Genomic DNA, 56,240 nt, shown 5'->3' on the forward strand with positions numbered 1-56,240 from the left:
AGTAAACGTAAAAGCTGTGAAGAAATCGGCATTCTCTCTAAATCTTATGATCTGCCAGATACAACCACTCAAGAGGAATTGCTAGCGGTTATTGACCAGCTTAATGCAGATGAAAGTATTGACGGTATTTTGGTGCAATTACCGTTACCCAAACAAATTAACACAGAAGCAATAATTGAAAGAATTGACCCGAAAAAAGATGTGGATGGTTTCCATCCTTACAATGTTGGGCTTTTATGCCAACGCATTCCAACTTTGCGTGCTTGCACCCCTTATGGCGTAATGAAACTATTAGAAACAACGGGTATTGACTTACATGGCAAACACGCAGTAATTGTAGGCGCATCCAATATTGTCGGCCGCCCAATGTCTTTAGAATTACTATTAGCAGGTGCAACCGTCACTGTGACTCATCGATTCACCAAAGATTTGGAAAGTCATGTTCGCCAAGCTGATATACTCGTCGTTGCGGTGGGTAAGCCGAATTTAATTCCTGGCGATTGGATCAAAGAAAGTGCGGTTGTCATTGATGTCGGAATTAATCGTGTAGATGGAAAATTAGTAGGCGATGTAGAGTTTGACAGAGCAGCCGAAAAAGCGGCTTATATTACCCCCGTTCCAGGTGGAGTTGGTCCAATGACCGTTGCAATGTTAATGAGCAATACACTTTATGCCTATAAACAAACATTGACGCAATAAAATTCAAAAGCAAGGTTAACTTTAACCTTGCTCACCAATGTGAATGAAATCATTTCTTATCAGTCAGGGACAATATTGTTCCATTGCAATCTAAAACAAGCGTATGAATATTCAATAATCGCTTAATTAATTCGCCTAGGAACTTTCTAACATTCTAATTGCTTAAGCAATCGTATTTGAATTCTATTTGTTCAAAATTTGTGTGCTTTAATTTACTGCTTTTTATGAAAATAAAACAATGCAGAGATCGCAATTTTATAGCAAAATGATAAAAATTTAAAAATAAGTAAGGATGTAAAAATGTTTAATTATGCAATGTTCGATCGATATGAAGGATTAATTTTTGATATGGATGGAACCCTCATTGATACTATGCCTGTTCACGCAAAAGCATGGGGAATGGTGGGAAAACAATTTGGCTACGAATTTGACAGTCAAATCATGTATAACCTAGGTGGGGCAACCGTAAGAACCATTGCAGAGGAAATGATGAAATTGGCTAATATGCCACTTGAACGTCTTGATGAAGTTATTACAGCAAAACGTGCTTTATCTTATCAGCTCATTCCATCACAATCCACCTTGCTTCCCACATTTGATATTGTAAAACATTTCTATCAGAAAAAACCGATTGCGTTAGGCTCGGGCTCTCATCGAAAAATTATTGATATGTTGATAGATAAACTTAATATTGCCTCTTATTTTAATGCCATTGTCAGTGCAGACGATGTAAAAGCGCATAAACCTCATCCAGAAACTTTTTTACGCTGTGCAGAGCTGATCAAGATTAATCCTACAAACTGTATTGTTTTTGAAGATGCGGACTTGGGCGTAAAAGCAGGTTTAAGTGCCGGAATGGATGTTTTTGATATTCGGACTCAACAAATTATAACCACAAAATGATGGAATGGTTATTAGGATTACTTTCCGATTTTTGGCAAACTCATGCCTTATGGTTAATGTTTGCGAGTGCATTTCTAAGTGCGACGGTATTACCAGGTAATTCAGAGATAATATTTATTGTATTAGTTATCCCCAAATTAGCGTTAGGAACTTGGCTAAGTACGGATATTTTTTTACTTATTTTTATGGCAACACTAGGTAATGGGCTAGGTAGCTTAACTACTTATGGAATAGGGCGCTGGCTTCCTCAATTTAGGCCAAAAAATCACCGCACTTTATGGGTTATGAAGCAGCTTCAACGTTATGGTTCACTTACCTTACTATTAAGTTGGCTACCTGTAGTAGGCGATTTATTTTGTGTCCTAGCGGGCTGGCTTAGATTGAACTTTATTGCGAGTTGTTTTTTTATTTTTCTAGGAAAACTGGTACGTTATGTTGCGTTATTGTTTCTCAGTGTACCTTTCTTATTATAAAATGGACAAAAGAAAAGCCCCGCAAGAATACGGGGCAAATAACCTAAGGAACCAATTTTATTAAAACAACTGCAAGTTGCTTGTTCTATCAGACAAGCCCATCTGGAAAAAGTTCACATAAATTAAAAAAATTCCCAAAAATAAAATCTAACAAAAATACAAAGAAAAAAGCCCCACAAAAGTGTGGGGCAAATAACCTAAGGAACCAATTTTATTAAAACAACTGCAAGTTGCTCGTCTTATAGGACAAAGACCTTGCTATAAAGTTCATAAAAAATTGTAAAAAAATGAACACTCATTCAAATAATTCTTAATTAACTGATTTATAAGGAAAATTTATGCCATTACTTGATAGTTTTAAAGTAGATCACACTAAAATGAATGCCCCTGCTGTGCGTGTGGCTAAAACAATGCATACACCTAAAGGTGATGATATTACTATCTTTGACTTACGTTTCTGCATTCCCAATAAAGAAATCCTCCCTCCAAAAGGAATCCACACGCTAGAACACTTATTTGCAGGTTTTATGCGTGATCACTTAAATAACGAAGATGTTGAAATTATTGATATTTCACCTATGGGATGTCGAACCGGTTTTTATATGTCTCTCATCGGCACACCAGACGAACAACAAGTCGCTAAAGCTTGGTTAGCATCAATGCACGATATTTTAAATGTACAAGATCAAACCAAAATTCCGGAATTAAACATTTATCAATGTGGCACATATACAGAGCACTCTTTAGAAGAAGCACATGAAATCGCAAAAAATGTGATTGCTCGTCGTGTTGGTATTAATAAAAACGAAGATTTAACATTAGATAATGCATTATTAAAATAGGAGAAATAATGACAACGCTTGGTACCGCATTAACACCTAATGCAACAAAAGTGATGCTATTGGGATCGGGGGAACTTGGTAAAGAAGTAGTAATTGAACTACAACGATTAGGCGTAGAAGTAATTGCAGTGGATCGCTATGAAAATGCCCCAGCACAACAAGTTGCACACCGTGCCTATACACTCTCAATGTTGGATGGTGAGGCATTAAAAACACTTGTAAAACAAGAAAAACCTGACTACATCGTGCCAGAAGTAGAAGCAATTGCAACAGCAACACTGGTAGAATTAGAGAAAGAGGGTTTTAACGTGGTACCTACAGCCAAAGCCACACAACTTACTATGAATCGTGAAGGGATTCGCCGACTAGCTTCGGAAGAACTTAAGTTACCCACCTCGCCTTACCAATTTGTAGATAATTTTACTGATTTCCAAAATGCGGTAGAAAAAATTGGTATTCCCTGTGTCGTGAAACCAATCATGTCATCCTCTGGTCATGGGCAAAGTATTTTAAGATCTAAAGACGATATTCAAAAAGCATGGGATTATGCACAAGAAGGTGGCCGTGCTGGTGCAGGAAGAATAATTGTAGAAGGGTTTGTAAAATTCGATTATGAAATTACGCTTTTAACCGTTCGTCATATCAATGGTACAAGCTTCTTAGCACCAATTGGCCATCGCCAAGAAGAAGGTGATTATCGGGAATCATGGCAACCACAAGTGATGTCAGATATTGCATTGGAAAAAGCGCAATCGATTGCGGATAAAATTACAAGTGCACTAGGTGGACGAGGCATCTTTGGTGTAGAAATGTTTGTGTGTGGAGATAATGTCATTTTCAACGAAGTTTCACCACGCCCACATGATACAGGCATGGTCACGCTTATTTCTCAAGAGCTTTCAGAATTTGCCTTACACGCAAGAGCCATTTTAGGTTTACCTATTCCAGAGATTACCTTAATTAGTCCATCCGCATCTAAAGCTATTGTTGTAGAGGGGAAATCAAAGAATGTAAAATTTGGTGCGATTGATAAAGTGCTTGCTGAACCCCATACGAATATTCGTTTATTTGGTAAAAGTGAGGTTAATGGCCACCGACGTTTAGGCGTGTTATTAGCACGAGACGTTTCCGTAGAAAAAGCGCTAGAAAAAGTAAATCAAGCTTATCAAAAATTAGAAATTACACTCTAATATTTCTTGCACTCACTGACGCAAGCCTTTCAGCTTGCGTCGATCTTATAGAAGATTTTATATATTAAGCCAAAATGTTACTGGGCCATCGTTTATTAAACTCACTTGCATATCCGCTGCAAATTGCCCAGTTGAAACAGGTAATTTCTCACCGCACTTTTGGATAAAGTATTCATATAATTCATTAGCTAATGCTGGGGGCGCACCTTTTGAAAAACTTGGACGCAAACCTTTTTGTGTATCCGCCGCTAATGTAAATTGAGAAACAATAAGTAGTTCACCTTGTGCTTGTTGAACATTTAAGTTCATTTTGTCATTTTCATCACTGAAAATTCGATAATTAAGCACTTTTTCAGCAAGTTTATCCGCTTTCTCTTGATTATCTTCTTTTTCTACACCAAGCAAAACCAGTAAACCTTTGCCAATTTGTCCAATTGTTTCACCGTTTACATCAACTTTTGCTTGAGACACACGCTGAATTAAAGCAATCATTTTAATCCCTCAATAAAGCTCGGTAACCATGCTTCGGCATAGCCTTCTTGATCATCCACGTTTAAAACATCAATTTTTAAAGTCTCGCAAATTTTTACCGCACTTTTTTCTTCAAGCGTTTGCTCCACTTTGTCCGCTGCATAGCAAAAAGTATCATAATCAGAATTACCTAATCCAACGACCGCAAAACGAACATCTGAAAAATCGCTTTGATTTTTAGCTAATTCATCAAATAGCGGTTTTAAATTATCTGGCAACTCGCCTGCACCATGAGTTGAAGTCACAACAAGCCAAATTTTTTCATTTTCGATGTCAGATAAACTTGGTCCGTGAAAAAGAGCGGTGGAAAAACCTTGAGTTTCTAAAACATCGTTTAAATGTTCGGCAACATATTCTGCACCACCTAAAGTGCTGCCAGAGAGAATGCAAATGTGCATTTGATTATCCTGTATTTATTTTCTTCCCTAACACAGGGAAAAGTAAAAGAATATTTTTGAAATGATTAAAATAAAAAGGCTTAGATTTTCTAAGCCTTTTGTTACGATTAAACGTTATCAAATTTGCCAAGCAATGAACGAATATGTTCTTGCCAGTTGCGGTGTTCGTTTTTCAGTTGCTCATTTTCAGTTTGTAAACTTTCGATATTTCTTTGAGATTCTGCGTTTTTCTCTTTTAATTCTTCAACTTCTAATTGAAGCAATTGGATGGTTTCTACCGCTTGTTTAATTTTTTCTTCAAGCTGGTCTAAAATTTCTAAAGACATAATGATTTCCTTTTAAATATGGGTAAGTTTGAGAGTATTTTACCCAGTAAATTTGCCTTTTTAAAGCGTTGGAGAAAAAATTATTATGCGTTCAATAACGTAATGATAAAATCACACCGTTTTTATGGCTAAAAGTCAAAGGAGAATAAAATGAACGCTGCCCTAGCAATTGAATTTTCACGTGTAACAGAAATGGCCGCATTAGCTGCTCATACATGGCTTGGGCGGGGAGATAAAAATGCGGCTGATGATGCTGCAGTAAAAGCCATGCGTTATATGCTAAATTTAATCGATATGGATGCTGAAATCGTGATTGGCGAAGGTGAAATTGATGAAGCACCAATGCTTTATATTGGTGAAAAAGTCGGTTCTGGCATGGGAGAATTGGTCTCTATCGCCGTTGATCCTATTGATGGCACGCGTATGACTGCAATGGGTCAGTCTAATGCTATTTCCGTCTTGGCAGCTGGAGACAGAAATACCTTTTTAAAAGCACCAGATATGTATATGGAAAAATTGGTGGTTGGCTCAGATGTTAAAGGCATGATTGATTTAACTTTACCACTAGAACAAAATCTTCGCCGTGTCGCATCTAAGCTAGGAAAATCCCTTTCTGATCTCACCGTAATGGTATTAGCAAAACCACGCCATGATGCGGTAATTAAACAAATGCATAACTTGGGCGTGAGAGTGATGGCGATCCCTGATGGTGATGTGGCAGGTTCCGTATTGTGCTGTTTACCTGATGCTGAAGTCGATCTTCTTTACGGAATCGGGGGCGCACCAGAAGGTGTGGCTGCTGCAGCTGCAATTCGTGCACTAGGTGGCGATATGCAAGCTCGTTTACTTCCTCGTAACGAAGTAAAAGGTGATACTGAAGAAAATAAAAAAATGGCTGCCGATGAAATTCAGCGTTGTGAAGCATTAGGCGTAAAAATCAATGAAGTGTTAAAACTTGAAGATCTTGTGCGTGATGACAACCTGGTATTTACCGCAACGGGTATCACCCATGGTGATTTGCTTAAAGGCATCTCTCGCAAAGGTAATTTAGCTTTTACAGAAACCCTCTTAATTTGTGGTCAATCATGTGCAATCCGAAAAATACAATCAATTCATGACTTAGCTCGTAAAGATTCTGAAATTTATAAGATTTTGAATATTTAGCTGTCTACACAAAAGTGCGGTGAACTTTGGTCTGCCCCCAAAAAGTTAGACTGTTATTTAAAAGATGGTTTTCACCGCGCGTTTGTTTATAAAGTCAAGCAAACTGTATCATCAATTATTTGCCATTAGTTTGATCGAGAATTTTAGTCACCACTTTCAAATACTCAATCGCCAAGCTATGTTGCGCAACACTGGCATTAAAAACTAAGTCTTCGGAAAGTACGCCACAAGGTTGCGCTTTCGGTACCTCACCATTTTCGTAAGCCTCAAAATCCTCTCGCCAATCCCCTCCGAAGTAATAATGTTCTAAGCGTTTCATCTTGGGTAAAAACGCCTGCCATTTTTCCAAAAACTGCTCCGCCTCTGCAAGAAAAACATTTGCCTCATCTAAAATACTTTCCATTTCGACAAGTTGAAATAATCGTTCTTTTGATAGCATATTTTTCTCCCATTCAATCAAAGTACGGTTAAATTTTACCACACTTTGCTCCTCTTGATATCTTACTAACTCTCGGAAGACATAGCATAAATAATCTATATTGAATGTAAAGATTGTAAAGATTGTAAAGATTGTAAAGTTTGGTAAAGATACTTTTCATTTATTGTTGTTCTCTATAGAATCTCGTGCTATATAGCCTAAACAGGCTGCTTTTCAACATAAGTCTTTTATTATTTTTCATACAACAAGCAACGGATTGCTCATTTATTTGAGTTTAGGAGAAAGAATCTAATGAACAACATTTTTAAAGTAATTTGGAATCACGCCACGCAAACTTGGACAGCTGTGGGGGAATTAGCCTCAGCCAAAGGTAAATCAAAATCTATAAAATTAGCGGCAATTTCTGCCGCACTTTTGGGAAGTGTTAGTGGGGTTCAGGCAGCAACACATATTACTAGAGCTGCAGATAAGCTAATCGCTATGTCAGTTGAACTGCCTGATAATACAACGGCTACTCCTGCTACAACTCCTACCACAGGCACAACGGCCACTACAGCTACAACTGCCATCCCAGATACACATCATGCCAAAGTAAATGGCAAAGATTCTATTGCTATGGGTGTAAAAGCAGAAGCTGGGGGAAATAGCAATATCGAAAAAGCAATAGCTGTAGGATATAAAACAGAAGCACAAACTAATTATTCTATTGCTATTGGCTCAGAGGCAATGGTAGTAAAGGCTCAAACCGATAAAATTAATGCCCGCAGTATTGCTATCGGTACACAAGCCCGAGTTGAGCCAGGTCCAGATAGTAGCATATCATCAGGATTGCATGATTCAATAGCCATAGGTACGCGATCTCTGGCTACGATGGGCACTTCAATTGTAATTGGTCGTGACGCCAGTAGTATGCGCAATGCTTCTGCAGCAAACTTCCAATCAGGTGAAAATACCATTGCAATTGGTACTAATGCCAGTGCAGATTGGGGGCGTAGCATTGCAATCGGCTTGAATTCGAGAACTGCCGTGGGCGATTCAGTGGCTATTGGGAATGAAGCGCTTGCAAGCGGTAGCAAAGGCTCCGTAGCACTTGGTCCGCTAACTCATGCGCTTGGTGATAATTCTGTAGCATTAGGCCCGATTACCAATGCAAATGGCAATCAGTCAACGGCAGTAGGATTAAATGCTCGCTCTTACGGACCACACAGTACGGCAATAGGTGAAAATGCTTATACATATGGACAATCTTCAGTTGCATTAGGACAAGGTGCCTCAACTGGTTGGTGGAGTGCTAGACGCTCAATTGCAATTGGTCAGAGTGCGCATGCAGCTACAGATGATTCATATGCATTGGGTGCAGAGTCATTTTCTGGCCATTTTCGTTCGCTTGCGATGGGTAAAAAAGCTATTACTTATGGTGAACAATCTTTGGCTATGGGTTCATCGACCCAAAATGGAATCGGAGCGATGGCTATTGCCAATAACTCAGCAGCATTAGGCACCGAATCCAGAGCAATTGGAGAGCAAACAATTGCATTTGGTAACAATGCAGTTTCTGGGGTAACTAAAGAGGGGGCTGATAATATAAAATCTGCTTACGAGGCTTACCGCACTGCCTATAATACCTATAATGCTTTGGAAAAGGATGCTAACGATGCACAAACTACCTACAATATTGAAAAAGCTATTGTTTCACGCTTGGCAACTAATTTGAAGATATTTACCGGAAAATATGGCTCAAGCGGCGCTCTCCGCACACAGAGCACAGAGTTTAAAAATGCCTTAGTAGCAGCCGGTTTATCTTATACAGAACTAGAAACACTTGCCGGAAATTTTACGCAAGAACCTAAAGATTCCAACGTCGATGCGGCTATCGCACAAAAAGAGATTATCAATAAATTCGCCAATATCGATAAAACAGGCGCGGGCGAAGAAAACGAAAAACTGGCTCATCTCGTAGAATTAGCTAGAAATTTGATATCCAAGGTTAACACCGCAGAAAAAGCTAAAAATACCTTAGGTGATAGAACTAAGGGTGCGATTAAGAAAAGGGAAGATGGTAAAACGGAATATGACAATGCCAAAATTAAATTTGAGGCGGCGTATAAAAAAATAAGTAAATCTAATGCTATCTCTATTGGTAATACTTCTGTCTCTGCAGGTGAAAATTCTATCGCACTAGGTAATAACATTACCGTTGAGAAAGATAACGCCGTTGTATTAGGCTCATACAGCGATGGGGCACCAACCGTGAAAAAAGTAAATTCAGCTAATGTAAACGGCGTTGTTTATAGTGGTTTTGCTGGTAATTTAGGCGCAACCAAAACAGATGGTTCTTCGGCAGAAGATGTCGAGGAAGCATTAAACGGACGTTTTGTTTCTGTTGGTTCAGAAACTAAAGAAGAAAATGGCAAAAAAGTTTACGGCGAACGCCAAATCAAACACGTTGCAGCAGGCGAGATTGCTTCCACCTCAACCGATGCGATTAACGGTTCGCAACTTTATGCTGTCGCTTCCGGCTTGCGTAATGCCTCACCGATGGTTTATACCAATAAAGATGGCAATAAAGTCGTGAAATATCCTGACGGCAAATATTACCCTGAGGGTTCAGTAAAAATTGGTGATGAATACTATCCTGCCGGCACTACAGCAGAAAATAAAGCAAATGCTAAACCAGTAGAGGCAATACCTGTCACTGATGTTGTCGTATCTATGAATAATCCAGGCAAACCTGACACAGGTAAAGAGAACACAGCCGGCAATAAGGTAACCCTGACCAACGTGGCACCGGGCGCGAAGACTATTATTACTCCTGATAAAGATAAGGATGGCAATCTGTTAACAAAAGTGGGGGATAAATACTATAAGGCTGATCAACTTAAAGCAGATGGACAACCGAAAGAAAATGCAGAAACATCAACTAAGGTTGAGAATACTCCTGTAGAAAACGCAAAAACAGGTTTAGCTGATTTAGATAACTCTGTTTCGTCTAATGCATTAACTGTCGCTGATGCGAAAAACTTGGGTTGGGTGGTTTCCGTTGGTAAAGATGGAAAAGATTACGCTGAGAAAGTGACCAATGCAAACGAAGTTCGTTTTAATGGCACTGACGGTATTAAAGTAACGGGTGAAACAAAAGGTAGTGTTCGTCATATCAATATTTCCCTTGAGAAAGGTGCGGTTGTTAAGCAAGATGAATACACTATTGAGGGTAAAACCTATGTAAGCATTGATGGTAAACTTTACAACAAAGATGATGTTGATTTCAGCGGTAACAAACCAAAAGCAAAAGAGGGAAAACAGCCGTCAAACTATATAGTGAAAGATAGTACAGTTGTGAATAACACCACTCCAGACAATCCTGTTCCCGTTGATGCCAAAGTAGATAAAGCAGATCACTTTGTTGATGGAAACACTGTTTATACAGCAATCCAAAAATCAGGTTGGACCGTAGGTAAAGCAGACGAATCTCTTACCAAGAAGGCTTTTGAAAAAACAGAGAATGTGAATAAGGATGAAAAAGTCAATCCGAATGATGCTGTTCGTTTTGCAGACGGAAAAGGCATAACAGTGAAAACTGCGACCGTTGAAGAAACCAATGAGGATGGCTCTAAACAAACAACGACTGTGGTGAAGTTTGATACTAATTTGCCAATTGATTATTCGGTAACAAATAAAAATGCGACAGGCGATACATTAAAACAAGCTAAAGATGGCAACTGGTATAAAGAGGCTGATGTTAATGCGGATGGCACAGTGAAAGTAACTGATGGTAACAAACCGACACCAGAGACTATTGTAAAAACAGAATCTGGAATTACCCTGAAAAATGATGCAACAACTTCATATACACCTGCAGATAAAACTACAGATAAAAATAAAGGCACAGGCGGTGTTCAATTGAACAACGTCGGTTGGGCTGAAACCCCTGATCAAGCAGTCAACAAAGACCAGTTAGATCAAACTGTGAATAAATCTGGATTTACCGTGAAGTTGAATGACGGCAATACTACCGATGGTAATAAAACTGATGGTTCGTTACTCTCAACTCCTGAAAAAGTAACGCCTAACGATGTAATCAACTTTAAAAACGGTAAAGGTACCACGATTAAAGCGGTTACTAAACGTGAAAACGGTGTAGATACCACAACGGTTTCTGTGGATGTGGACAGCAGTGCATCTCCTATAGTTTATACTGATGGAGCAGGTAAGGAACTCAAAAAAGAAGGTGATAAATATTACCGAAATGATGATGTTAAAGATGCTGTGAAAATTGGGGACAAATTCTACAAAAACGGAACCACCGAAGATGACGTAAATAAAGGTAAAGCTGAAGAAATTAAAGCTGTTGAAAAAGTAATTGCATCAATTCCAGGAAATTCTGGTAACCCTGCATCCTTAAAAGTTGGTGATGGTAATGTTTCAAGTGATTCAAAAGAAGCTGTCAATGGCAAGCAATTACATGAAACCAATGTTCTGGTGGATAAGAATACCCAGGTAATTAATACAACCAATACTCAGGTGAATAAAAATACTCAAGCAATTAATGCAATTAATAATGCTATTAATAACCAATCTGGTGCTTTCGATCGTTTAGAGAGAAAAATCAATAAACAAGGCAAAGAAGCCCGTGCTGGTATTGCTGGCGCAAATGCAGCGGCAGCATTACCACAGGTTTACACAGCGGGTAAATCAATGGTAGCAGCTTCGGCTGGTACCTTCAAAGGTCAAAATGCTTTAGCTGTAGGTTACTCTCGTGCAAGCGACAATGGTAAGATGATCTTAAAACTTCAAGGTAACGCTAACACCAGTGGTGATATTGGTGCCGGAGTTGGCGTGGGTTACCAATGGTAATGGCGTAATCGTTTATGATAGGATTTTCCCATCATGAATAAATCCCTGAAGTGCGGTGAAATTTGACCTGCTCCCAAAAGTTAGACTTTCATTTAAAGGATTGTTTTCGATATTGTATCGGACTCAGTCCTTTTAATTTTAGTAGAATCCGTCGGTGATCATAGTAATCCAAATAATCCCTGACAGCATCAACTATCTCCTCTCTACTGTTAAATTCCCGACCATAAAAACATTCCGTTTTTAATCTCCCAAAGAAACTTTCCATCGCGGCATTGTCCAAGCTATTCCCTTTTCTCGACATACTTTGAATGATGCCATGTTTAGCCAAGATTCAACGATAAGCCATCATTTGATACTGCCAGACTTGGTCTGAATGTAAAATGACACCATAAGCTTTATTTAATCCTTTGATAGCTTGCATTAACATGTCCTCTACTTGCGCCCAGTTTGGGGAATCGTTGAGGTTATAGGAGACTATCTCATTGTTAAATAAGTCTAAAATTGGGGATAAATAGACTTTACTCCCATCTTTCGCCTTAAACTCGGTGATATTCGTCACCCATTTTTGTTTCGGGGCCGTTGCGCTAAAATCGCGTTCAAGAACGTAAACGGTCTTCTTCAGTTTTGGGTGGCGGTAGCATTTTTCCATATTTGGGCTTCATTGGCGGTCGTCCTGATGGTTTACGAGGAATCAGTCCATTTATGTCACTTTTTCAAAGCGTTTCAACCACGTCCAGACTAAGGCGTTGGAGAGAATATTGTAAAAACGCACAGCTTCTCTGATACTAATTTTCCCATTCAAAATAGGTTGAAGAACCTGTAATTTAAATTTGATTTGTAGTGTTTACCCATAAAAAATCTGCACCTCAATTGTTGGTTTGTTTAGTCCAACTTTTGGGGTGCAGATCATTTGTCACCGCACTTTTGTCTTTAACGATTAGTGTAATTTTAATCTTGGTTTTAAATAACGATTAAGTTTATCAACCAGAATAATCAATCCAATTTTAATGCAACCATGTAAAGCATGTTGATGCATTCTATATAAGGATACATAGGCAAATTGTGCAAATTTACCCTGAACGGTAAGAGGATTTTTTCCAAATTTATTCGAAATACTGCCTAATGCCGTAAAGCTCGAGAGAGAAACCAAGGTGCCTTTATCGTTATATCTAAATGCTTTTAATGGTTTTTGCTCAAAAAGTGCAAAGATATTTTTGGCACAAGCTTTTGCCATTTGGTGTGCGGCTTGAGCTCTTGGCGGGACTAATTTACCGTTTGGTTGCATTAATGCTGCACAGTCGCCAATGGCGAAAATACTGTCATCCACCGTGGTTTGGAGAGTATCTTTTACAACTAATTGATTGATGCGATTAAGCTCTAATCCATCGAATTGCTGTGTCACCGTTGAGGTGCGAACACCCGCCGCCCAAACAATCAGATCAGCTTTGATTTCTTCGCCATCTTTGGTGATAAGCGTGTTTGGCTGGGCTTCCGTGATCATCGTATTTAATTTCACATTTGCCCCCATTTCTTGCAATTCATCTAATACTGCTGCAGATAAATCTTCGGGTAATGCTGGCAGTAAGCGAGGTCCTGCTTCAACGAGTGTGACTTGTAAACATGAGTTATCAATCTTGCCATAGCCGTAAGAAGATAAATCTTCCGTAGCATGATAAAGCTCAGCTGTTAATTCCACGCCGGTTGCGCCACCACCAACAATGGCGATATTTACTTTATTTTCATCCACTAATTTTTGTTTAAATTCTTCTTCACCAATATCATCTAAAGCACGGTTTTCAGAGAATTTAAGGAATAATTCCAACATCTTTTGCTGAAAGCGCAACGCTTGATCTGAGCTGTCTAGGAAAATACAGTTATCTGCTACACCTTTTGTGTTGAAATCATTTGATTTGCTACCGATCGCAATCACTAAGTAATCATAAGGAATTCGGCGAGCAATGACGAGCATATCGCCTTCTTGCCCATAAACAGGGGCGAGTTCAACATATTTTTGTTCACGATTAATACGAGTGATTGAACCCTGTTCAAAACTGAAATGGTGATTTTTACCATGTGCGCGATAGCTAAGAGAATCCATGCCATCATCCATCACACCCGTAGCTATTTCATGTAATAATGGTTTCCACAAATGGGTCGTATTGCGATCCACAAGCGTCACTTTAGCCTGTTCTTTTCGACCTAATTTGTCGCCTAAAAATGTCGCTAATTCAATGCCGCCAGCCCCCCCGCCAACGATCACGACGTTTTTCATAATGTACTCCTAAAAGCAAAATTGTTAAAAATGTTAAACTACTGTAATGATAGCATAACAAATAAACAAGAAGAAAAAATTTAATGGAAATGACCGCATTTCATTGATGGCAGCGATCGTAAAGCGGTTGTAATTGTTGGATGGTTTGGATGATAAATAAAATGGGATCAATTTGGCTTAGTTGATCTTTTTCAATACTTTTCCCAATACACCAAAAATCTTCATCTGAACGCAAGAGAAGATCTTTTTCAGAAATGCCCTTCACTTGGCGGAAATCATCATATTCGCTTTCATCTTCTCGCCAAATATCAAAATCAGCAAATTGTTTGAAATCAAATTGATCAAGCCACTGATTATATTGTTGCACATTAATTTGTGAGCGATCTGCACGATAGCAATGCCAGTCCAAGCACACTCTTAATCGACGGCGATTTAAGAGCACGGAAAAAATGGCTGCAGAATTTTGGTTAAACTCGTATTTAAAATAAGCGAAAAAATGGGCGCGTACCTGCCAGCCATTAGTCCAGCTTTCAATATGTGGTTTCGCGAAAGGTGTGCCAAGCTGCTTTGCGACTTCTTGGATAATTGCTTTCCAGTTATCCCAGTGTAATTTGTAATCAGCTTTAATTGCCGGAATATCTTCCGGACAGAATTTTTTCATTTGGGCGAATTGATAGAAAGGAATATTGAACAGTTCGCAAGATTCAGCAGTGAGTGAGAGCATAGCGTTTCCTTAAAAATCACTGTAATTTTTGACCGCACTTTGCGTGAAGATCTGTCTGTCTTCCCAACGCAATAGGGTCATCCGATTATTCCACACACATCCTGTATCCAAGGCATAAATACCTGGTGGAGTAGGCTCATCCACTAAACTTGCCCAATGCCCAAAGATAATGGGAATTTGTTTATAAAGTGGGTTATCTAAATTAAACCAAGGCGTGAGTTCAGCTGGTGCATCTTTTAAAGGGGATTTACAGGCAAAATCAAAACGATGATCTAAATAGCAAAAACGCATTCGAGTGAAAGCATTAATGATGTAACGATGACGCGCTAAGCCCTGCAAATCAGGCGACCAGCGATCAGGCTGTTCAGAATACATATTTTCAATGAGATAATGAAAATCACCGTGTTGCAAAATCTGTTCAACTTCAGCTGCACAAGATTTTGCGGTTTTCAAATCCCAATCAGGCGAAATACCTGCGTGTGCCATCAGGAAGTTTAATTCTTCATTGTGTACAAGTAATGGCTGATGACGTAACCAGTGAATCAGTTCATCAAAATCGGGTGCATTAAAAATGGCATCAACACGATCACGCGGTTTTATTTTTTTAATACCCAGTGCGGTCGCAATTAAATGTAAATCGTGATTACCTAGTACGGTTTGTGCTGCATTACCAAGTGATTTTACAAAACGAAGACATTCAAGTGATTTATCTCCACGCGCGACAAGATCTCCCACAAGATAAAGTTTATCTTGCGTAGGGTTGAAATCTACACGCTCTAATAAAAGCTGTAATTCATCATAACATCCTTGTAAATCACCGACGAAATAGGTTGCCATTTTTGATCACTCTTTTTACTCTTCTGAATCTAAGATTTCATCTTTATTGATATCGGCTGGTGGATTATCTGCAAGCCAGTTTGCTAAACGCGCATAATCTGCAATATCCAAATTTTCTGCACGTGCATTTAAATCAATACCAAGTGCGGTCAGATTTTCAGGTGAAAATAATGTTGAGAGTGCATTACGCAGCGTTTTACGGCGTTGATTGAACGCTTGGGAGCAAACACGGTTCAACCAATATAAATCTTTTACAGGGTGCGGCAATTCCTTATGCGGAATTAAACGTACAACGGCTGAATCCACTTTCGGTGCTGGTTTAAATGCAGAAGGTGGCACTTCAAGTACAGGCATCACTTGGCAGAAGTATTGCGCCATAATGGTTAAGCGACCATAAGCTTTGCTATTTGGCCCTGCACATAAGCGTTTTACCACTTCTTTTTGTAACATGAAGTGCATATCTTGAATCACGTCATGATACTTAAATAAGTGGAACATTAATGGTGTAGAAATGTTGTAAGGCAAGTTACCAAACACACGTAATTTCTGACCTTTTTCTGCTAAATTCTCTTTTGTATAAAGCTTACCAAAATCAAATTGCATCGCATCCGTTTCAATAACGGTTAGCTTTTGATGTAAAAATGGATGATGACGTAAACGTTCTGCTAAGTCTCGGTCCAGCTCTACCACTGTCAGATGATCGACAAGTTCACCAACAGGCTCTGTTAATGCGCCAAGTCCCGGACCAATTTCCACTAAGAATTGATTAGGTTGCGGGTAAATCGCCGCCACGATACCTTGAATTACAGAAGTATCATGTAAAAAGTTTTGACCGAAGCGTTTACGGGCTGTATGGCCTAAGTGTTTTTTTGAATTCATATTCTATCTTCTTTTATAAAAGTGCGGTTATTATAGGGCTTGTTTTAGCTTTGTAAATCATTGTTAACTTATGCCAAATTGAGTTTTTTATGAACAATATTATTTTTTCTTTCGTAGAAAGCCAAAAACGGCTATAATTCGCCCGTTTTTCTTAACTTTTCCGCCTAAAGTGCGGATAAAAAATCGATTATTTTTAGAGGATACAATGGCGAAAGAAGATTGCATTGAGATGCAAGGCACAATTTTAGAGACTTTACCGAATACTATGTTCCGCGTGGAGTTAGAAAACGGTCACGTGGTTACTGCGCATATTTCTGGAAAAATGCGTAAAAACTATATCCGTATTTTGACTGGGGATAAAGTGACTGTAGAAATGACCCCTTATGATTTAAGTAAAGGTCGTATTATTTTCCGCAGTCGTTAATCACAGAAGATTTGAGATAGGCCGATATTGTTACAATATTGGCCTTCTTTTTTGGTCAAAAAGAACTCAAACTGGTTGCGGAACGTAAAAAAATCGGTATAATCCGCAACCCTTAGCCACATTGAATTTTTCGTTCCTTGCCTTTGCAGATTGGTGGCTGATCTACGTCAAAGGCTGATTAACCCGTAAGGAGCAGTAATGCGTCACTACGAAATCGTGTTTATGGTTCATCCGGACCAAAGCGAGCAAGTACCAGGTATGATCGAACGTTACACCGGTTCTGTAAAAGAAGCTGGTGGTCAAGTTCATCGCCTAGAAGATTGGGGTCGTCGCCAATTAGCGTACCCAATCAATAAATTACACAAAGCACACTATGTGCTTATGAATGTAGAAGCGCCTCAACAAGTCATCGACGAGCTAGAAACGACTTTCCGTTATAACGATGCTGTATTACGCAGTCTTGTTATCCATACTAAGCACGCCGTAACAGAAGCGTCCCCAATGAAAGCGGCTAAAGAAGAACGTAAACCTTTAGCTGAAGTTGAAAACAACGATTTTGAGGATGCTGAAGAGTAATTTGAAAATTGATAATCGTTTTTCGGTTATGGGAGTCGTTTCTCAGTTACCAAAGCGATTAAAGAGCCCTAGTGGAATTGAGCATTGCAAGTTTTTGTTAGAACATCGTTCTGATCAGATTGAAAGTGGTTTCACTCGTCAAGCTTGGTTAAAGATGCCAGTTCAAATTAGTGGTAATCAATTGATAGAAAAAACTCAAAGCATTACGGTCGGTAGTAAAATTTTGGTGGTGGGATTTATTACATCACATAAAACCCAAAGTGGGTTATGCCAATTAGTTTTACATGCCGAGCAAATCGAATTTATAGATTAGGAGACTAGCCAAATGGCACGTTATTTCCGTCGTCGTAAGTTCTGCCGTTTCACAGCGGAAAATGTTGTTGAAATCGATTACAAAGATATCGCTACATTAAAGAACTATATTTCAGAAAGCGGCAAAATTGTACCTAGCCGTATTACCGGTACTCGTGCGAAGTACCAACGTCAATTAGCTCGTGCAATCAAACGCGCTCGCTATTTAGCGTTACTTCCATACACTGACAATCATCAGTAATTAAGGAGACACGGTAATGCAAGTAATTCTTTTAGATAAAATTGTTCACTTAGGTCAAGTGGGTGATCAAGTAAATGTTAAATCAGGTTTTGCACGTAACTTCTTAATCCCTCAAGGTAAAGCAGTTATGGCAACTAAAGCTAACATTGAACACTTTGAAGCACGTCGTGCAGAATTAGAAGCAGCAGCAGCGGCAAATCTTGCGGCAGCTCAAGCTCGTGCAGCAGAAGTTACTGCATTAGGTTCTGTGACTATCGCATCTAAAGCAGGTGATGAAGGTCGTTTATTCGGCGCAATCACTACTCGTGATGTGGCAGAAGCAGTAACTGCAGCAGGCGTTAAAATTGCGAAAAGTGAAGTTCGTTTACCAAACGGTCCAATCCGTACTCTTGGTGACCACGATGTTCGTTTCCAACTTCACGGTGAAGTATTTGCAACATTAGATGTAATCGTTGTTGCAGAATAATTTGTCTGATAGGCAAAATAAAACCCGGTCTTAGATCGGGTTTTTTATTATAACCATAAGACTGAATATAAAAATCATACGCTATGTGTATGGAGACAAATAGCTTAAGCGATGAAAAGAAAAATCCTCGCTATATAATGAACAGGCTGACAACCAAAATTCAATATATAAGGATTATCATGCTAAGTAAAACTAGTGAAGATTCAAGTCTATTACACACAAAATAAAGCGGTAAGTATCACATTGTATTTATCCTGCAGTACCCCTCAGTACAGAAGAAAAGTAATTTATAGAAAGTTAAGAGCAAATATTGAGACAATTATATAGCTATAAAATGTCGAGATAATAGAAGCTCATGCAATGTTAGACTATATTTATGCACTCTTAAAAATCTCCTCTATGAAATATCAGTGCTAGGTTTTATGGGACATGGGGCCTAAAGACCGTACTTTTTACGTGAAGATTGTTATTTGAATATTGACGAGAAAACCGAAGCTCGTAGAATCAATCATATTGGTAAATAAAGTGATCAGTTTATGGTAGAAACACTTTTTCAACGCATAAAGCATGAGGAGCTTTGCCCTCAATGTGGTGCGCCTTTGCAAATTAAACAAGGCAAAAAAGGGCTCTTTTTAGGTTGCTCTACTTATCCTGAATGTGATTATTTGCGTCCTTTACAACGAGCGGAACATAAAGTATTAAAAACACTTGATGAAATTTGTCCGAAGTGCGGTAATTTATTGCAGTTGAAACAAGGCAGTTTTGGGATGTTTATTGGTTGTAGTCATTATCCTGAATGCGATTTTGTGGTGCGGGAAGAATCTGAATCTGAGGAAAAAATTACTTGTCCTGAATGTAAAACTGGGCATTTGATTTCTCGTCGGGGTCGCCAAGGAAAAATTTTTTACGGCTGTGATAATTTCCCTAAATGTAAATTTTCTTTGCCTGCCAAGCCTGATACCGTGCCTTGTCCAACATGCCATTTCCCACTTTCCTTGTTAAAAAGCGACAATGTAGAGAAAAATGGGGAGAAACAAGTCTTCCAGTGTGCAAATAAAACTTGCCGTCATATTTTTGAGCAATAAAAGTAAAAGAGTGAAATGAATAGAGAACAAATCGCCGAGGCCCTTCGACAAGATCAAGTGGTTGCTTATCCCACTGAAGCTGTATTTGGCTTGGGCTGTAATCCGCAAAGTGAAAGTGCGGTAAAAAAATTACTTGATTTAAAGCAACGTCCAGTGGAAAAAGGGTTGATTTTAGTGGCACCTAGCTTGGATTTTTTCCGTCCTTTTGTTGATTTTGAGCAGATTAATGATGAGCAGCTTTCTCACCTACAAGGTAAATATGAACGTCCAACAACTTGGATTGTGCCCGCAAAATCAACAACCCCGCATTTTCTTACTGGTAAATTTGATAGCATCGCGGTACGTTTGTGCGATCACCCGTCTGTGAAAGCCTTGTGTGAAATCACGGGATTTGCATTAACTTCGACTAGCGCAAATCTGACTGGTGAGCCACCTTGCCGCACCGCCGATGAAGTGCGGTTACAATTCGGTGCAGATTTTCCAGTATTAGATGAAACAGTGGGCGGGGCACTCAATCCATCCGAAATTCGAGATTTGCACACAAATCAACTTTTTAGACAGGGATAATTTATGGATCTTTATGCTGTGTGGGGGAATCCGATTGCGCAAAGTAAATCCCCGTTAATTCAAAGTAAGTTAGCCGCGAAAACGCATCAATCCATAGAATACATTGCAAAATTAGGCGATCTTGATGCTTTTGAACAACAGCTTTTGGCATTTTTTGAGGATGGTGCGAAAGGTTGCAATATTACTTCGCCTTTTAAAGAACGTGCCTACCAGCTGGCAGACGAATATAGCCAACGAGCAAAATTGGCGGAAGCCTGCAATACGCTAAAAAAACTCGATGATGGAAAACTTTATGCGGATAACACTGATGGGATTGGCTTAGGGACGGATTTACAACGTTTGAATTGGCTTCATCCAAATCAGCGCGTATTAATCTTGGGGGCGGGCGGAGCAACAAAAGGCGTATTATTGCCACTTTTAGACGCTCAACAAAATATTGTCCTTGCCAACCGCACTTTTTCGAAAGCCAAAGAATTAGCTGAAAGATTTCAGCCTTACGGCAATATTCAAGCGGTTTCAATGGATTCTATTCCGCTACAAACTTATGATTTGGTGATTAATGCGACTTCAGCTGGATTAAGTGGCGAAACGGCTCCTATTGATGCTGAAATTTTAAAATTAGGATCAGCTTTTTACGATATGCAATATGCGAAAGGCGCAGACACGCCATTTATTGCATTATGCAAAAGTTTGGGTTTAACCAATGTTAGCGATGGCTTTGGAATGCTGGTCGCACAAGCAGCACATTCTTTCCATTTATGGCGAGGCGTAATGCCAGATTTTGTGGCAGTTTATGAACAGCTTAAAAAGGAGATGTTATGATTACCCGATGCCCTTGGGTGGGCGAACAACCTATTTATATTGATTATCATGACAATGAATGGGGAAAGCCTGAATTCGACAGCCAAAAACTATTTGAAAAAATTTGTTTGGAAGGACAGCAAGCTGGGCTTTCGTGGATTACGGTTTTGAAAAAACGTGAGTTTTACCGTGTAGCCTTTCATCAATTTGATCCGAAAAAAATCGCAAAAATGACCGCACTTGATATTGATGCTTGTATGAAAAATGCAGGATTAATTCGCCATCGAGCCAAGTTAGAAGCCATTGTCAAAAATGCTAAAGCTTATTTAGCGATGGAAAAGTGCGGTGAAAATTTCAGTGATTTTATTTGGTCATTTGTAAATAATAAACCTATTGTGAATGATGTGCCTGATTTGCGATCTGTGTCGGCTAAAACAGAAATATCTAAAGCTCTTTCTAAAGCCTTAAAAAAACGCGGTTTCGTCTTTGTTGGCGAAACCACGTGCTATGCGTTTATGCAGTCTATGGGGCTGGTGGACGATCATTTAAATGATTGTCCTTGCAAAACTCGCTAGTGTTTATGCTGATCGCGCTCCCATAAATCGGCGTATTTTACAAAGGTTGAATGCGCCGATAACACCGCTAATAAAAATCCTTGTTTGCCATCTAAAAAACCCGCTTTTAACAAATACATCTTCACAAAACAACCTAGCGCGTGGGTGATTCCTTGCCAAAGTGTTGCTTTTTTTCCTTTAGCTTGGCGTTGATCTGCCCACGCTTTTGCATAACCCGCTGATTTCACTAGATAATGATGGATGCTTTTATAAGTGAAATGTTCTAAATCACCGGTTAATTTTTCTACTTTTGTCCCAGCTGGAAATTCCACTTTTTCATGCACAAGTGAATCGTTATATTGCGCATAATTTGTGCGATAGAGGCGAACCACATAATCTGGATACCAGCCTGAATGGCGAATTTCACGCCCAAAAACTTCACTAACTCGTGGAATTTCATAAACGGTATTTTCTCGATCATTTTTAACTGCACTTAAGATAGCCAGTTGTAGCTTGGGCGTAACGCGTTCATCTGCATCTAGCCAAAGTACATAATCATTGGTTACATATTGTTGAGCTAATTGGCGTTGTTTACCAAAGCCCAGCCAGTCGCTATTTTCATAGAATTTCGCCCCATAACTGAGCGCAATTTCTTTAGTGTTATCTGTGCTGCCAGAATCAAGAATGATAATTTCATCCACCCAATCTTTTACGGTATCTAAGCAATTGGCGAGGTCTTGTGCTTCATTTTTTACAATCATCGCAACGCTAATTGTAGGCATATTTTCAATCCTTTTTTTGCTATACTAGCCGAAATTTCTTCAAGTATAACCGAATTTCATTTATGTGGCGTTTTTTTTATACGAGCTTGATGTATCTGATCCAACCGTTAGTGCTGCTCTTTATGTGGCTACGCGGATTTAAGGCACCGAATTACCGAAAAAGGCTTGGTGAGCGTTATGGTTTTTATGTCTCACTGACACCGCCCAAGGCTGATGGTATCGTTATTCATGCGGCATCAGTGGGCGAGGTTATTGCTGCTACACCACTCGTGCAAAAACTCCAAAAAAATTACCCGCACTTACCTATTACTTTCACTACGGTCACCCCTACGGGTTCTGATCGTGTCAAAGCGGCTTTTGGTGATAGCGTTTTCCATTGTTATTTGCCTTATGACATACCTTGCGCCATTAATCGTTTTATTGACTTTGTTCAGCCAAAACTTTGTATTGTTATTGAAACAGAACTTTGGCCAAATTTAATCCAACAATTTTCTCGCCGTGGCATCCCTTTTGTGGTGGCAAATGCACGCTTATCTGCTCGTTCAGCGCGCCGTTATGGAAAAATTAAACCGCGTTTGCAAAATATGTTTTCACAAATTGATTTAATTGCACCTCAAGACAAAATTAGCAGTAATCGTTATTTGGATTTAGGTTATCGCAAAGATAAATTGAAGGTGACGGGCAATATTAAATATGATCTCTCCATCACTGATGAGTTACGTGAAAAAATTGATGCTTTACGAAGACTTTGGGTAAAAAATCGTCTGATTTGGATTGCCGCGAGTACCCATGAAGGCGAAGAGCAAATTATCTTACAAGCACATCGCCAATTATTGGAAAAGTACCCAAATTTATTATTATTGCTCGTTCCGCGCCATCCAGAGCGTTTTAATGTCGTGGCTGATTTACTCAAAAAGGAAAAATTCCAATTTATTTGCCGTTCTACAAATGAGTTGCCAAATGAGAATACACAAGTGATTTTGGGTGACAGTATGGGCGAATTGATGTTGATGTATGGCGTTTCTGATATTGCTTTTGTGGGTGGAAGCCTTGTGAAACATGGTGGACATAATCCACTGGAACCTCTTGCATTCAAAATGCCAGTGATTACCGGCAAGCATACTTTCAATTTCCCTGAGATATTCCGAATGCTGGTGGAAGTACAAGGTGTGTTGGAAGTTAATTCAACAGCAGATGCTTTAGAACGTGCGGTAGAAGCCTTATTAAATTCAAAAGAAGCGAGCGAACGTTTAGGTAATGCTGGCTATGAGGTGCTGATGGAAAACCGTGGCGCATTACAACGTTTGTTAGATTTATTAAAACCTTATTTGGAGCGCAATGTATGACGAGCGTGATTTATCCCGGTACATTTGATCCGATTACGAACGGTCATTTAGACATTATTGAAAGAAGTGCGGTGATTTTTCCTCGTGTTTTAGTGGCGGTGGCGAATAGCCCAAGTAAAAAGCCGCTATTTTCGTTGGATGAACGTGTAGAACTTGTGCGTCAATCTGTTGCACATTTATCCAATGTGGAGGTTTTTGGCTTCTCTGATTTATTGGCCAATGTGATTAAACAGCACAATATTTCTGCCATTATTCGCGGCGTACGCACAACAACAGATTTTGAATATGAACTTCAATTGGCAGCCCTTAATCGTTTACTCACAAAAGGCGTAGATAGTTTGTTTTTTCCACCAGCAGAAAAATGGGCGTTTGTTTCTTCCACCATTGTGCGTGAAATTTATTTGCATGGCGGAGATGTCGCTGAGCTGGTTCCTGTGCCTGTGTTTAATGCGTTAAAAGCACGATGATAAAAATCTTTGTTTTTTTAACCACACTTATCGCTTTATCTGGTTGTGGTTCCGTGGTTAAACTTATCGATCCAACAGAAAAATATACCGCCTATGCAGGGGCTGCTTATGATCTTGAAATGGCCCAACAATGGGGATTACCAATCTTAGATTTGCCCCTCTCATTTTTATTAGACACCGTATTACTGCCCTATGCGTGGGCTCAATAATTCTTATGAAACTCAATCCTCAACAACAACAAGCCGTTGAATATGTGAAAGGCCCTTGTCTTGTGCTTGCTGGCGCAGGCTCTGGCAAAACTCGCGTAATCATTAATAAAATTGCCCATTTAATTGGAAAGTGCGGTTATTCTCCGAAACAAATTGCCGCAGTGACTTTCACCAACAAAGCGGCTCGCGAGATGAAAGAGCGTGTAGCACATTCCATTGGCAAAGAACAATCTAAAGGCTTGCTTGTTTCCACTTTTCATACGCTCGGTTTTGACATCATTAAGCGTGAATATAAAACGCTTGGCTTTAAATCGAATATGACTTTGTTTGACGAACACGATCAATTTGCGTTGTTAAAAGAGCTAACCGCTGATGTGTTAAAAGAAGATAAGGAGTTATTGCGTGGGTTAATTTCAGTGATTTCTAACTGGAAGAACGATTTGATTTTGCCAAAACAGGCGTTTGCGTTAGCGCGTGATGCTAAATATCAAACTTTTGCAAAATGTTATGAGCGTTACGCCACACAAATTCGAGCCTACAATGCCCTTGATTTTGATGATTTGATTATGCTACCGACGTTGTTGTTTAAGCAAAATGAAGAAGTGCGGTCAAAATGGCAGGCAAAAATTCGTTATTTGTTGGTGGATGAATATCAAGATACCAATACCAGTCAATATGAACTGATTAAACTTTTAGTGGGTGAGCGTGCTTGTTTCACTGTGGTGGGCGATGATGACCAATCGATTTATTCGTGGCGTGGCGCACGACCAGAAAATATGGTGCGTTTACGCGATGATTTCCCTCGTTTGAACGTGATTAAGCTAGAGCAAAACTACCGTTCAACCCAACGTATTCTACATTGCGCCAATATTTTAATCGATAACAATGAGCACGTGTTTGATAAGAAACTTTTTTCAACCATTGGTGAAGGGGAAAAATTGCTTGTTATCGAAGCAAAAAATGAAGAACACGAAGCAGAGCGGATTGTCGCCGAACTGATCGCCCATCGTTTTAGCCGTAAAACCAAATATAAAGATTATGCGATTTTGTATCGAGGCAATCATCAATCCCGATTACTCGAAAAAGTACTGATGCAAAACCGCATTCCTTACAAAATTTCGGGCGGTACTTCTTTTTTCTCTCGTGCAGAAATCAAAGATATGATGGCGTATTTGCGCTTGGTGGTGAATCAAGATGATGACGCCGCATTCCTGCGTATTGTGAATACACCGAAACGTGAAATTGGCACCGCGACGTTACAGAAACTTGGTGAGTTGGCTCAAGAAAAGCACATCAGTTTGTTTGAAGCTATTTTTGAGTTTGAACTTATTCAACGCATCACGCCAAAAGCCTATGATTCATTGCAAAAATTTGGCCGTTGGATTGTCGAACTTAATGATGAAATTCAACGTTCTGAACCAGAACGTGCGGTACGTTCTATGTTATCCGCGATTCATTATGAAGAATATTTGTACGAATACGCAACAAGCCCTAAAGCGGCAGAAATGCAAAGTAAGAATGTCGCCACGCTATTTGACTGGGTTGCGGATATGTTAAAAGGCGATGAAACCAATGAACCGATGAACCTTAATCAAGTGGTAACCCGCCTAACATTACGCGATATGTTGGAGAGAGGCGAAGATGATGACAGCGATCAAGTTCAACTGATGACATTACATGCATCTAAAGGATTGGAATTTCCTTATGTTTATTTAATCGGTATGGAAGAGGGCATTTTGCCCCACCAAACAAGTATTGATGAAGACAACGTGGAAGAAGAACGCCGCTTGGCTTATGTGGGTATCACAAGAGCACAAAAAGAACTTACTTTTTCCTTATGCCGTGAGCGCCGTCAATATGGTGAATTAGTTCGCCCAGAACCGAGCCGATTTTTAGCTGAATTACCCAATGATGATGTGTTATGGGAACGCGATAAACCAAAACTAACCACCGAGCAAAAACAAGAAAAAACACAAAACCAACTTGATCGATTAAGGGCGATTTTGAAAGGAGGCTAGAAAATCTGGCTTTGAATTACAAAATAAGAAATAAAAAAGTGCGGTTAGATTTTCAGGTTTTTTTCAAATTGACAGCACTTTAGAACAAAAGACGGCTTGAAAAAAAATCCCACCTTTCATTTTAAAAAGCGTGTTAATTCACTATTTTTCATTTTAAAAAATGTGCATTTCTACCCTCTATTGTTAGAAAAAATATATAATTACTCTACATCCCTTGTTTTAGAGAAACATTATGCAGCGTAAAATCATACAATCCTTAGAAAAGTGGAAACACAAAACAAACCGCAAACCGTTGATTATTCAAGGAGCAAGACAGGTAGGGAAAACCTGGGCGATGAAACACTTTGGCGAGCAATCCTTTGAAAAAGTGGCGTATATCAACTTTGATAATAACCCACGTATGAAAACGCTATTTTCTGGCGACTATGATATTGCTCGTTTGATACTTGGTTTGAAAATTGAAAGCGGTGTCGATATTCAAGCAGAAAACACCTTGATTATTTTTGATGAAGTACAAGAAGTCCCGCAAGCATTATCTTCACTCAAATATTTTTACGAAAATGCATCTCAGTTTTATATTGTCGCGGCAGGCTCATTGCTTGGGGTATCGCTACATCATCAAGTTTCTTTTCCTGTTGGCAAAGTGGACTTTCTACCACTTTATCCCATGGATTTTCACGAATTTTTAACCGCACTTGGCAAACAAGATTTGGTGAAATTGCTGGAATTAAAAGACTGGTCGCTAATTTCAGCCATGAAAACCACTTATATTGATTTACTCCGTTTATATTATTTTGTAGGTGGTATGCCTGAAGCGGTAAAAGTATTTATCGAAACACAAAATGTCGATGAAGTGCGCCAAGTACAACGTAATTTATTGATGGCGTATGAACAAGATTTTTCCAAACATATTCACGATGGTCAAACTGTGCAAAAAGTGCGGTCAATTTGGGCTTCCATTCCTGAGCAACTTGCCAAAGAAAATAAAAAATTTATCTATGCTCAGCTACAAAAAGGGGCGAGAAGCAAAGACTACGAAATTGCATTGCAATGGCTAAAAGACAGCGGCTTAGTGCATAGAGTGCCTCGAGTGAAGAAACCACATTTGCCGCTTTCCGCCTATCAAGATAATGCCTTTAAATTGTATGGCTTAGATGTAGGGTTGCTTGCCGCGCAAAGCAATTTGGATGCCAGCGTACTGCTAGAAGGTAGCCGTATTTTTACCGAATTTAAAGGGGCTTTAACCGAACAATATGTTTTGCAACAATTGATTGCCACGCAAGAAAACCCTGTTTTTTATTGGGCAACTGAAAAAGGCACAGCAGAGGTCGATTTTGTTGTACAACGTAAGCAAGCTGTGATTCCGATTGAAGTCAAAGCAGAAGAAAATTTAAAAGCCAAAAGTTTGAAAGTGTATGTAGAACAATTTCAGCCAGAACAAGCAATTCGATTTTCCATGGCAGATTATCGGGAACAGGATTGGATGGTGAATGTGCCGTTGTATGCTTGTTCTATTTAAACAAATCTAATCATAGATTCCATCTTATTTAAAAAAGGAAAAATGATGTGTAATGTAGAAATTCCAAAAAAAGACAGCTTAAATTCTGGGGAGCAATATGAAAAATTAACGCTAGAAGCTGGAAAAACAACAATTATTATTGGTGCAAACGGTTCAGGAAAAACCCGTCTCGCTGTATTTTTAGAAGAACAGTTAAAAGAGAAAGCGCATCGAATTGCAGCGCACAGAGCCTTAAGTTTAAATCCTAATGTAGATAAGATTTCTGAAACAAAGGCAAGGCAATATTTAACCTATGGTGACTCAGGGGATAGCGTCTCAATTTCTAATAGAAAATATTATAGATGGAAAAATAACGCACCTACTAGCTTACTTAATGACTTTGATCGTCTTCTCCAATATTTATTTGCTCAACAAAATAATCTTGCTGTTGAAAATAACCAAAAACTCAATCGTCGTGAAAAAATTACTAATAGCAAAACTAAATTAGACATATTACAAGAAGTATGGGAACGATTATTACCGCTTAAAAAATTACATATAACGGCAGATGATATAAGAGTGTCTTCTACCAGTATTGAAAGTGCTGACTATTCTGCTTCAGAGATGAGTGATGGAGAGCGTGCCGTTTTTTATATTTTAGGTCAGGTTCTTTCTGCTAATGAAGGTTCTATTTTAATTTTTGATGAACCAGAATTGCATATTCACAAATCAATCATTTCTAATTTATGGGATGAAATTGAAAAATTACGTCCTGATTGCTCTTTTTTGATGATTACACATGATATTGAATTCGCAGCAACGAGAGTCGCAAAAAAATATGTGATTCGTAATTATTATTCTGATCCTGCTTGGGATATTTCAGAAATTCCAGATAGCGAATTTGATGAGCAAACGATCACTTTGATTTTAGGTAGCAGAAAACCCATTCTATTTGTAGAGGGAGACAAAACAAGTTTAGATATGGAAACCTATCGCCTTTGTTATCCTGAATGGACAGTTATACCTAAAGGATCTTGCAAAGATGTTATTCAGGCAGTTTCATCATTACGAAAATTAAATGAAGATATGCCTATATTAAATATAAAGTGCGCAGGGATTATAGATCGAGATACACGCGATAGCTCTCAAATACAAGAGTTGGAGGGACAAGGTATCAAAGTACTTCGATATTCTGAAATTGAAAATATATTTAGCCTTTCCTCTATAACGAAGAAAGTATTGGAAATATATGGTTTTACTGGTGATAAATTAATTAATAAAAAAGAACAATTTAAAGTTGAATTACTTAATCATATAAAAAATGAGTTATCGGATAATAAACTTGAGAAGTTTGTTGTTAAGAGAATTCATAGGCGAATTGATACTTACTTGAAAAATATCGATTTATCAAATGCACAGAATAGCTATGAAATGAAACATAAACTAATTTCTGAAGTATCTGCTTTAGCCGATTCTAAAATCAATGAATGGATTTCTGAAATGAAAAATAAAATTCAAAAATGTATTGATAATCAAGACATAGATGAATTGCTATGTATTTATGAAAATAAAGGTTTACTGGCAAAAACAGCTTCTATATTACTATGTACTAGTAAATCTAATTTTAAAGACTGGTTAATGCTTCAGATGAGAGTACCCAATAGTAGCCTATTGCAATCTATTAAAGCTGTTTTACCTGAATTAAGTTAGATGAAGACAAGCGGTCAGATTTTGAAGATAATTTGCAAAAACACCTAAAAGTTTGACCGCTCTTTGTTATGAAAAAGCCATCTGAATTTTCAAACGGCTTTTACTTTTAACGCATCCACAATCAGCTTAAACACATTGGAATGCCCGCGGCGGCTGGGGTAATAAAGGTAAAGCGGTTCGTAAGTCATCGCATACTCAGGCAACAGCTCAACCAGGTGCCCCGAATTGAGTGCATCCGCTACGCTCATATGTGCTATCCACGCAATGCCAAGGCCGTCTGAAACGGCTTGCAGACGCAGATGATTGTTGATGGAAAAGTGCGATTTGGGCGTGAACGTAATCAGCTCTTTTTTGTATTTGAATTCCCACTGCATCTCCGTGCCGTGTTCAGCGGAGAGTTTTATGCCGATGAGGCGGTGCTGTTGCAGATCATCAATATTTTTCGGCGAACCGTGTTGTGCCAAATAATCGGGCGAGGCAACCAATACCATTTTGAGCGGTGCGGAAATTGGCACCGCAATCATCTCTTTCGCTACCTTGTTACCTAACCGAACGCCCATATCAAATCCTTCTTTCACAATATCTGCCCAACGATCGTCCACCACGATTTCCAAGCGGATTTTCGGGTATTGGTTCAAAATCGGCTTTAATTTTGGATACAACACGGCTTCCGCTGCCATCGCCGGAGCGTTGATGCGAATCAATCCCGATGGCGTATTCAAAAAATCATTTAATGCATCGACTTCTTGGTTTATGGCTTGATAAAGTGGGGAAAGTTGGTCGAAAAGCTGCTGCCCGGCTTCGGTCAGTGACACATTGCGTGTAGTGCGGTTGAACAGACGCAGGTTCAGCCGCGTTTCTAAATTTTTCATGCTATGGCTCAACGCCGAAGACGAAATCCCCAAAAGTTGCCCCGCTTTCACAAAGCTCTGTGTTTGCGCCAGCGTCAAAAAATAATTCAGTTCGTTAAAGTTCTGCATTTTCTCTTTAAACTCTCTTTTATTAGTGAATTTAATTCATTACATCATAAAGCTAAACCCTATTTATCTCAATAAAAACAAATCATAAAATAACCGCACTTTCATGAGAGTAAACAGAAGACAATATCCGTAAACATCACATCCTTTTTTATAAATTATTTATTCTAGGAGTAAAAATGAACATTTTATTATTAAACGGTGGTAAAGCTTTCGGCCATTCTCATGGTGAGTTAAACCACACGCTTCACAAAAAAGCAAAAGAAGTTTTGACCGCACTTGGACACAATGTAAAAGAAACTGTGATTGATGCTGGCTATGATGTTGAGGCAGAAATCGAAAAATTCTTGTGGATGGATGCCGTGATTTGGCAGATGCCTGTTTGGTGGATGCACGAGCCTTGGACAGTGAAGAAATACATAGACGAAGTATTTATCGCTGGACACGGCAAGCTTTACCACAGTGATGGCCGTCATCGTGTCAGCCCGACCGAAGGTTTCGGTACAGGTGGTTTATTGCAAGGCAAAAAACACATGCTTTCGGTTACTTGGAATGCGCCGATTGAAGCGTTCACCCGTGAAGGCGATTTCTTCGAAGGCAAAGGCGTAGATGCTGTGTACATGCCTTTCCACAAACTTAACGAATTCCTCGGTATGAGCCGTTTACCGACGTTTATGTGTAACGATGTAATTAAAAATCCGCAAGTGGAAAAATACATAGCAGACTACCAAGCACACTTGGAAAAAGTGTTTGGTTAATGATAAAACATAAACTTGAAGCGGTAGGCTTTTGCCCACCATTTTGTCAGTCGCTAATTGGTACGAAATATGGCAAATCCGTGGCGCAAGGATTACCCGCTGGCTGGTGGAACGCGACATCATCGTGTTGGCAAAATCCACCAACCCCGAACGTATGGCGGAAAACTTGAACGTCTTTGACTTTGCACTTAGCGATGAAGACAAAGCAGAAATTGCCAAATTGGACGGCACGTTCGCCGCCATCGTCAATCATGACACGGTGGATAATTTGAAACGCATCTCCGCGTGGAAAATGGGTGCGCAAGTGTAGCGAGAGTAGTAGAGAAAATCTAAACGGCTCAAACTGCTTTCTTGTTTTCATTTCGTTGAAAGCCCCTTTTCTGGATAACTAGAAACGTGCTTAATCGCTCAAAGGAGTACATGACATGCAACAACTGCACACTCTGAAAGATATCGAACAGGCCATCGTCACACACCCTTTAGTATCACTGTACATCAAAGCCCCAATCTGCGGTGTTTGTACGGTCGTGGCCGCCCAGCTTGACTCAGCTTTGGCGGAGGAAGGAAATGTGTATGCCGTAAAAGCCGATATTGCTGAAATACCCGAAATGGCCGGACGTTTCCACGTGCTGACCGCACCTGCATGGCTGCTGTTTTATCAAGGCAAGGAAGTTGAACGGATGGCCCGCTTCATCCCTCAGGCACAAATGAAGCAGACATTGGCAAAATGGACAAAAGTAGCAGAAAGCGGGCATCAGTAACCGGTCTATCAATGTTTCAGACGGCTGCGGTCTTGATAATGATGCAAGTGGTCAAGTTTTTTAAGATGATTTGCAAAACACTTAAAATTTTGACCGCTCTTTTTTACGAAAAGGTCGTCTGAAACGGCTTGCAGACTGAGATAATGATTGATGAAACGCTGTGATTTGTACACTAAAACCATCTTCTGAAAATTCCCTTTGATTATTACCGGCGGCTTCCGTTCACAAAGCGCCATGGAAGATGCCTTATCCAGCGGCCATTTGGATTTGGTCGGCGTCACTCGCCCGTTTGCTTTGGTGCCCGATTTTGCAAACCAAATGCAAAACGGCACTTACCAAACCGTGCAGACCGACCGCATCCAAACAGGCGTGGCGTTTGTTGATAAAAAAGCGGGCGCGATGCTGGAAATGAACTGGTATATGACGCAAATGGACTTGATTGGGCAAGGCAAGCAGCCCAATCCTAAATTGTCGGCGTGGAAAGTATTGCTAAAACCTTGTGGGAAAACGGCAAAGCAGGTTTAAGTACTGGCAGATCTTGATGGGGTAAGCGGTCTAATTGTGAATTGAATTTGTAAAAACATCTAAAAATCTGACCGCACTTTAAAATCAAAAGATCTAAATATCCTCAATTTGAAATTGCTTACGCCAGCGATTTGGTGAAATTTTATGTTTCTTCAAGAAGTGCTGACGCAAGGCTGTATCGCTATGAAATCCACTTTGTTCTGCAATGTCAGTGATAGATAAATCTGTGCTTTCCAAAAGCTCTCTTGCTCGCTGTAGCCTTGCTTCAATTAACCATTGATTTAATGACATTCCGGTTGCTTTGCGAAAATGTCGGGTGAAAGTGCTACGGCTCATTGACAAACGTTCGGCAAGACTATCAGTCGAATGAAGTGCGGTCAGGTTTTAAAGTATTTTTGCAAATTGGTTTTAAAATTTGATGTTTATGAATTTTAATTATCCCCTCAGCTTTTCTGCTAAAAAGTCTAAAAACACACGTAGGCGAAGGTTGACAGCTTTATCACTGTAATAAACAGCGTTGAAAGGGAGTGTTTCATCGGTGATGTGATTAGATAGTAGGGGAATTAATTTTCCTTCAGCGATGTCATTGTCTACCAAAAAATCTGATAAGCAAGCGATACCACAACCTGAAAGGAACAATGACCGTAAGATTTCACCGCTGCTGGCGGTAAAGTGCGGTGAGATTTTATAGGGATTTCCTTGAGCATCTAAAACCGCCCATGTATTTAGAGAACTAGGTTCAGTGAAGCCTAAACATTGATGGTTGGCTAGATCTTTAGTTGATTGTGGTGTGCCGTGTTTTGCCAAGTATTCTAGATTGGCGACTACGCGGAAGTAGCAATCAAACAGATGACGAGCACGTAACCCAGAATCATTCAATTCTCCAGCTCGTAAGGCAATATCGACCTTGCGTTCTATCAGATTGATATAGCCTTCGGAAGAAACTAGCGAAAGCTGGATATGTGGATAGTGTTCGTTGAATTTCGCTGCCAGTGGCACAAGCAGATGTAACACCATTGGCATAGCAGAATCTACTCATAATACGCCTTGTGGAACTTTGTGCACAGCCAACATTTCGGCTTCTGCCGCGGCCATTTCTTGTAGAATTTTCTGTACGCGACGAAAATATTGTAAGCCTTCTTCTGTTAGTCTTAGCTGTCTTGTGGTACGGTTGATTAGGTTCACACCCAATTTTTCTTCTAGCCTTTTCACCACACAACTTACCGCAGAATTTGCCATCGCTAGCTGCTTGGCTGAAACTGCCATTTTCGACTACTTGTACAAATACCGTTAATTCTTCAGAAGTTGTTTTCATTTTATTATTCTTTTTAACGCAAAAGAGTTTTTTTTATTTTTGTACTTTTTAAGTATAAAGTAAAACAGCATAATAAAGTCCTCTTTGGATTATTGTTTTAGGAGCAAAAGATGAATATTTTATTATTAGATGGTGGTAAAAATTTCGGACATTCGCATGGTGAGTTAAACCACACACTTCACAAAAAAGCGAAAGAAGTTTTGACCGCACTTGGACACAATGTAAAAGAAACTGTGATCGATGCTGGCTATGATGTTGAAGCAGAAATCGAAAAATTCTTGTGGATGGATGCCGTGATTTGGCAGATGCCAGGCTGGTGGATGCACGAACCTTGGACAGTGAAAAAATACATAGACGAAGTATTAACCGCTGGACACGGCAAGCTTTACCACAGTGATGGCCGTCATCGTGTCAATCCGACAGAAGGTTACGGCACAGGTGGCTTGTTGCAAGGCAAAAAACACATGCTTTCGCTTACTTGGAATGCGCCGATTGAAGCGTTCACCCGTGAAGGCGATTTCTTCGAAGGCAAAGGCGTAGATGCTGTGTACATGCCTTTCCACAAACTTAACGAGTTCATCGGCTTAACCCGTCTGCCAACATTCTTATGTAACGATGTGATTAAAAATCCACAAGTAGAACAATACTTAGCAGACTACCAAGCACATTTGGAAAAAGTGTTCGGATAATTACAAAATATTAGTTTAGAAGGTGAGCATTTTAGCTCACCTTTTTTATTTTTATCTAATCAAATTTCCTAACGGGGAGAGGGAAGAGGAATAGACTGGCTTTATATCAAACAAGCGGTCTAATTTTGAATTTGTAAAAACATCTAAAAATCTGACCGCACTTTAAAATAAAAAGATTTAAATATCCTCAATTTGAAACTGCTTACGCCAGCGATTCGGTGAAATTTTATGTTTCTTCAAGAAGTGCTGACGCAAGGCGGTATCACTATGAAATCCACTTTGTTCTGCAATGTCAGTAATAGATAAATCTGTGCTTTCCAAAAGCTCTCTTGCTCGCTGTAGCCTTGCTTCAATTAACCATTGATTTAATGACATTCCGGTTGCTTTGCGAAAATGTCGGGTGAAAGTGCTACGGCTCATTGACAAACGTTCTGCAAGACTATCAGTCGAATGAAGTGCGGTCAGATTTTCATTTAAATAAGCAAGCAACGCATTGATATTATGATTAGGTGTGGAACGAGAAATAGGTCGTTCGATAAATTGTGCTTGTCCGCCTTCACGATGAGGGGGGATAACCAGTATTCGGGCAATATGATTGGCAATTTTTACACCATATAATTTACGGACAATGGAAAGGCAACAATCCATGGAAGCTGCCGTTCCTGCTGAGGTAATCAGTCGATCTTGTTCTAAATAAATAGGATTTAAATCCCATTTCACCTGCGGAAAGCGACTAGTAAAATCACTATCTCCTAGCCAATGTGTGGTTGCTTTTTTGCCGTTAAGTAGGCCACTGCACGCTAACACATAGGCGCCATAGCATAAACCCACTACTGTCGCACCACGTTGATACGCTTGCCGTAATGCTGTTAATAAAGCCTCACTCGGCATTACTTGAGTATCATGCCATCCAGTCATCACAACAATATCGGCATTATCCAACCATTCTAAACCTCCATCTAAATGTATGTGAAATAGCGAGTTTGTCAGGTTGTCCGAATCGCTAACGATTTTACACTCAAATAACGGCTTGCCGTTTAAATCTGACATAGAAAAAACGGAATATGCCATCGCAAAATGAATGGGCATCATTTGTTCATACACAATCAAAGCAACTGTGGGTTTATTCATTTTATTTCTCCTACTTTGATATGAGCATAGCACAAAATGACCCGATTATTGCGTTTATTGATTTTTTATCTATTTTTGCGCAATTTTGTTCTCACTATAATATGTTTATTCATTCAATAACGTATATAGAAAAGGAAAAACAATGAACTTAAAAACCTTAATTAGCGCTACAGCATTGGCTATTAGCGCAAATACTTTCGCTGTAGATCTTGCCTCTAAAAACACTGATAGCTACCAACATATCCGCAATGCCACTGGTCGCCTGAACTACGCAGGGAAAACTTTTTTAATTGATCCTATGCTTGCTGAAAAAGGACGTTATGCAGGCTTTGAAGGAACATTAAATAGCCATTTGCGTAATCCACTTGTGGAATTGCCGATGAAAGCAGAAGATACTTTCAAAGATGTCGATGCCATTATTTTGACTCATACACATGAAGATCATTGGGATGAGGTCGCACAAAAAATTTTACCTAAATCCATCAAAATTTTTGTGCAACATGAACGGGATGGCGACTTACTCAAAGCGCAAGGTTTTACTAATATAACCAGTTTATCGCTAGAAAAACCGGTGGAGTTCGAAGGTATTATTTTAAATAAAACCGGCGGTTCTCACGGCACAACGGAAATGTACGCTGTACCACAATTAGCTGAGATTTTAGATGAGGCGATGGGCGTAACATTCCAAGCGAAAGGTCATCCAACGGTTTACTTGGTTGGTGACACAATTTGGACTGCCGAAGTAAACAAAGCCATTAATCGTTATAAACCAGATGTAATGATTATGAACACAGGTGATGCGCGTACCTTAGCTTTTCCGAATGACGGCATTATTATGGGGTTACAAGATGTTGCTCATGCTCGCCAAATGCTACCGAATACAAAACTTATCACGGTGCACATGGATGCGGTAAACCATATGTCTGTGTACCGTAAGGATTTACGCCAATTTGTCCAAGCAAACAAGCTTGAAAATATAGCAATTCCAGAAGATGGTGAAACAGTGAAGTTTTAAAAATAAGCGGTCAAGTTTTGATGGAGATTTGCAAAACACCTAAAAATTTGACCGCACTTTGTTATAAAAAAGCCGTCTGAAATTTCAGATGGCTTTTATTTCGAAATTAATTATTATGCTAATTTTTATTACAAATCAAACGATTGAATAACATTCACATGTAAGCGTACATCGACATTGCCACGAGTAGCGTTAGAGTAAGGGCAAACTTCATGAGCACGAGTAATCAATTTGCGCGCCTCATCTTCAGTCAAACCTGCTACGGTAATCGTGATATCTAAATCTAAGCCAAATGCACCATCGGCTTTTTGACCGATACCTACACCGACAGTAGTGGAAGATTTCGTCGGTTTCAAGCCGAGTGTCGGTGCTACATGGTTCATCGCGCTATCAAAGCAGGCGCGTAACCCATAGCGAAAAGCTGCTCGGGGTTTGTACCGTGCTTACCGCTTTCGTTTTGGAATGAAACCAAATCAAAGCCAATTGAACCGTCGTCTACTTGGGTACGACCATCACGTCCGCCGGTTGCTGTTGCTGATGTTTTGTAGAAAATTTTCATAATGTTTTCCTCATTTAATGTTAGTTAATATGTTTTGGCGTACCGCCGTTGAAAGTGAGTTTATTATATTGAACGGCAATATGAAGTGTTATATGATTTATCCAAATTACTTGCCTATTCCTACAAAATTATGTTCTCAAATGAAACGATAGAACGCTTATTAAAAGTTATTCCACATAACGAATTCTATTCATCACCGATTAAAGGCTTATTTCTTCGCCATTCAGATCAACCATTTTGTTACGAAGGTATTATTCAAGAGCCGAGCATTTGCATCGTGTTAAGCGGAGAACGTGAAGTGCAGCTAGGCGAACAATGCTACCGATTTGATAATCAACATTCGGGCCGAGCGGCTGTGGCAAGACGACGGTTTTGCGTTTGATTGCGGGCTTGGAAACGCCGAAATCGGGCACGATACGCAATACTTTCCGCAAAACGGGTTTTCTGTTTCAGGAAAACCGCCTGCCGGAAAACTTGACCACGATGCAGAATATCGCTATTTTTATGGACAAACCCGATGAAGGCGAAATCATCGCGCTGGCGGCGAAAGTCGGGCTGACTGCGGGCGATTTGAACAAATATCCGACCGAATTGTCCGGCGGCATGGCGAAACGGGTAGCATTTTTGCGCCTGCTGCTGTGCGGCTGCGACCTTGCCTTGCTGGACGAGCCGTTCGTCGGTTTGGACCGCGATTTGCGCGATATTTTGGTCGCCATGCTGGTGGAAAAAATCGAGCGGCAGGGCATGGCGTGTATGCTGGTAACGCACGACCGCTTCGAAGCCGCATGCCTGAGCCATGAAATAATGCTGCTTTCCACTAAGGGCATGAACGTGCAAAACGTGATTACCCTGCCTACGCCGCTGTCCGAACGCGATTCGGCTTTTGAAGAAGCCGTGGTGGCAAGAGAGTTTCAGGGGATTCATTATTATGAGTGATAGGAATTTAAATTTCTGACAAACCTTGCGGTTCGTTGCCCTCTCCCTACCCCTCTCCCACGGGGAAAGGGGATCAGGTTTCTCAAAATCAGAGAACCGTAGAATTGGGAATCAGATGTCAGGTAAACCTGAAAATGTTCAGGCTCGACAGCCCAATTCCCTCTCCCCGTGGGAGAGGGCTAGGGAGAGGGTAAGCAAGCCGCAGGCTTGCCTCTTTAGCGAAAGATACGAATCTGTTATCCGAACGCGATTCGGTTTTTGAAAAAGCCGTGGTGCCAAGGGGGCAGGGGATTCATTATGAGGTGCTTTATGTTTTCGACTGTGATTACTGCTGCTGTTTTATATATTGCTACAGCAGTAGATTTGTTGGTAATACTATTAATATTTTTTGCTAGAGCAAATACTAGAAAAGAATATCGAGATATTTATATCGGACAATATTTAGGTTCTGTAATTTTAATATTAGTTAGTTTATTTCTAGCTTTTGTTTTGAATTATGTTCCGGAAAAATGGGTGTTGGGTTTATTAGGTTTAATACCGATTTACTTAGGTATTAAAGTTGCTATTTACGACGATTGTGAGGGCGAAAAAAGAGCTAAAAAAGAATTGGATGAAAAAGGGTTGTCAAAATTAGTCGGTATTGTTGCTTTGGTTACAGTTGCTAGTTGTGGTGCAGATAATATTGGACTTTTTGTTCCTTACTTTGTGACTTTAAATCTTGTCGACTTATTAGTTACTCTTCTTGTATTTTTAATATTGATTTTTGTTTTAGTATATACAGCACAAAGATTGGCTAATATTTCAGGTGTTGGTGAAATTGTAGAGAAGTTTAGTCGTTGGATAATGGCTGTTATTTATATTGGTTTAGGGTTATTTATTATTATTGAAAATAATACAATTCAAACAATAATATCAATAATATGAATGATACGGGCATTTGAGTATCTGACAAACCTTCGGCTTGCTTCTTCAATACAAGATACAACCCTGTCCGCCCAATAAATCCATATCTGAAAGCATCTTCATGCAGAATTAAGCCAAACCATGAATAAGTTTTTCACCCACCCCATGCGGCCGTTTTTCGTCGGTGCGGCGGTGCTTGCCATACTCGGCGCGTTGGTGTTTTTCATCAGCTCCGGTGCCGTCATTTTGAAATGAAACCAAATCAAAGCCGATTGAACCGTCGTCCACTTGGGTACGACCATCACGTCCGCCGGTTGCTGTTGCTGAAGTTTTGTAGAAAATTTTCATAATGTTTTCCTCAGTTTAATATTGGTTAATATGTTTTGGCGTACCGCCGTTGAAAGTGAGTTCATTATATTGAACGGCAATATGAAGTGTTATATGATTTATCCAAATTACTTGCCTATTTCTACAAGATTATGTTTTCAACTGAAACGATAGAACGCTTATTAAAAGTTATTCCACATAACGAAACCTATTCATCTCCAATTAAAGGCTTGGTGATTCGCCATGCCGATCAGCCGTTTTGCTATGAAGGTATTATTCAAGAACCAAGCATTTGCATCGTGTTAAGTGGCGAACGTGAAATACAACTAGGTGAACAATGCTATCGATTTGACAATCAACACTTTATGTTCTGCCCAGTCAATGTACCGATGCGTGGTGAGATTAAATATGCAGAGCCGCAAAAGCCGTTTTTAGTGATTTCGATGAAAATTGATATTGAGAGCGTTAGCAAGATTTTATTAGCAAATCCAAACCTTGCAGATGATGTTCAAAAGGGCGACGAAGGTTTTGCACAATGGCATCTGGATGAATCTCTCAAAAATGCTGTTGAACGTCTATTTCTATTGCACGAAAATCCAAAAGATATTGAATTTCTTGCACCACTTATCCAACAAGAAATCTACTATCGGTTGCTTACTGGTGAGCAAGGATATAAACTTAAAGCGATGGTAAGCATTGGATCTCATACGCAAAAAATTGCCCAATCCACCCACTATCTACAACAGCATTTCAGTGAAACCATTACCGTGGAAACCTTGGCAAATCTGAGCGGCATGTCATTATCTGGTTTTCACAGCCATTTTAAGAAGATAACCAGCCTTTCACCGCTGCAATATCAAAAATCCTTACGTCTAATGGAAGCCAGACGACTGATCTCACAAGAAGGGAGAGGCATTACCGAAGCCGCTTACCAAGTCGGCTACGAATCGCCTAGCCAATTCAGCCGTGAATACAAACGCTATTTCGGGCATGCGCCAAAGGGGGATATTAAATAGATGAGGCTTAAAGATAGGTTCAAAAACACTTAAAAATTTGACCGCTCTTAGTCATAAAAAATCCATCTTCAATACGAAGATGGATTTTTTGTTTATTTCGTTGAGATTGTTATTATTTAACAACTTCCCCACAAATCATATTCATCAGAATTTGTGATGGTTACTTTAATCACGTCGCCGACTTTGACATTGATTCCGCTTAAATTATCTACATAAACTAATCCATCAACTTCAGGGGCATCTGCTTTGGAGCGGCCAATAATGCCTTCTTCGTCAATTTCATCCACTAATACATCAAGAGTTTTACCGATTTTTTGTTTTAAACGGTTTGCAGAAATTTCTTGTTGTAATTGCATGAAACGATGGAAACGTTCTTCTTTCACATCTTCTGGTACTTGGTCAGCCATCTCTGTTGCAGGAGCTCCTTCAACTGGGCTGAATTTGAAGCAGCCTACGCGATCAAGTTGGGCTTCTTTTAAGAAATCGAGCAATAATTGGAAATCTTCTTCTGTTTCACCCGGAAAACCAACAATAAAGGTGGAGCGTAATGTTAAATCTGGGCAAATTTCACGCCATTGTTTAATGCGTTCTAAAGTGCGGTCAATACTGCCCGGTCTTTTCATTGCTTTTAAGATTTTTGGGCTCGCGTGTTGTAATGGAATGTCTAAATACGGCAAGAGCGTGCCGTCAGCCATTAATGGAATTAAATCATCCACATGTGGATAGGGATACACATAATGTAAGCGAACCCAAATTCCAAGTTTGCCAAGTTGTTTACAAAGGGTCATTAAATCATTTTTAATTGGCATGCCATTCCAGAAAGCCGTTTTTACACCGCCCTCTTGGCGTTTTAAGTCCATGGAATAAGCGGAAGTGTCTTGGGATACCACAAGCAATTCTTTTACGCCTGCTTCAGCTAAACGTTTGGCTTCATCCAAAACTTGCGTAATAGAACGACTTTCTAAATCACCACGCATAGATGGAATAATACAGAACGTACAACGGTGATCACAGCCTTCAGAGATCTTCAAATAGGCATAATGTTTTGGTGTGAGTTTTACGCCTTGTTTTGGTACTAAGCTGGTGTAAGGGCTATGTGTCGGTTTTGGCACGTATTTGTGAACTTGCGCCATTACTGTTTCATAACTATGTGGGCCGCTGACTTCCAAAACTTTAGGATGCACTTCACGAATTTGGTCTTCTTTTGCCCCCAAACAGCCAGTCACGATAACTCGTCCATTTTCTTCTAATGCTTCACCAATCGCTTCCAGTGATTCCTGCACGGCACTATCAATAAAGCCACAAGTGTTCACAATCACTAAATCGACATTTTCATAGCTTGGCACAATGTTGTAACCGTCGGTGCGTAGCTCCGTTAAGATTCGTTCAGAATCTACTAAGTTTTTTGGGCAACCAAGGCTTACAAAGCCAATGCTTGGGGTTGAATTTTGCATAAAAATAACCGTTTTTCGCTCTATAAAATTTCAAACGCAAGATTTTACTCAATTTTCGCAAGAAAGGCGATAAATTAAAGGCTTGGAATGGTAAAGATTTTAAGCTAAGTGATGTAGAATAGGCGATTATGTCGGACTCATTTTTATCATTATGGAAAATTCATCTTTACTTTTAACCGCACTTTTCGATCCTTATCACTTAATTATTTTTAGCAAAATGCTATTGGCGATGGTGCTCGGTAGTGTTATTGGCTTAGAACGTGAGCTTAAGCGTAAACCTGTGGGTGTGAAAACTTGCGCCATTATTGCCGTCACCACTTGTGTGCTAACGATTGTTTCGATTCAAGCAGCAGAGCATTATGCGCAAGTTTCAGAAAATATTCGTACGGATCCGATGCGTCTTGCGGCTCAAGTGATTAGTGGCATCGGTTTTTTAGGTGCAGGTGTGATTTTGCATAAGAAAAATGATGCGATTTCAGGTTTAACCACTGCGGCGATTATTTGGGCTTCTGCGGGGATCGGTATTGCTGCTGGGGCAGGTTTCGTGTTCGATGCGGTTATCGCAACGGTGATGATTTTGGTGTCTATTCGATTAAGTCCGTTGGTTCAACGCTGGGTACATCGTAAGTCACAACGTCGTCGGACAAAATTCAATATTCTTGTTAATAGTGCGGAAAGCATTGGAAAAGTCACCCAATTGTTAGTAAACAATCAGTATCGTATTGAACATATACAGGTGAAAGATCAAAGTAGTGGTGAAGTGCGGTTACAAATTCGCTGTTTTTCCATTGATTCCACAATGTTGAAAGATGCGTATGCATTGTTGAAAGCGGAAGAAGGTGTGATAAGTGTTGAAGTAGATAACTAGAAAAAGAGCGGTCAAGTTAAATTTTCTTTTAAATGGACCGCTCTTTTTTATTTCTTATTTAATTTCTTTCGCAAAATGTAAATTTCCATGAAAAATACTTGATTTTGCTAACGCTATCTTGTAATTAATAATTCTATTCAAACACAACAAACTAAGGAAACAACAATGAAAAATGTAGGCTTTATCGGCTGGCGCGGAATGGTGGGTTCCGTATTAATGGATCGTATGTCGCAGGAAAATGATTTTGCGAATCTTAATCCAGTATTTTTTACGACTTCACAAGCAGGTCAAAAAGCACCTGTATTTGGTGGCAAGGATGCAGGCGAACTTAAAAATGCATTCGATATTGAAGAACTGAAAAAATTAGACATTATCGTGACTTGCCAAGGTGGTGATTATACTAATGAAGTTTATCCAAAATTAAAAGCAACAGGTTGGGACGGTTATTGGGTTGATGCAGCTTCTGCACTACGTATGAAAGATGATGCAATTATTGTGCTTGATCCGGTAAACCAACACGTGATTTCTGAAGGTTTGAAAAAAGGCATTAAAACCTTCGTGGGCGGTAACTGTACCGTAAGCTTAATGCTTATGGCTATCGGAGGTCTATTTGAAAAAGATTTGGTGGAATGGATTTCTGTGGCAACTTATCAAGCGGCTTCAGGTGCTGGCGCAAAAAATATGCGTGAATTACTTTCACAAATGGGCTTATTAGAACAAGCGGTTTCAAGTGAATTAAAAGACCCTGCTTCGTCAATTTTAGATATTGAACGTAAAGTGACTGCAGAAATGCGTTCTGATAGTTTCCCAACTGATAACTTCGGCGCAGCATTAGGGGGTAGCTTAATCCCTTGGATTGACAAACTTCTTCCTGAAACAGGACAAACTAAAGAAGAATGGAAAGGTTATGCAGAAACCAACAAAATTTTAGGTTTAAGCGACAATCCAATTCCTGTGGATGGTTTATGTGTGCGTATCGGCGCATTACGTTGCCATAGCCAAGCATTCACTATCAAACTGAAAAAAGACTTACCATTAGAAGAAATCGAACAAATTATTGCATCACATAATGAATGGGTGAAGGTGATTCCAAACGACAAAGAAACCACATTGCGTGAATTAACTCCAGCGAAAGTAACAGGTACATTAAGCGTGCCAGTGGGTCGTTTACGTAAATTGGCTATGGGACCAGAATACTTGGCAGCCTTTACTGTGGGGGACCAATTATTATGGGGGGCTGCAGAGCCGGTTCGCCGTATCTTAAAACAATTGGTAGCATAATTGGCAGAGTGCGTGAAGTAAAATCTCACGCACTTTTTCTTTCTTTTGCATGCGTTGATGTATCCCATCTAAAAACTTATGAATCGAGAATCCTACTTTACTCAATTTGTCTTTACCGAACTGTTACCTTTTTTCAATCAATTTCCAACGCAATATTTCACTGGCAAAAATAACGTTCAAATCGCTTATCGTCATTTAGTCCACGCTAAAAGTGCGGATAGAAAATTAATGATTTTAGTGAATGGCCGTGCTGAAAATATGTTGAAATGGTCAGAGGCAGCTTATGATTTTTATCATCAAGGCTATGATGTGTTGCTATTTGATCACCGTGGTCAAGGCTATTCAACCCATTTGCTGGAGGATTCTGAAAAAGGGCATTTAGACGAATTTCGTTTCTATGTCGATGATATGGCGAAAATCATCGAAAAAGTGACCGCACTTTTTAATTATTCCACACAGCATTTACTTGCTCATTCAATGGGGGCACTGATTTCAACATATTATTTGGCAAATTGTGATCATTGTATTAATAAAGCTGTGCTTTCTTCGCCTTTTTACGGCATTCCTTTAAAACACCCTATTAGAGATGAATTGATTATTGCCCTGATGAATATGTTAGGGCAAGGCGAGCGTTATGTTTTTGGTAAAGGACCTTATCAACAAGCCCATTTGGAATACAATGAACTAAGTTTCTGTAAAACCAGAATGAAATGGATGAATCGTGTAAATCGTAAGAATCCAGCAATTCATCTTGGCGGACCAACGTTCCGTTGGGTACATCTGTGTTTAAATGCAATTAAACGCTTACCGAAAGTTATTCCTAAGATTGAAATTTCAACCCTAATTTTACAAGCCGAAAAAGAAAAAATAGTAGATAACAAAAATCTTGAAAAATTAACCGCACTTTTTCCGAATGCTCAATGTAAAGTTGTATTGAACGCGAAACATGAGGTGTTATTTGAGCAAGATGAATTGAGACAGGAAACAATATCTAAGATTTTAGTATTTTTGAATAATGAGTAGATTTTTATTCAATAATATATTTAATGTGTAGATAAAATATTCAAACAGGTGTGTTTTTCAAAAAATGGTTTGACATATTTTCTAAAAAACGTATTATACCGCTCACACCGATTGTGGTGAGATGGCCGAGCAGGCTGAAGGCGCTCCCCTGCTAAGGGAGTATGGGGTTAAAAAGCTCCATCGAGGGTTCGAATCCCTCTCTCACCGCCATTGTTTGTTTTATTTATTCTGCACCCGTAGCTCAGCTGGATAGAGTACTCGGCTACGAACCGAGCGGTCAGAGGTTCGAATCCTCTCGGGTGCGCCATTTTAAAGCGACTCTATCTTATAAAATGGTTATGAATAATTAAAGCATCATCTGCGCACCCGTAGCTCAGCTGGATAGAGTACTCGGCTACGAACCGAGCGGTCAAAGGTTCGAATCCTTTCGGGTGCGCCATTTCATTTTATTCAAGTCTATTGATTTCCACTTACTTTCTAATAATCACAGTATTTGCTATATTGTAATTATCTTTTATTTGTAAAATTTTTAAATTATGACAAGACAATCTTTGCCTCGTGGTTTTAGTTTATTTACCTGGGGATTAGCTATTTTTTGTGCCCCTGTATTGTTATGTCCGATGGCTCTGTTGCTTTCCACGACATTTGATAAAAATCCAAACTTAGAAACTTGGCAAGTTAATTTATTTTCAATATTTTTTTGGATTTATCCTATTATTCTTGCGATGGTAGCTCGAATTTTATATCGCCTACATCAGAGAAAGCCAAAATTGGCTTTTAAATTATTGGTATTAAGTACGGTCATTTTTTATGTAGTTTTGATGACGATTTGTAAAATCGGTTTATAAAAAAATCCTACGATAAAACGTAGGATTTTTTTATGCTATTTTATTTTTTCTTTGTTGGTCGTTGCCAATCTTGAATATGGCGTTGAGGAACTCGTGTAATCACTAATTCATTTTCGCCAACATCACGTGTAATTGTTGTCCCAGCACCAATAGTTGCGCCATTTGCGACTTTCACTGGCGCGACTAATTGTGTATCAGATCCCACAAATACATCATCACCGATGATCGTTTTAAATTTATTCGCACCATCGTAGTTACAGGTGATGACACCCGCACCAATATTACAATTTGAGCCGATTTCTGAATCGCCAACATAGGTTAGGTGATTTACTTTAGAACCTTTACCAACGGTAGATTTTTTAATTTCTACAAAGTTACCGACATGTGTTTCAGCTGCGAGTTCCGCACCTGGGCGTAAACGAGAAAATGGACCAATTGCGGCTTTTTCTCCCACTACAGAATCTTCTAGCACTGAATAGGGTTTTATTTCTACATCATTGCCAATAACAACATTTTTTAATACGCAACCTGCGCCAATTTTTACGCGATCACCGAGTTTAACACTACCTTCGATAATAACATTAACGTCGATTTCCACATCTTTTCCATGCTCTAATGTTCCACGTAGGTCAAAACGAGCGGAATCGTAGATCATTACCCCTTCAAGTAGTAATTTGGAGGCTTGTTTATTTTGGAAATAACGTTCAAGTGCGGCTAATTGTAAGCGATTATTTGCGCCTTCAACTTCCATGACATCTGTTGCTTGTACAGCAACAACTTGGCAATTATCTTGGTTTGCAAGAGCAATAAGATCCGTTAAGTAATATTCGCCTTGAGCATTATTATTGCCTACACGAGCTAGCCATTTTTTGAAACTTGCACCATCGGATACCATAACGCCAGTATTTACTTCTTTAATATTTAGTTGATCTGCATTTGCATCTTTTTGTTCTACAATTGCTACAACATTGCCATTTTCACGGATAATTCTCCCATAGCCTGTTGGGTTATCTAAATTTACGGTAAGCAATGCAATGCCATTTTCTGGTTTTGCTTTAATTAATTTTTCTAATGTTTCTTTAGTTATTAATGGTGCATCGCCGTAAAGTACAACAATATTTTCGTTATCCTTAAAGAACGGTGCCGCTTGTTGAACTGCATGTGCTGTGCCAAGTTGTTCTGTTTGTAATACCCAATTTACTTGTTCATTTGCAAGATGGGTACGCATTAAGTCCCCACCGTGGCCATAGGTCAAATGAATATTTTCTGCGCCTAATTGATGAGCAGTATCAATTACATGTTTCACCATTGGTTTACCAGCGATTGTATGTAGAACTTTTGGTAAATCGGAATACATGCGGGTTCCTTTTCCGGCTGCTAAAATTACCGCACTTAATGCTTTTGTAGTCATAAATTTTCTCTTTATTTATCAATAATAATAGGAGATATTTTATCGTAGAAAGGAGAAGATGATAAGTTTTTAAATTAAGGGATTTGTGGCTTTATAGATAGGAAAAAACCGATGGTTTCCCATCGGTTTTCTGAATTTTAAAGTGGTTAAAAGAGAAATTATTTAACTTCTACTTGTGCACCAGCTTCTTCTAATTCTTTCTTAAGTGCTTCAGCTTCTTCTTTAGAAACACCTTCTTTTAATGCTGCTGGAGCAGATTCAACTAAATCTTTAGCTTCTTTTAAGCCTAAACCAGTTGCACCACGTACTGCTTTGATTACTGCTACTTTGTTAGCACCAGCTGCTGCAAGAATTACGTCGAATTCAGTTTTTTCTTCTGCTGCCGCTGCACCGCCTGCTGCTGGAGCTGCTGCTACTGCTGCCGCTGCTGAAACACCGAATTTTTCTTCCATCGCTGCGATTAATTCAACGATTTCAGTTACAGTTTTTGAAGCAATCGCTTCAATGATTTGTTCGTTAGTTAATGACATAACAATCAATTCCTAAAATAAATAAAGTTAGATGAAGTAAGAAACGCTTAATGATTAAGCTGCTTCTTGTAATTTGTCGCGTAATGCCGCGAAGGTGCGAGCAAGTTTGCCTGCTGCAGCTTCTTTCATTGTGCCCATTAAACGTGCAATCGCTTCTTCGTAAGTTGGTAATGTTGCCAAGAATTCAACATCTTGGATTTTACCTTCAAAGGCTGCACCTTTAATTTCAAACTTATCGTTTGCTTTAGCAAACTCTTTGAACAAACGAGCAGCTGCGCCCGGGTGTTCGTTAGAGAACGCGATAAGTGTTGGACCTACAAACGTATCTTTTAAGCATTCGTAATCTGTGCCTTCAACTGCGCGACGTAATAAAGTATTACGAACTACACGCATTGTAACGCCAGCTTCACGTGCTGATTTACGTAATTCAGTCATTTTCTCAACAGTTACACCGCGAGAATCCGCGATTACTGCTGAAAGTGCACCTTTGGCTGCTTCATTTACTTCAGCAACAATTGCTTGTTTGTCTTGAAGATTTAATGCCATTGGCTTTTAGCTCCTGAATACACTCCGATTGCTCGGAATTAATTTACCTAATCCTTAGACTAGGATGACTTCGGCGCCCAGAAGCAAGAAAAATTCTTATTCTGTTCACCATCTACGTAGGATAATTAAGATTACTCCCCTACGGTCTTGGATGGGGCTTGAATAGGTCAAGCACCAACCAGAAATTTGTTAGATTGACTAACACAGGCGCAGGATTATAGAGAAAAGCTATGTTCTTGTAAAGAATATTGTTGGAAAAAGAGTCAAATTCCTATGATAGCTTTTCTACTAATTCCACTGCAGCCCCAATATAAGTAGCGGGTGTTAATTTTTGTAAACGTAATTTTTCTTCTTGTGGAATAGCCAACTTATCAATAAATTCAAGCATAGCCTGTTCTGTCACTCGTTTACCTCGCGTCAATTCTTTTAATTTTTCGTAAGGTTTTTCTATTCCATAGCGGCGCATTACGGTTTGAATTGGTTCAGCCAAAACTTCCCAGTTTTGATTGAGTTCTTCTAATAAGTGCGGTTGATTTACTTCAAGTTTACTGATGCCTTTTCGTGTTGAGGCATAAGCGATCAAACAATAACCTAATCCTACGCCTAAATTACGTAATACGGTTGAATCTGTTAAGTCACGCTGCCAGCGAGAAATTGGTAACTTTTGACCTAAGTGGGTCATCACTGCATTGGCTAATCCCAGATTGCCCTCTGAGTTTTCAAAATCAATTGGATTGACTTTATGTGGCATGGTAGAAGAACCAATTTCGCCTGCAATAGTTCGTTGTTTAAAGTGATTTAATGCAATATATCCCCATAAATCCCGATCAAAATCAATGATAATGGTATTAAAGCGTACTACAGCATCAAAAAACTCAGCGATGTAATCGTGCGGTTCAATTTGCGTGGTATAAGGATTCCATTGAATACCTAATGAAGTGACAAATTCTTCGCTGAATTTGTGCCAATCAATATTAGGATATGCCGATAAATGCGCATTGTAGTTACCTACCGCGCCATTGATTTTACCTAAGATTTCCGCGTTTTGGAGTTGTTTAAATTGACGTTTTAGACGGTAAACGACATTCGCCATTTCTTTGCCCACTGTGCTTGGTGAAGCTGGTTGGCCATGTGTGCGAGAAAGTAATGGAATCATTTTATATTCTTCTGCAAGACGAGTGATTTCATCAATCAGTTTTTGCCATTCTGGTAAAATCACTTCGTCACGAGCGGTGCTTAACATTAATGCGTGAGAGAGGTTGTTAATATCTTCTGAGGTGCAAGCGAAATGAATAAATTCGGAAACGTTCATTAGTTCCACTTCATTTTGAATTTTCTCTTTCAGAAAATACTCAACGGCTTTCACATCGTGATTGGTTGTGCGTTCAATTTCTTTAATACGCGCAGCATCGGTCTCATTAAAATTAGCCACAATTCCATCTAAAAAAGTATTTGTTTGCGTAGAAAATGGCGGTACTTCGGTAATGTCTGTCGTTGAAGCTAATTTTTGTAACCAACGAACTTCCACAGCTACACGGAATTTCATTAACCCGAATTCGCTAAAAATAGTGCGTAATGGAGTTACTTTATCTTGATAACGACCATCAAGAGGGGAAAGTGCGGTCAGTGTAGAGAGTTGCATAAATGTTTGCTCCAGAATTGTATTAATAAATAGAAGAATAAATCTGTTTTGCGGTGGCAAGTAATTTTCTGCGGAAAAATAAAATTTGCCATTTTGTTCCGCCCATTTGTTTCCACAGCACGGCAGAGCGAATGCCTGCAAGTAAAACTGCACGAATTTTATTTTGCACGAGTTCTTGTCGCAAATAATCAGGTGAGCCTAGGATGTGAATTTTTTTGCCTAATGGGCTAATAACGTCGCTGTAAATATTCGCCATTATAGATAGCATTGTTTCACTATCGCGAGCGTAATGAATTTCTTGTTCTTTTAGGCGAGAAACTCGATTTCCCAATGTTTGTTTGGCATCGGGATTTTTCGATAATTTTCCTTCTAACGCCAAAAGGCTTAACCAATAGCGAGTTAAATTTTGATCGCCTTGTGCATTGAGCTGATGAATTAAGGTTTCTAGACCTAATTTTAAATGACGAACTTCTCCACCAAAAACATCTTCGATTCGTTGTGGTTGGGTAATGAAAAGGCTATTAAGTGCGGTTAAAAATGTATCCGAATCTGCTCGGCTTTCTGTTGCAAGTTGATGAACCAATTTTGCTGATTGGCACACTCCAGCAAGGGCAAGAACAATATCGTGGTAGTTTTTCATTAGAAAATATTAGGAAAACGTTTTCGTTAAATATAGCATTTTTAACCTAGCTTTTGAACTCGAACATTAAAAAAGCCTAGAGTTTCTGGTATGATGTGCGAACAGTTTTAAGGTATTAAGGATTGATTATGGCAAAACCAATTGTTTTTAGTGGCGTGCAGCCTTCTGGTGAATTAACTATCGGAAATTATTTGGGCGCGTTGCGCAACTGGGTGAAAATGCAAGAAGATTATGAATGTATTTTCTGCGTAGTTGATTTACATGCGATCACTGTGCGTCAAGATCCTGTTGCCCTTCGCAAAGCAACGCTTGATGTGCTTGCACTTTATTTGGCGTGTGGAATTGATCCAAATAAAAGTACTATTTTTGTTCAATCTCACGTTCCAGAACACACGCAATTAAGCTGGGTGTTAAACTGCTACACTTATTTTGGTGAAATGAGCCGAATGACACAATTCAAAGATAAATCAGCGCGTTATGCAGAAAATATTAACGTGGGTTTGTTTGATTATCCAGTGTTAATGGCGGCGGATATTTTACTTTATCAAGCAAAAAGCGTGCCTGTTGGCGATGACCAAAAACAACACTTAGAAATTACGCGTGATATTGCAAACCGCTTTAATGCAATTTATGGCAATATTTTCACCATTCCTGAAATTTTCATTGGAAAAGCTGGTGCGCGTATTATGTCATTGCAAGATCCTGAAAAGAAAATGTCAAAATCAGATGATAACCGCAACAACGTGGTGACACTTTTAGAAGATCCAAAATCTGTGGCGAAGAAAATTAAACGTGCCGTAACAGATTCAGATGAGCCGCCTGTTGTTCGTTATGATGTGAAAAATAAAGCGGGTGTATCCAATCTTTTAGATATTCTTTCTGCGGTTACAGATAAGCCAATTGCTGATCTTGAAAAAGAATTTGAAGGTAAAATGTACGGACATTTAAAAACAGCAGTAGCGGATGAAGTATCAACTTTACTTGTTGGTTTACAAGAACGTTTCCATCAATATCGTAATGATGAAGCTTTATTAGATAATATCTTACGACAAGGTGCGGAGAAAGCGCGTGCAAAAGCACAAGAAACCTTGGTGAAAGTGTATGAAGCAGTAGGTTTTGTTGTTGCAAAATAATCTGAATAAAAGGGATAATATTATGGTGATTCAAACTGAAAAACCGATTGAATGTGTAGGTTGTAACACATTTGATATGAAATCACTTTTCGATAATCGTGATTGTAGTCAGGTTATTGAATATGTTTATGACAGTGAAGAACAAGCGCAAGAAGCGCTCGCATTTTTTACTCAGAAAGCGCGTGATGTAGAAAGTGAACCTTGTGAAATTCAATCTGAAATTACAAAAGTGGATGGTGGTTATTTATTAAAAGCAGATTTCACTTTCTGTTGCCAAGCTGAATTGGTGATTTTTCAAATGCGTATTGCGTAAGAAAAATCGCTGAAAAATAAGCCGCACTTTTGCGGCTTATTTTGTTTTTTAGGATTCGTTTTCTACAAAGCTTAAGGCGGTTTCAACTACTTCAACTCCCGCACCTTGTTTAAACGCATTTTCGCTTAAATAGCGTCGCCATTGACGAGCGCCTTTGCAATTTTGGAATGCGCCTAACATATGACGGACGATATGATTAAGGTGTATGCCTTGGCTAAGTTGTTGCTCAATATAGGGAAGCATTGACTGTACCGCTTCATGAGCGGTAACAATTGGTGCGTTAAGATCAAATAAGGCTTGGTCAATTTGCCCAAGTAAACTTGGATTTTGATAGGCCTCTCTCCCAACCATCACGCCGTCCACATATTGTAAATGTTGTTTCATTTCTTCAATAGTTTTTATACCGCCATTAATTGCGATAGTTAGATGTGGAAAATCACGTTTTAGTTGATATACCCGGGCATAATCTAATGGCGGAATTTCTCGATTTTCTTTTGGGCTTAATCCTGAAAGCCAAGCTTTTCGTGCGTGGATAATAAACTCTTGGCAACCTTTTCCTTGAACCTTTTCAATAAAATCACATAAAAATTCATAGCTATCTAATTCATCAATGCCAATACGCGTTTTCACCGTGACTGGAATTTTGACCGCACTTTGCATTTGTTCTACACAGTCTGCCACCAAATCTGCTTTCGCCATTAAGCAAGCGCCAAACATTCCATTTTGTACGCGATCAGAAGGGCATCCTACATTAAGATTAATTTCGTGATAACCTCGTTCCTCAGCAAGTTTTGCACAATATTTGAGTTGTTCAGGATCGCATCCACCCAGCTGTAACGCAACGGGATTTTCTTGTAAATCAAAATCCAAGTGATCGTATTTGGCATGGATAATCGCAGGCGCAGTGACCATTTCAGTGTAAAGTAACGCATGCTTTGAAAATTGGCGATGAAAATAACGACAATGGCGTGTTGTCCAATCTAACATTGGCGCAACAGAAAAACGGCCGCGGTAAAAGTGCGGTAGATTTTGAGGCATTTTTATTTCTCTTATTTGGTTTTGCTGCGTAATTCTTCGGCTTGGCGAGTTTGCATTTGTTGGCGAAAACGACCAGCAGCAAAGTGGTAAAATGGTTTTGGGCTAAATTGGCGCGAGATTATGGATGCAATAATGCTGGAAATCAAGAGCCAAATGAGAACGGGTTGCGCGCCTGTCATTTCCATTACAACAACACTGGCAGTAACTGGAGATTGTGTGCCGCCAGCTAAAAATGCCGCCATACATAAAATCACCAAAAAACGTTGATCGATCATACCGCTACTGAGATCCCAAAGCATTGCGCCAATGCCTGCGCCTGTTGTCAATGATGGGGTAAAGATACCACCGGCAATACCATTCCAATAAGTGGTTACTGTTGCCAAAAGTTTAAGGATGCCAATTTCAGGCTCTATGGCTTGCCCTTCTAAAGCGCGCGCAACAACCTCATAGCCAGTACCATAAGTTTGTCCATGAGTGTAACTGCCGAGTGCGGCAAGCACTAAACCCAATAATAAAGCAATATAAATAGGATGTTGGCGAACCCAGCCTCGCCATTTTTCAGGTGATAATCCTGCGATACCTTTTGCTAATAATCGTCCAAATATGCCACCTAGAATGCCACAAACCACCCCACAAATTGCAAGCCAAAGATAGAGATAAGAAACAGATGTTGCCCCTTGATAACGTGGAAAATAAGGGCTGTTTCCTTGAATCGCGACAAGAATAAAACCAGCAGCTAATACCCCCATCAATACGCGTCGTTCCCAACGTAACATTACTCCACGTCCAAGTTCTTCAATTGCAAATATCACCCCAGCCAAAGGTGCATTAAAGGCAGCTGCAAGCCCACCCGCTGCACCTGTCGCAAGTAATTCATTAGTGCTTAATCCTCTAAACGCTAAATTATGTTTTCTACAATAATTCCCCCACTCCAGCATGACAGCCGCACCAACTTGTACTGATGGACCTTCACGTCCAACCGATGCACCAATAAGCATTGCCAGAAAGGTAAGAGGAATTTTCCAAATAGTTTGGCTGAATTCAACTAATTTGGTTTTATAGCTACTATGAGGAAGATTAATTGATGCAATCACTTGCGGAATACCGCTTCCTCCAACATAGGGAGTATATTTTTTCGTAAACCAAGTCAGGCAAGCCATGCCTAGGGGTAACACAAACCAAACTGCAATAGGATATTGAGATGACCAGTGAGCGTTTAGTTCTAGACCAAGATCGGATAATTTAGCAAAGCCAAATGAAAAGAGTGAGACAAATGTTGCACCTATAATTAGGCAGATAAATTCTAAACTTTTGTGGGAAATTCTGTGTGTTTGACGTAGCTTTTTATGGAAGAAATAGCGTAAGTGAAATTTGAGCGAGCGTAACATAATGATTGTAATTTAATACTAATTAAGTAGAAATTATAAAACTGTCATTTCGCTAGGGCAATTGGTTTGGCATTTTGAATGAAAAAGTGCGGTGAATTTTGGAAGCGTTTTTGTACACAACTAAAGATCCTTTCACGGATCTTTGGCGCTGTTTAATTATTGACAACAAACCTCAGAACGATTAAAATTCGCCGTCTATTTCTGTATGGAAGTAGATTTTTTGAACAACATTCTATTATTGAATAACATTTAAACTGGAGCTTTTTTAATGGCAACTATCAACCAGCTAGTACGCAAACCGCGTGTGAAAAAGGTTGTAAAAAGCAACGTTCCTGCATTAGAGGCTTGCCCGCAGAAACGTGGTGTATGTACTCGTGTATATACTACAACTCCTAAAAAACCAAACTCAGCGTTACGTAAAGTATGTCGTATCCGCTTAACTAACGGTTTTGAAGTAACTTCTTATATCGGTGGTGAAGGTCACAACCTTCAAGAGCACAGTGTTGTATTAATCCGTGGTGGTCGTGTTAAAGACTTACCAGGTGTGCGTTACCACACAGTACGCGGTGCATTAGACTGCGCAGGCGTTAAAGATCGTAAACAAGGTCGTTCTAAATACGGCGTTAAACGTCCTAAAGCTTAATGGTTCTCCGTTAAGTAAGGCCAAACGTCTAAATTAGCAAAACAATTTAAACCATAAACTCCAGTCAAAAAGCGCTTTGCGCTGCAAATTTTCTCAAAGAGAAATATTGCTGATGGGTTTTGGATATCCTGAAGATTAAAATACGGAGAAATTCGCAATGCCACGTCGTCGTAGTATTGAAGCACGCAAGATTCTTCCAGATCCGAAGTTCGGTTCAGAATTACTTGCAAAATTTATTAATGTAATCATGGTAGACGGTAAAAAATCCGTTGCTGAATCAATCGTTTATGGTGCTTTAGAAACTTTAGCACAACGCACAGGTAAAGAGCCTTTAGAAGCGTTTGAAGTTGCACTTGAAAACGTACGTCCAACTGTTGAGGTTAAATCTCGCCGTGTTGGTGGTTCTACTTACCAAGTACCAGTTGAAGTGCGTCCTGTACGTCGTAACGCATTAGGTATGCGTTGGATCGTTGAAGCAGCACGTAAACGTGGTGATAAATCAATGGCTTTACGCCTTGCAAACGAATTATCTGATGCTTCAGATAATAAAGGTGCAGCAGTGAAAAAACGTGAAGATGTTCACCGCATGGCTGAAGCTAACAAAGCATTTGCTCACTACCGTTGGTAATAAGTTTTGAATTTAAAGGGCTTCATCATTGATGAAGCCTTACCCTTATATAAACTGATATTAAATAAACAAGGTTATAATAATGGCTCGTACAACCCCTATTGAAAGATATCGTAATATCGGTATCAGTGCGCATATTGATGCGGGTAAAACCACGACTACTGAGCGTATCTTATTCTATACTGGTGTTAGCCACAAAATCGGCGAAGTGCACGATGGTGCAGCAACGATGGACTGGATGGAACAAGAACAAGAGCGTGGTATTACCATTACCTCTGCGGCAACAACTGCATTCTGGTCTGGTATGTCACAACAGTTCCAACAACACCGCATCAATGTTATCGATACTCCAGGA

Annotated in this window: 61 protein-coding genes, 3 tRNA genes and 5 pseudogenes (2 of these 69 running past the window's edge); 44 read left to right on the forward strand and 25 right to left on the reverse strand. The window is 39.5% G+C overall.

The genetic code is table 11. The features are described 5' to 3' along the window. From folD to purT, 5 genes are all read left to right on the forward strand, one after another. A protein-coding gene (folD, locus tag FE813_RS03115; protein ID WP_139989411.1) for a bifunctional methylenetetrahydrofolate dehydrogenase/methenyltetrahydrofolate cyclohydrolase FolD crosses the window boundary here: on the forward strand, window positions 1-699 show its 3' portion. The gene continues 156 nt to the left of window position 1, outside the view; the window shows 699 of its 855 coding nt (coding positions 157-855); its start codon lies beyond the left edge, outside the window; the stop codon is at window positions 697-699. 300 nt (window positions 700-999) lie between these two features. Continuing rightward, on the forward strand, window positions 1,000-1,602 hold the full coding sequence (locus FE813_RS03120) for a beta-phosphoglucomutase family hydrolase (RefSeq protein WP_139989412.1): 603 nt from the start codon (window positions 1,000-1,002) through the stop codon (window positions 1,600-1,602). After that, window positions 1,602-2,075 (forward strand): YqaA family protein, encoded by a 474-nt coding sequence (locus FE813_RS03125; protein ID WP_139989574.1) that lies wholly within the window; start codon window positions 1,602-1,604, stop codon window positions 2,073-2,075. Before FE813_RS03120 ends, FE813_RS03125 begins: the two co-directional genes overlap by 1 nt. A gap of 338 nt (window positions 2,076-2,413) precedes the next feature. Continuing rightward, a complete protein-coding gene (gene luxS, locus FE813_RS03130) occupies window positions 2,414-2,917 on the forward strand; it encodes an S-ribosylhomocysteine lyase (RefSeq protein WP_139989413.1) in 504 nt (167 codons plus the stop codon). 8 nt (window positions 2,918-2,925) lie between these two features. Then, window positions 2,926-4,107: a formate-dependent phosphoribosylglycinamide formyltransferase gene (gene purT / locus FE813_RS03135; protein WP_139989414.1), complete on the forward strand. Its 1,182-nt coding sequence runs from the start codon at window positions 2,926-2,928 to the stop codon at window positions 4,105-4,107. Window positions 4,108-4,164: 57 nt separating this feature from the next. On the opposite strand, the gene dtd is transcribed toward purT, so the two are convergent. From dtd to FE813_RS03150, 3 genes are all read right to left on the reverse strand, one after another. Continuing rightward, window positions 4,165-4,599 carry a D-aminoacyl-tRNA deacylase gene (dtd, locus tag FE813_RS03140; protein WP_139989415.1) on the reverse strand — a complete coding sequence of 145 codons (435 nt, stop codon included), beginning with the start codon at window positions 4,597-4,599 and terminating at the stop codon, window positions 4,165-4,167. Further along, entirely contained in the window at window positions 4,596-5,036 is a 441-nt protein-coding gene (gene mioC, locus FE813_RS03145; protein WP_139989416.1) for an FMN-binding protein MioC, read from the reverse strand. Before mioC ends, dtd begins: the two co-directional genes overlap by 4 nt. Window positions 5,037-5,143: 107 nt before the next feature. Next, window positions 5,144-5,362, reverse strand: coding sequence for a cell division protein ZapB (locus FE813_RS03150; RefSeq protein ID WP_046949384.1), 219 nt, complete (start codon window positions 5,360-5,362; stop codon window positions 5,144-5,146). 150 nt (window positions 5,363-5,512) lie between these two features. Here FE813_RS03150 and glpX point away from each other — a divergent pair, with 150 nt between their 5' ends. Next, window positions 5,513-6,526: a class II fructose-bisphosphatase gene (glpX, locus tag FE813_RS03155; RefSeq protein WP_139989417.1), complete on the forward strand. Its 1,014-nt coding sequence runs from the start codon at window positions 5,513-5,515 to the stop codon at window positions 6,524-6,526. 115 nt (window positions 6,527-6,641) lie between these two features. On the opposite strand, the gene FE813_RS03160 is transcribed toward glpX, so the two are convergent. Then, window positions 6,642-6,965, reverse strand: coding sequence for a DUF4298 domain-containing protein (locus FE813_RS03160; protein ID WP_139989575.1), 324 nt, complete (start codon window positions 6,963-6,965; stop codon window positions 6,642-6,644). A gap of 291 nt (window positions 6,966-7,256) precedes the next feature. On the opposite strand from FE813_RS03160, the gene FE813_RS03165 reads away from it, so the two are divergent. Beyond that, window positions 7,257-11,819: a YadA-like family protein gene (locus tag FE813_RS03165; protein ID WP_139989418.1), complete on the forward strand. Its 4,563-nt coding sequence runs from the start codon at window positions 7,257-7,259 to the stop codon at window positions 11,817-11,819. An 88-nt stretch (window positions 11,820-11,907) separates the two neighbouring features. Here the strand turns inward: FE813_RS03165 and FE813_RS10650 are convergent. From FE813_RS10650 to rsmA, 6 genes and pseudogenes are all read right to left on the reverse strand, one after another. Next, window positions 11,908-12,423 (reverse strand): annotated as a pseudogene (locus tag FE813_RS10650) (IS3 family transposase); the annotation flags it as partial. Between the two features lie 96 nt (window positions 12,424-12,519). Next, window positions 12,520-12,621 carry a hypothetical protein gene (locus FE813_RS10795; RefSeq protein WP_180978674.1) on the reverse strand — a complete coding sequence of 34 codons (102 nt, stop codon included), beginning with the start codon at window positions 12,619-12,621 and terminating at the stop codon, window positions 12,520-12,522. A 135-nt stretch (window positions 12,622-12,756) separates the two neighbouring features. After that, window positions 12,757-14,091, reverse strand: a complete 1,335-nt coding sequence (locus FE813_RS03185) for an NAD(P)/FAD-dependent oxidoreductase (protein ID WP_139989421.1) — start codon at window positions 14,089-14,091, stop codon at window positions 12,757-12,759. 100 nt (window positions 14,092-14,191) lie between these two features. Further along, window positions 14,192-14,815, reverse strand: coding sequence for a glucose-6-phosphate 1-dehydrogenase family protein (locus FE813_RS03190; protein ID WP_139989422.1), 624 nt, complete (start codon window positions 14,813-14,815; stop codon window positions 14,192-14,194). Window positions 14,816-14,824: 9 nt separating this feature from the next. Further along, window positions 14,825-15,652 (reverse strand): bis(5'-nucleosyl)-tetraphosphatase (symmetrical) ApaH, encoded by an 828-nt coding sequence (apaH, locus tag FE813_RS03195; protein ID WP_139989423.1) that lies wholly within the window; start codon window positions 15,650-15,652, stop codon window positions 14,825-14,827. A gap of 15 nt (window positions 15,653-15,667) precedes the next feature. Beyond that, window positions 15,668-16,531 carry a 16S rRNA (adenine(1518)-N(6)/adenine(1519)-N(6))-dimethyltransferase RsmA gene (rsmA, locus tag FE813_RS03200; protein ID WP_139989424.1) on the reverse strand — a complete coding sequence of 288 codons (864 nt, stop codon included), beginning with the start codon at window positions 16,529-16,531 and terminating at the stop codon, window positions 15,668-15,670. A 205-nt stretch (window positions 16,532-16,736) separates the two neighbouring features. On the opposite strand from rsmA, the gene infA reads away from it, so the two are divergent. From infA to FE813_RS03250, 9 genes are all read left to right on the forward strand, one after another. Next, entirely contained in the window at window positions 16,737-16,955 is a 219-nt protein-coding gene (infA, locus tag FE813_RS03210) for a translation initiation factor IF-1 (RefSeq protein ID WP_005627617.1), read from the forward strand. A gap of 198 nt (window positions 16,956-17,153) precedes the next feature. Continuing rightward, window positions 17,154-17,531 carry a 30S ribosomal protein S6 gene (gene rpsF, locus FE813_RS03215; RefSeq protein ID WP_005627620.1) on the forward strand — a complete coding sequence of 126 codons (378 nt, stop codon included), beginning with the start codon at window positions 17,154-17,156 and terminating at the stop codon, window positions 17,529-17,531. Beyond that, window positions 17,518-17,844, forward strand: coding sequence for a primosomal replication protein N (gene priB / locus FE813_RS03220; RefSeq protein WP_005639404.1), 327 nt, complete (start codon window positions 17,518-17,520; stop codon window positions 17,842-17,844). The genes rpsF and priB overlap by 14 nt, the downstream gene beginning before the upstream one ends. Window positions 17,845-17,856: 12 nt before the next feature. Next, window positions 17,857-18,084 (forward strand): 30S ribosomal protein S18, encoded by a 228-nt coding sequence (gene rpsR / locus FE813_RS03225; RefSeq protein WP_005598105.1) that lies wholly within the window; start codon window positions 17,857-17,859, stop codon window positions 18,082-18,084. A 16-nt stretch (window positions 18,085-18,100) separates the two neighbouring features. Next, entirely contained in the window at window positions 18,101-18,550 is a 450-nt protein-coding gene (gene rplI, locus FE813_RS03230) for a 50S ribosomal protein L9 (protein ID WP_005627626.1), read from the forward strand. A gap of 536 nt (window positions 18,551-19,086) precedes the next feature. Next, window positions 19,087-19,635, forward strand: coding sequence for a DNA topoisomerase family protein (locus tag FE813_RS03235; protein ID WP_139989425.1), 549 nt, complete (start codon window positions 19,087-19,089; stop codon window positions 19,633-19,635). A gap of 15 nt (window positions 19,636-19,650) precedes the next feature. After that, window positions 19,651-20,202: an L-threonylcarbamoyladenylate synthase type 1 TsaC gene (gene tsaC, locus FE813_RS03240; protein ID WP_139989426.1), complete on the forward strand. Its 552-nt coding sequence runs from the start codon at window positions 19,651-19,653 to the stop codon at window positions 20,200-20,202. A 3-nt stretch (window positions 20,203-20,205) separates the two neighbouring features. Further along, window positions 20,206-21,024 carry a shikimate dehydrogenase gene (aroE, locus tag FE813_RS03245; RefSeq protein WP_139989427.1) on the forward strand — a complete coding sequence of 273 codons (819 nt, stop codon included), beginning with the start codon at window positions 20,206-20,208 and terminating at the stop codon, window positions 21,022-21,024. After that, the gene (locus tag FE813_RS03250; RefSeq protein ID WP_139989428.1) at window positions 21,021-21,578 is read left to right on the forward strand and encodes a DNA-3-methyladenine glycosylase I; all 558 of its coding nucleotides are present in this window, start codon (window positions 21,021-21,023) and stop codon (window positions 21,576-21,578) included. The genes aroE and FE813_RS03250 overlap by 4 nt, the downstream gene beginning before the upstream one ends. Here the strand turns inward: FE813_RS03250 and FE813_RS03255 are convergent. Next, window positions 21,575-22,339, reverse strand: coding sequence for a glycosyltransferase family 2 protein (locus tag FE813_RS03255; protein WP_139989429.1), 765 nt, complete (start codon window positions 22,337-22,339; stop codon window positions 21,575-21,577). The two genes, FE813_RS03250 and FE813_RS03255, sit on opposite strands and share 4 nt — an antisense overlap. A gap of 62 nt (window positions 22,340-22,401) precedes the next feature. Between FE813_RS03255 and waaA the strand changes: the two genes are divergently transcribed. The 6 genes from waaA to FE813_RS03285 all read left to right on the forward strand — a co-directional run bounded on the left by waaA (window position 22,402) and on the right by FE813_RS03285 (window position 29,587). After that, window positions 22,402-23,685, forward strand: coding sequence for a lipid IV(A) 3-deoxy-D-manno-octulosonic acid transferase (waaA, locus tag FE813_RS03260; protein ID WP_139989430.1), 1,284 nt, complete (start codon window positions 22,402-22,404; stop codon window positions 23,683-23,685). Continuing rightward, window positions 23,682-24,152: a pantetheine-phosphate adenylyltransferase gene (gene coaD / locus FE813_RS03265; protein WP_046949399.1), complete on the forward strand. Its 471-nt coding sequence runs from the start codon at window positions 23,682-23,684 to the stop codon at window positions 24,150-24,152. The genes waaA and coaD overlap by 4 nt, the downstream gene beginning before the upstream one ends. Beyond that, window positions 24,149-24,361: a YceK/YidQ family lipoprotein gene (locus tag FE813_RS03270; protein ID WP_139989431.1), complete on the forward strand. Its 213-nt coding sequence runs from the start codon at window positions 24,149-24,151 to the stop codon at window positions 24,359-24,361. The genes coaD and FE813_RS03270 overlap by 4 nt, the downstream gene beginning before the upstream one ends. A gap of 5 nt (window positions 24,362-24,366) precedes the next feature. Continuing rightward, entirely contained in the window at window positions 24,367-26,379 is a 2,013-nt protein-coding gene (gene rep / locus FE813_RS03275; protein WP_139989432.1) for a DNA helicase Rep, read from the forward strand. A 232-nt stretch (window positions 26,380-26,611) separates the two neighbouring features. After that, the gene (locus tag FE813_RS03280; protein ID WP_139989433.1) at window positions 26,612-27,898 is read left to right on the forward strand and encodes an ATP-binding protein; all 1,287 of its coding nucleotides are present in this window, start codon (window positions 26,612-26,614) and stop codon (window positions 27,896-27,898) included. Between the two features lie 45 nt (window positions 27,899-27,943). After that, window positions 27,944-29,587 carry an AAA family ATPase gene (locus FE813_RS03285; protein WP_139989434.1) on the forward strand — a complete coding sequence of 548 codons (1,644 nt, stop codon included), beginning with the start codon at window positions 27,944-27,946 and terminating at the stop codon, window positions 29,585-29,587. A gap of 89 nt (window positions 29,588-29,676) precedes the next feature. On the opposite strand, the gene FE813_RS03290 is transcribed toward FE813_RS03285, so the two are convergent. Continuing rightward, entirely contained in the window at window positions 29,677-30,567 is an 891-nt protein-coding gene (locus tag FE813_RS03290) for a LysR family transcriptional regulator (protein ID WP_139989435.1), read from the reverse strand. Between the two features lie 176 nt (window positions 30,568-30,743). Between FE813_RS03290 and FE813_RS03295 the strand changes: the two genes are divergently transcribed. From FE813_RS03295 to FE813_RS03310, 4 genes are all read left to right on the forward strand, one after another. Beyond that, entirely contained in the window at window positions 30,744-31,322 is a 579-nt protein-coding gene (locus FE813_RS03295; protein ID WP_139989436.1) for an NAD(P)H-dependent oxidoreductase, read from the forward strand. 31 nt (window positions 31,323-31,353) lie between these two features. Then, window positions 31,354-31,632 carry an aldo/keto reductase gene (locus FE813_RS03300; protein ID WP_219728936.1) on the forward strand — a complete coding sequence of 93 codons (279 nt, stop codon included), beginning with the start codon at window positions 31,354-31,356 and terminating at the stop codon, window positions 31,630-31,632. Window positions 31,633-31,747: 115 nt separating this feature from the next. After that, a complete protein-coding gene (locus FE813_RS03305) occupies window positions 31,748-32,083 on the forward strand; it encodes a thioredoxin family protein (protein ID WP_118789298.1) in 336 nt (111 codons plus the stop codon). 198 nt (window positions 32,084-32,281) lie between these two features. Further along, window positions 32,282-32,608, forward strand: a complete 327-nt coding sequence (locus FE813_RS03310; RefSeq protein ID WP_235898344.1) for a hypothetical protein — start codon at window positions 32,282-32,284, stop codon at window positions 32,606-32,608. A gap of 93 nt (window positions 32,609-32,701) precedes the next feature. Here FE813_RS03310 and FE813_RS03315 read toward each other — a convergent pair. Further along, window positions 32,702-32,992: pseudogene (locus FE813_RS03315) on the reverse strand (helix-turn-helix domain-containing protein); the annotation flags it as partial. Window positions 32,993-33,043: 51 nt separating this feature from the next. Then, window positions 33,044-33,923 (reverse strand): annotated as a pseudogene (locus FE813_RS03320) (LysR substrate-binding domain-containing protein). 110 nt (window positions 33,924-34,033) lie between these two features. Here FE813_RS03320 and FE813_RS03325 point away from each other — a divergent pair. Further along, window positions 34,034-34,612 carry an NAD(P)H-dependent oxidoreductase gene (locus FE813_RS03325; RefSeq protein WP_048953293.1) on the forward strand — a complete coding sequence of 193 codons (579 nt, stop codon included), beginning with the start codon at window positions 34,034-34,036 and terminating at the stop codon, window positions 34,610-34,612. Between the two features lie 177 nt (window positions 34,613-34,789). On the opposite strand, the gene FE813_RS03330 is transcribed toward FE813_RS03325, so the two are convergent. Next, entirely contained in the window at window positions 34,790-35,743 is a 954-nt protein-coding gene (locus FE813_RS03330) for a GlxA family transcriptional regulator (RefSeq protein WP_139989437.1), read from the reverse strand. Window positions 35,744-35,885: 142 nt separating this feature from the next. Here FE813_RS03330 and FE813_RS03335 point away from each other — a divergent pair, with 142 nt between their 5' ends. Continuing rightward, complete coding sequence (locus tag FE813_RS03335) at window positions 35,886-36,758, forward strand: MBL fold metallo-hydrolase (protein ID WP_139989438.1); 873 nt, start codon at window positions 35,886-35,888, stop codon at window positions 36,756-36,758. Between the two features lie 128 nt (window positions 36,759-36,886). Here the strand turns inward: FE813_RS03335 and FE813_RS03340 are convergent. Next, window positions 36,887-37,317: pseudogene (locus FE813_RS03340) on the reverse strand (organic hydroperoxide resistance protein). An 85-nt stretch (window positions 37,318-37,402) separates the two neighbouring features. On the opposite strand from FE813_RS03340, the pseudogene FE813_RS03345 reads away from it, so the two are divergent. From FE813_RS03345 to FE813_RS03355, 3 genes and pseudogenes are all read left to right on the forward strand, one after another. Then, window positions 37,403-37,657, forward strand: a pseudogene (locus tag FE813_RS03345) (AraC family transcriptional regulator N-terminal domain-containing protein); the annotation flags it as partial. Between the two features lie 32 nt (window positions 37,658-37,689). After that, complete coding sequence (locus tag FE813_RS03350; protein WP_075875340.1) at window positions 37,690-38,253, forward strand: ATP-binding cassette domain-containing protein; 564 nt, start codon at window positions 37,690-37,692, stop codon at window positions 38,251-38,253. Between the two features lie 309 nt (window positions 38,254-38,562). Next, window positions 38,563-39,177, forward strand: coding sequence for a CadD family cadmium resistance transporter (locus tag FE813_RS03355; protein ID WP_208430670.1), 615 nt, complete (start codon window positions 38,563-38,565; stop codon window positions 39,175-39,177). A 108-nt stretch (window positions 39,178-39,285) separates the two neighbouring features. Here the strand turns inward: FE813_RS03355 and FE813_RS03360 are convergent, their stop codons facing one another. Next, window positions 39,286-39,504, reverse strand: a complete 219-nt coding sequence (locus FE813_RS03360) for an OsmC family protein (RefSeq protein WP_046943022.1) — start codon at window positions 39,502-39,504, stop codon at window positions 39,286-39,288. Window positions 39,505-39,635: 131 nt separating this feature from the next. Here FE813_RS03360 and FE813_RS03365 point away from each other — a divergent pair, with 131 nt between their 5' ends. Then, complete coding sequence (locus FE813_RS03365) at window positions 39,636-40,499, forward strand: AraC family transcriptional regulator (RefSeq protein ID WP_114892170.1); 864 nt, start codon at window positions 39,636-39,638, stop codon at window positions 40,497-40,499. Window positions 40,500-40,615: 116 nt separating this feature from the next. Here the strand turns inward: FE813_RS03365 and rimO are convergent, their stop codons facing one another. Further along, window positions 40,616-41,953, reverse strand: a complete 1,338-nt coding sequence (gene rimO / locus FE813_RS03370; RefSeq protein WP_009501103.1) for a 30S ribosomal protein S12 methylthiotransferase RimO — start codon at window positions 41,951-41,953, stop codon at window positions 40,616-40,618. 151 nt (window positions 41,954-42,104) lie between these two features. Between rimO and FE813_RS03375 the strand changes: the two genes are divergently transcribed. The 7 genes from FE813_RS03375 (at window position 42,105) to FE813_RS03405 (ending at window position 45,973) form a co-directional block, all read left to right on the forward strand. After that, entirely contained in the window at window positions 42,105-42,821 is a 717-nt protein-coding gene (locus FE813_RS03375; protein WP_048953346.1) for an MgtC/SapB family protein, read from the forward strand. Window positions 42,822-42,986: 165 nt separating this feature from the next. Continuing rightward, a complete protein-coding gene (gene asd, locus FE813_RS03380) occupies window positions 42,987-44,102 on the forward strand; it encodes an aspartate-semialdehyde dehydrogenase (protein ID WP_046943024.1) in 1,116 nt (371 codons plus the stop codon). A gap of 78 nt (window positions 44,103-44,180) precedes the next feature. Next, entirely contained in the window at window positions 44,181-45,125 is a 945-nt protein-coding gene (locus FE813_RS03385) for an alpha/beta fold hydrolase (protein ID WP_139989440.1), read from the forward strand. 115 nt (window positions 45,126-45,240) lie between these two features. Continuing rightward, window positions 45,241-45,335, forward strand: a tRNA-Ser gene (locus FE813_RS03390). 20 nt (window positions 45,336-45,355) lie between these two features. Next, window positions 45,356-45,432, forward strand: a tRNA-Arg gene (locus FE813_RS03395). Between the two features lie 55 nt (window positions 45,433-45,487). Further along, window positions 45,488-45,564, forward strand: a tRNA-Arg gene (locus FE813_RS03400). A 97-nt stretch (window positions 45,565-45,661) separates the two neighbouring features. Continuing rightward, complete coding sequence (locus FE813_RS03405) at window positions 45,662-45,973, forward strand: DUF5389 family protein (RefSeq protein WP_139989441.1); 312 nt, start codon at window positions 45,662-45,664, stop codon at window positions 45,971-45,973. 40 nt (window positions 45,974-46,013) lie between these two features. Here the strand turns inward: FE813_RS03405 and glmU are convergent, their stop codons facing one another. From glmU to hflD, 5 genes are all read right to left on the reverse strand, one after another. Continuing rightward, a complete protein-coding gene (glmU, locus tag FE813_RS03410; RefSeq protein WP_139989442.1) occupies window positions 46,014-47,384 on the reverse strand; it encodes a bifunctional UDP-N-acetylglucosamine diphosphorylase/glucosamine-1-phosphate N-acetyltransferase GlmU in 1,371 nt (456 codons plus the stop codon). A 158-nt stretch (window positions 47,385-47,542) separates the two neighbouring features. After that, window positions 47,543-47,914 carry a 50S ribosomal protein L7/L12 gene (gene rplL, locus FE813_RS03415; protein ID WP_005626607.1) on the reverse strand — a complete coding sequence of 124 codons (372 nt, stop codon included), beginning with the start codon at window positions 47,912-47,914 and terminating at the stop codon, window positions 47,543-47,545. A gap of 54 nt (window positions 47,915-47,968) precedes the next feature. Continuing rightward, complete coding sequence (gene rplJ, locus FE813_RS03420) at window positions 47,969-48,460, reverse strand: 50S ribosomal protein L10 (protein WP_005626605.1); 492 nt, start codon at window positions 48,458-48,460, stop codon at window positions 47,969-47,971. A 271-nt stretch (window positions 48,461-48,731) separates the two neighbouring features. Then, window positions 48,732-50,102 (reverse strand): adenylosuccinate lyase, encoded by a 1,371-nt coding sequence (purB, locus tag FE813_RS03425; RefSeq protein ID WP_139989443.1) that lies wholly within the window; start codon window positions 50,100-50,102, stop codon window positions 48,732-48,734. Between the two features lie 22 nt (window positions 50,103-50,124). Then, window positions 50,125-50,742, reverse strand: coding sequence for a high frequency lysogenization protein HflD (hflD, locus tag FE813_RS03430; protein ID WP_139989444.1), 618 nt, complete (start codon window positions 50,740-50,742; stop codon window positions 50,125-50,127). Between the two features lie 128 nt (window positions 50,743-50,870). Here hflD and trpS point away from each other — a divergent pair, with 128 nt between their 5' ends. Further along, window positions 50,871-51,875 carry a tryptophan--tRNA ligase gene (trpS, locus tag FE813_RS03435; RefSeq protein WP_139989445.1) on the forward strand — a complete coding sequence of 335 codons (1,005 nt, stop codon included), beginning with the start codon at window positions 50,871-50,873 and terminating at the stop codon, window positions 51,873-51,875. Between the two features lie 22 nt (window positions 51,876-51,897). Then, the gene (locus tag FE813_RS03440) at window positions 51,898-52,188 is read left to right on the forward strand and encodes a YfcZ/YiiS family protein (RefSeq protein ID WP_139989446.1); all 291 of its coding nucleotides are present in this window, start codon (window positions 51,898-51,900) and stop codon (window positions 52,186-52,188) included. 48 nt (window positions 52,189-52,236) lie between these two features. On the opposite strand, the gene dusA is transcribed toward FE813_RS03440, so the two are convergent. After that, complete coding sequence (dusA, locus tag FE813_RS03445) at window positions 52,237-53,226, reverse strand: tRNA dihydrouridine(20/20a) synthase DusA (RefSeq protein ID WP_139989447.1); 990 nt, start codon at window positions 53,224-53,226, stop codon at window positions 52,237-52,239. An 11-nt stretch (window positions 53,227-53,237) separates the two neighbouring features. Then, on the reverse strand, window positions 53,238-54,614 hold the full coding sequence (locus tag FE813_RS03450) for a chloride channel protein (protein ID WP_180978675.1): 1,377 nt from the start codon (window positions 54,612-54,614) through the stop codon (window positions 53,238-53,240). A gap of 268 nt (window positions 54,615-54,882) precedes the next feature. Here FE813_RS03450 and rpsL point away from each other — a divergent pair, with 268 nt between their 5' ends. From rpsL to fusA, 3 genes are all read left to right on the forward strand, one after another. Next, entirely contained in the window at window positions 54,883-55,257 is a 375-nt protein-coding gene (gene rpsL, locus FE813_RS03455) for a 30S ribosomal protein S12 (protein ID WP_005543325.1), read from the forward strand. Window positions 55,258-55,414: 157 nt separating this feature from the next. Next, window positions 55,415-55,885 (forward strand): 30S ribosomal protein S7, encoded by a 471-nt coding sequence (gene rpsG, locus FE813_RS03460; protein ID WP_038440497.1) that lies wholly within the window; start codon window positions 55,415-55,417, stop codon window positions 55,883-55,885. Window positions 55,886-55,967: 82 nt separating this feature from the next. Then, window positions 55,968-56,240: the start of an elongation factor G gene (gene fusA / locus FE813_RS03465; protein ID WP_009501123.1), read on the forward strand. It continues 1,830 nt past the right edge of the window; only the first 273 of its 2,103 coding nucleotides appear in the window; its start codon is at window positions 55,968-55,970; the stop codon falls past the right edge of the window.

Origin of the sequence: Haemophilus seminalis, assembly GCF_006384255.1 — a bacterium.
Taxonomy (GTDB): Bacteria; Pseudomonadota; Gammaproteobacteria; order Enterobacterales; family Pasteurellaceae; genus Haemophilus; species Haemophilus seminalis.

Coding starts and splice junctions, on each gene's coding strand:
- FE813_RS03335 (WP_139989438.1), top strand. CDS start 35,886: ATGAACTTAAAAACCTTAATTAGCGCTACAGCATTGGCTATTAGCGCA.
- FE813_RS03290 (WP_139989435.1), bottom strand. CDS start 30,567: ATGCAGAACTTTAACGAACTGAATTATTTTTTGACGCTGGCGCAAACA.
- rpsG (WP_038440497.1), top strand. CDS start 55,415: ATGCCACGTCGTCGTAGTATTGAAGCACGCAAGATTCTTCCAGATCCG.
- FE813_RS03365 (WP_114892170.1), top strand. CDS start 39,636: ATGTTTTCAACTGAAACGATAGAACGCTTATTAAAAGTTATTCCACAT.
- FE813_RS03405 (WP_139989441.1), top strand. CDS start 45,662: ATGACAAGACAATCTTTGCCTCGTGGTTTTAGTTTATTTACCTGGGGA.
- FE813_RS03165 (WP_139989418.1), top strand. CDS start 7,257: ATGAACAACATTTTTAAAGTAATTTGGAATCACGCCACGCAAACTTGG.
- rpsL (WP_005543325.1), top strand. CDS start 54,883: ATGGCAACTATCAACCAGCTAGTACGCAAACCGCGTGTGAAAAAGGTT.
- FE813_RS03450 (WP_180978675.1), bottom strand. CDS start 54,614: ATGTTACGCTCGCTCAAATTTCACTTACGCTATTTCTTCCATAAAAAG.
- rsmA (WP_139989424.1), bottom strand. CDS start 16,531: ATGAATTCAAAAAAACACTTAGGCCATACAGCCCGTAAACGCTTCGGT.
- FE813_RS03270 (WP_139989431.1), top strand. CDS start 24,149: ATGATAAAAATCTTTGTTTTTTTAACCACACTTATCGCTTTATCTGGT.
- mioC (WP_139989416.1), bottom strand. CDS start 5,036: ATGCACATTTGCATTCTCTCTGGCAGCACTTTAGGTGGTGCAGAATAT.
- FE813_RS03330 (WP_139989437.1), bottom strand. CDS start 35,743: ATGAATAAACCCACAGTTGCTTTGATTGTGTATGAACAAATGATGCCC.
- luxS (WP_139989413.1), top strand. CDS start 2,414: ATGCCATTACTTGATAGTTTTAAAGTAGATCACACTAAAATGAATGCC.
- aroE (WP_139989427.1), top strand. CDS start 20,206: ATGGATCTTTATGCTGTGTGGGGGAATCCGATTGCGCAAAGTAAATCC.
- FE813_RS03160 (WP_139989575.1), bottom strand. CDS start 6,965: ATGCTATCAAAAGAACGATTATTTCAACTTGTCGAAATGGAAAGTATT.
- priB (WP_005639404.1), top strand. CDS start 17,518: ATGCTGAAGAGTAATTTGAAAATTGATAATCGTTTTTCGGTTATGGGA.
- dusA (WP_139989447.1), bottom strand. CDS start 53,226: ATGCCTCAAAATCTACCGCACTTTTACCGCGGCCGTTTTTCTGTTGCG.
- glpX (WP_139989417.1), top strand. CDS start 5,513: ATGAACGCTGCCCTAGCAATTGAATTTTCACGTGTAACAGAAATGGCC.
- FE813_RS03360 (WP_046943022.1), bottom strand. CDS start 39,504: ATGAAAATTTTCTACAAAACTTCAGCAACAGCAACCGGCGGACGTGAT.
- rimO (WP_009501103.1), bottom strand. CDS start 41,953: ATGCAAAATTCAACCCCAAGCATTGGCTTTGTAAGCCTTGGTTGCCCA.
- purT (WP_139989414.1), top strand. CDS start 2,926: ATGACAACGCTTGGTACCGCATTAACACCTAATGCAACAAAAGTGATG.
- dtd (WP_139989415.1), bottom strand. CDS start 4,599: ATGATTGCTTTAATTCAGCGTGTGTCTCAAGCAAAAGTTGATGTAAAC.
- FE813_RS03235 (WP_139989425.1), top strand. CDS start 19,087: ATGGTAGAAACACTTTTTCAACGCATAAAGCATGAGGAGCTTTGCCCT.
- trpS (WP_139989445.1), top strand. CDS start 50,871: ATGGCAAAACCAATTGTTTTTAGTGGCGTGCAGCCTTCTGGTGAATTA.
- FE813_RS03295 (WP_139989436.1), top strand. CDS start 30,744: ATGAACATTTTATTATTAAACGGTGGTAAAGCTTTCGGCCATTCTCAT.
- FE813_RS03285 (WP_139989434.1), top strand. CDS start 27,944: ATGTGTAATGTAGAAATTCCAAAAAAAGACAGCTTAAATTCTGGGGAG.
- FE813_RS03355 (WP_208430670.1), top strand. CDS start 38,563: ATGTTTTCGACTGTGATTACTGCTGCTGTTTTATATATTGCTACAGCA.
- FE813_RS03375 (WP_048953346.1), top strand. CDS start 42,105: ATGGAAAATTCATCTTTACTTTTAACCGCACTTTTCGATCCTTATCAC.
- FE813_RS03385 (WP_139989440.1), top strand. CDS start 44,181: ATGAATCGAGAATCCTACTTTACTCAATTTGTCTTTACCGAACTGTTA.
- FE813_RS03120 (WP_139989412.1), top strand. CDS start 1,000: ATGTTTAATTATGCAATGTTCGATCGATATGAAGGATTAATTTTTGAT.
- rplL (WP_005626607.1), bottom strand. CDS start 47,914: ATGTCATTAACTAACGAACAAATCATTGAAGCGATTGCTTCAAAAACT.
- purB (WP_139989443.1), bottom strand. CDS start 50,102: ATGCAACTCTCTACACTGACCGCACTTTCCCCTCTTGATGGTCGTTAT.
- FE813_RS03305 (WP_118789298.1), top strand. CDS start 31,748: ATGCAACAACTGCACACTCTGAAAGATATCGAACAGGCCATCGTCACA.
- FE813_RS03190 (WP_139989422.1), bottom strand. CDS start 14,815: ATGCTCTCACTCACTGCTGAATCTTGCGAACTGTTCAATATTCCTTTC.
- apaH (WP_139989423.1), bottom strand. CDS start 15,652: ATGGCAACCTATTTCGTCGGTGATTTACAAGGATGTTATGATGAATTA.
- FE813_RS03440 (WP_139989446.1), top strand. CDS start 51,898: ATGGTGATTCAAACTGAAAAACCGATTGAATGTGTAGGTTGTAACACA.
- hflD (WP_139989444.1), bottom strand. CDS start 50,742: ATGAAAAACTACCACGATATTGTTCTTGCCCTTGCTGGAGTGTGCCAA.
- tsaC (WP_139989426.1), top strand. CDS start 19,651: ATGAATAGAGAACAAATCGCCGAGGCCCTTCGACAAGATCAAGTGGTT.
- FE813_RS03250 (WP_139989428.1), top strand. CDS start 21,021: ATGATTACCCGATGCCCTTGGGTGGGCGAACAACCTATTTATATTGAT.
- FE813_RS03185 (WP_139989421.1), bottom strand. CDS start 14,091: ATGAAAAACGTCGTGATCGTTGGCGGGGGGGCTGGCGGCATTGAATTA.
- rplJ (WP_005626605.1), bottom strand. CDS start 48,460: ATGGCATTAAATCTTCAAGACAAACAAGCAATTGTTGCTGAAGTAAAT.
- rep (WP_139989432.1), top strand. CDS start 24,367: ATGAAACTCAATCCTCAACAACAACAAGCCGTTGAATATGTGAAAGGC.
- asd (WP_046943024.1), top strand. CDS start 42,987: ATGAAAAATGTAGGCTTTATCGGCTGGCGCGGAATGGTGGGTTCCGTA.
- glmU (WP_139989442.1), bottom strand. CDS start 47,384: ATGACTACAAAAGCATTAAGTGCGGTAATTTTAGCAGCCGGAAAAGGA.
- FE813_RS03325 (WP_048953293.1), top strand. CDS start 34,034: ATGAATATTTTATTATTAGATGGTGGTAAAAATTTCGGACATTCGCAT.
- waaA (WP_139989430.1), top strand. CDS start 22,402: ATGTGGCGTTTTTTTTATACGAGCTTGATGTATCTGATCCAACCGTTA.
- rplI (WP_005627626.1), top strand. CDS start 18,101: ATGCAAGTAATTCTTTTAGATAAAATTGTTCACTTAGGTCAAGTGGGT.
- FE813_RS03255 (WP_139989429.1), bottom strand. CDS start 22,339: ATGCCTACAATTAGCGTTGCGATGATTGTAAAAAATGAAGCACAAGAC.
- infA (WP_005627617.1), top strand. CDS start 16,737: ATGGCGAAAGAAGATTGCATTGAGATGCAAGGCACAATTTTAGAGACT.
- rpsF (WP_005627620.1), top strand. CDS start 17,154: ATGCGTCACTACGAAATCGTGTTTATGGTTCATCCGGACCAAAGCGAG.
- FE813_RS03150 (WP_046949384.1), bottom strand. CDS start 5,362: ATGTCTTTAGAAATTTTAGACCAGCTTGAAGAAAAAATTAAACAAGCG.
- rpsR (WP_005598105.1), top strand. CDS start 17,857: ATGGCACGTTATTTCCGTCGTCGTAAGTTCTGCCGTTTCACAGCGGAA.
- coaD (WP_046949399.1), top strand. CDS start 23,682: ATGACGAGCGTGATTTATCCCGGTACATTTGATCCGATTACGAACGGT.
- FE813_RS03280 (WP_139989433.1), top strand. CDS start 26,612: ATGCAGCGTAAAATCATACAATCCTTAGAAAAGTGGAAACACAAAACA.
- FE813_RS03125 (WP_139989574.1), top strand. CDS start 1,602: ATGGAATGGTTATTAGGATTACTTTCCGATTTTTGGCAAACTCATGCC.